General features: G+C 42.3%; 52 protein-coding genes, 2 pseudogenes and 1 riboswitch (2 of these 55 cut by a window edge). Of the genes and pseudogenes, 28 read left to right on the forward strand and 26 right to left on the reverse strand.

The window, feature by feature from the left end:
* The 3 genes from nadA to aroG all read left to right on the forward strand — a co-directional run.
* On the forward strand, positions 1-449 hold the final stretch of the coding sequence (nadA, locus tag C5471_RS00935; protein ID WP_133815105.1) for a quinolinate synthase NadA. Its footprint begins 592 nt before the window's first position; 449 of the gene's 1,041 nt are visible here — the last part of the coding sequence; its start codon lies off the left edge, out of view; the stop codon is at positions 447-449.
* Positions 450-503: 54 nt separating this feature from the next.
* Positions 504-1,229 (forward strand): nicotinamide riboside transporter PnuC, encoded by a 726-nt coding sequence (pnuC, locus tag C5471_RS00940; RefSeq protein ID WP_133815104.1) that lies wholly within the window; start codon positions 504-506, stop codon positions 1,227-1,229.
* A gap of 256 nt (positions 1,230-1,485) precedes the next feature.
* Positions 1,486-2,541: a 3-deoxy-7-phosphoheptulonate synthase AroG gene (aroG, locus tag C5471_RS00945; RefSeq protein WP_133815103.1), complete on the forward strand. Its 1,056-nt coding sequence runs from the start codon at positions 1,486-1,488 to the stop codon at positions 2,539-2,541.
* Positions 2,542-2,633: 92 nt separating this feature from the next.
* On the opposite strand, the gene gpmA is transcribed toward aroG, so the two are convergent.
* From gpmA to modE, 4 genes are all read right to left on the reverse strand, one after another.
* Complete coding sequence (gpmA, locus tag C5471_RS00950) at positions 2,634-3,386, reverse strand: 2,3-diphosphoglycerate-dependent phosphoglycerate mutase (RefSeq protein WP_166295538.1); 753 nt, start codon at positions 3,384-3,386, stop codon at positions 2,634-2,636.
* A gap of 159 nt (positions 3,387-3,545) precedes the next feature.
* A complete protein-coding gene (locus tag C5471_RS00955; protein ID WP_208862190.1) occupies positions 3,546-4,370 on the reverse strand; it encodes a CPBP family intramembrane glutamic endopeptidase in 825 nt (274 codons plus the stop codon).
* Positions 4,371-4,757: 387 nt separating this feature from the next.
* Positions 4,758-6,233, reverse strand: coding sequence for a molybdate ABC transporter ATP-binding protein ModF (gene modF / locus C5471_RS00960; protein ID WP_133815101.1), 1,476 nt, complete (start codon positions 6,231-6,233; stop codon positions 4,758-4,760).
* A 175-nt stretch (positions 6,234-6,408) separates the two neighbouring features.
* The gene (gene modE, locus C5471_RS00965; protein ID WP_133815100.1) at positions 6,409-7,200 is read right to left on the reverse strand and encodes a molybdenum-dependent transcriptional regulator; all 792 of its coding nucleotides are present in this window, start codon (positions 7,198-7,200) and stop codon (positions 6,409-6,411) included.
* Between the two features lie 183 nt (positions 7,201-7,383).
* Here modE and C5471_RS00970 point away from each other — a divergent pair, with 183 nt between their 5' ends.
* From C5471_RS00970 to modC, 4 genes are all read left to right on the forward strand, one after another.
* Positions 7,384-7,518 (forward strand): AcrZ family multidrug efflux pump-associated protein, encoded by a 135-nt coding sequence (locus C5471_RS00970; protein WP_071789454.1) that lies wholly within the window; start codon positions 7,384-7,386, stop codon positions 7,516-7,518.
* A gap of 249 nt (positions 7,519-7,767) precedes the next feature.
* Positions 7,768-8,538, forward strand: a complete 771-nt coding sequence (modA, locus tag C5471_RS00975; protein ID WP_133815099.1) for a molybdate ABC transporter substrate-binding protein — start codon at positions 7,768-7,770, stop codon at positions 8,536-8,538.
* Between the two features lie 16 nt (positions 8,539-8,554).
* Positions 8,555-9,247: a molybdate ABC transporter permease subunit gene (gene modB, locus C5471_RS00980; protein WP_133815380.1), complete on the forward strand. Its 693-nt coding sequence runs from the start codon at positions 8,555-8,557 to the stop codon at positions 9,245-9,247.
* Positions 9,241-10,305, forward strand: coding sequence for a molybdenum ABC transporter ATP-binding protein ModC (gene modC / locus C5471_RS00985; protein WP_166295542.1), 1,065 nt, complete (start codon positions 9,241-9,243; stop codon positions 10,303-10,305). Before modB ends, modC begins: the two co-directional genes overlap by 7 nt.
* Before the next feature lie 130 nt (positions 10,306-10,435).
* Here the strand turns inward: modC and C5471_RS00990 are convergent, their stop codons facing one another.
* On the reverse strand, positions 10,436-11,254 hold the full coding sequence (locus tag C5471_RS00990; RefSeq protein ID WP_133815097.1) for a pyridoxal phosphatase: 819 nt from the start codon (positions 11,252-11,254) through the stop codon (positions 10,436-10,438).
* A gap of 148 nt (positions 11,255-11,402) precedes the next feature.
* Here C5471_RS00990 and pgl point away from each other — a divergent pair, with 148 nt between their 5' ends.
* From pgl to C5471_RS01005, 3 genes are all read left to right on the forward strand, one after another.
* On the forward strand, positions 11,403-12,389 hold the full coding sequence (gene pgl / locus C5471_RS00995; protein WP_133815096.1) for a 6-phosphogluconolactonase: 987 nt from the start codon (positions 11,403-11,405) through the stop codon (positions 12,387-12,389).
* A 368-nt stretch (positions 12,390-12,757) separates the two neighbouring features.
* Complete coding sequence (locus tag C5471_RS01000) at positions 12,758-14,404, forward strand: S-type pyocin domain-containing protein (protein WP_133815095.1); 1,647 nt, start codon at positions 12,758-12,760, stop codon at positions 14,402-14,404.
* Positions 14,404-14,871 carry a DUF6392 family protein gene (locus tag C5471_RS01005; RefSeq protein ID WP_133815094.1) on the forward strand — a complete coding sequence of 156 codons (468 nt, stop codon included), beginning with the start codon at positions 14,404-14,406 and terminating at the stop codon, positions 14,869-14,871. The genes C5471_RS01000 and C5471_RS01005 overlap by 1 nt, the downstream gene beginning before the upstream one ends.
* Before the next feature lie 3,634 nt (positions 14,872-18,505).
* Here C5471_RS01005 and C5471_RS01010 read toward each other — a convergent pair.
* The 6 genes from C5471_RS01010 to bioA all read right to left on the reverse strand — a co-directional run bounded on the left by C5471_RS01010 (position 18,506) and on the right by bioA (position 24,943).
* Positions 18,506-18,661, reverse strand: a complete 156-nt coding sequence (locus C5471_RS01010; RefSeq protein WP_339959134.1) for a PAAR domain-containing protein — start codon at positions 18,659-18,661, stop codon at positions 18,506-18,508.
* Positions 18,662-18,664: 3 nt separating this feature from the next.
* Positions 18,665-19,810 carry a DUF3396 domain-containing protein gene (locus C5471_RS01015; RefSeq protein WP_166295545.1) on the reverse strand — a complete coding sequence of 382 codons (1,146 nt, stop codon included), beginning with the start codon at positions 19,808-19,810 and terminating at the stop codon, positions 18,665-18,667.
* A gap of 36 nt (positions 19,811-19,846) precedes the next feature.
* The gene (locus tag C5471_RS01020) at positions 19,847-20,992 is read right to left on the reverse strand and encodes a DUF3396 domain-containing protein (protein ID WP_133815093.1); all 1,146 of its coding nucleotides are present in this window, start codon (positions 20,990-20,992) and stop codon (positions 19,847-19,849) included.
* 16 nt (positions 20,993-21,008) lie between these two features.
* Positions 21,009-22,370 (reverse strand): VRR-NUC domain-containing protein, encoded by a 1,362-nt coding sequence (locus C5471_RS01025; RefSeq protein ID WP_133815092.1) that lies wholly within the window; start codon positions 22,368-22,370, stop codon positions 21,009-21,011.
* A gap of 25 nt (positions 22,371-22,395) precedes the next feature.
* Positions 22,396-22,623 carry a bacteriophage T4 gp5 trimerisation domain-containing protein gene (locus C5471_RS01030; protein ID WP_242688532.1) on the reverse strand — a complete coding sequence of 76 codons (228 nt, stop codon included), beginning with the start codon at positions 22,621-22,623 and terminating at the stop codon, positions 22,396-22,398.
* A 1,048-nt stretch (positions 22,624-23,671) separates the two neighbouring features.
* Positions 23,672-24,943: an adenosylmethionine--8-amino-7-oxononanoate transaminase gene (gene bioA, locus C5471_RS01035; RefSeq protein ID WP_133815091.1), complete on the reverse strand. Its 1,272-nt coding sequence runs from the start codon at positions 24,941-24,943 to the stop codon at positions 23,672-23,674.
* A gap of 94 nt (positions 24,944-25,037) precedes the next feature.
* Here bioA and bioB point away from each other — a divergent pair, with 94 nt between their 5' ends.
* From bioB to bioD, 4 genes are read left to right on the forward strand one after another with little or no spacing between them, the layout of a single operon-like run.
* The gene (bioB, locus tag C5471_RS01040; protein WP_133815090.1) at positions 25,038-26,075 is read left to right on the forward strand and encodes a biotin synthase BioB; all 1,038 of its coding nucleotides are present in this window, start codon (positions 25,038-25,040) and stop codon (positions 26,073-26,075) included.
* Entirely contained in the window at positions 26,075-27,226 is a 1,152-nt protein-coding gene (gene bioF / locus C5471_RS01045) for an 8-amino-7-oxononanoate synthase (protein ID WP_133815089.1), read from the forward strand. The genes bioB and bioF overlap by 1 nt, the downstream gene beginning before the upstream one ends.
* Complete coding sequence (gene bioC, locus C5471_RS01050) at positions 27,210-27,977, forward strand: malonyl-ACP O-methyltransferase BioC (protein ID WP_133815088.1); 768 nt, start codon at positions 27,210-27,212, stop codon at positions 27,975-27,977. Before bioF ends, bioC begins: the two co-directional genes overlap by 17 nt.
* Positions 27,970-28,650: a dethiobiotin synthase gene (bioD, locus tag C5471_RS01055; protein WP_133815087.1), complete on the forward strand. Its 681-nt coding sequence runs from the start codon at positions 27,970-27,972 to the stop codon at positions 28,648-28,650. The genes bioC and bioD overlap by 8 nt, the downstream gene beginning before the upstream one ends.
* A 75-nt stretch (positions 28,651-28,725) precedes the next feature.
* Here bioD and C5471_RS01060 read toward each other — a convergent pair.
* Positions 28,726-28,917: pseudogene (locus tag C5471_RS01060) on the reverse strand (DDE-type integrase/transposase/recombinase); the annotation flags it as partial.
* 228 nt (positions 28,918-29,145) lie between these two features.
* Here C5471_RS01060 and parS point away from each other — a divergent pair.
* The 3 genes and pseudogenes from parS to C5471_RS01075 all read left to right on the forward strand — a co-directional run.
* Positions 29,146-29,586 carry a type II RES/Xre toxin-antitoxin system antitoxin gene (gene parS / locus C5471_RS01065; RefSeq protein WP_422630896.1) on the forward strand — a complete coding sequence of 147 codons (441 nt, stop codon included), beginning with the start codon at positions 29,146-29,148 and terminating at the stop codon, positions 29,584-29,586.
* On the forward strand, positions 29,583-30,041 hold the full coding sequence (locus tag C5471_RS01070; RefSeq protein ID WP_133815085.1) for a type II RES/Xre toxin-antitoxin system toxin: 459 nt from the start codon (positions 29,583-29,585) through the stop codon (positions 30,039-30,041). The genes parS and C5471_RS01070 overlap by 4 nt, the downstream gene beginning before the upstream one ends.
* Positions 30,042-30,302: 261 nt before the next feature.
* Positions 30,303-30,494 (forward strand): annotated as a pseudogene (locus C5471_RS01075) (DDE-type integrase/transposase/recombinase); the annotation flags it as partial.
* 219 nt (positions 30,495-30,713) lie between these two features.
* Here C5471_RS01075 and C5471_RS01080 read toward each other — a convergent pair.
* Both C5471_RS01080 and C5471_RS01085 read right to left on the reverse strand, forming a co-directional pair.
* A complete protein-coding gene (locus tag C5471_RS01080) occupies positions 30,714-31,607 on the reverse strand; it encodes a queuosine precursor transporter (RefSeq protein WP_133815084.1) in 894 nt (297 codons plus the stop codon).
* Positions 31,608-32,222, reverse strand: a complete 615-nt coding sequence (locus C5471_RS01085; RefSeq protein ID WP_133815083.1) for a helix-turn-helix domain-containing protein — start codon at positions 32,220-32,222, stop codon at positions 31,608-31,610. It abuts the gene before it with no gap.
* A gap of 752 nt (positions 32,223-32,974) precedes the next feature.
* Here C5471_RS01085 and C5471_RS01090 point away from each other — a divergent pair.
* The gene (locus C5471_RS01090; protein WP_133815082.1) at positions 32,975-33,181 is read left to right on the forward strand and encodes a hypothetical protein; all 207 of its coding nucleotides are present in this window, start codon (positions 32,975-32,977) and stop codon (positions 33,179-33,181) included.
* Positions 33,182-33,720: 539 nt separating this feature from the next.
* Positions 33,721-35,730 (forward strand): excinuclease ABC subunit UvrB, encoded by a 2,010-nt coding sequence (gene uvrB, locus C5471_RS01095; RefSeq protein WP_133815081.1) that lies wholly within the window; start codon positions 33,721-33,723, stop codon positions 35,728-35,730.
* Here the strand turns inward: uvrB and yvcK are convergent, their stop codons facing one another.
* Complete coding sequence (yvcK, locus tag C5471_RS01100; RefSeq protein WP_133815080.1) at positions 35,731-36,639, reverse strand: uridine diphosphate-N-acetylglucosamine-binding protein YvcK; 909 nt, start codon at positions 36,637-36,639, stop codon at positions 35,731-35,733.
* 258 nt (positions 36,640-36,897) lie between these two features.
* A riboswitch (molybdenum cofactor riboswitch) is annotated at positions 36,898-37,043 on the forward strand.
* On the opposite strand from yvcK, the gene moaA reads away from it, so the two are divergent.
* From moaA to C5471_RS01130, 6 genes are all read left to right on the forward strand, one after another.
* A complete protein-coding gene (moaA, locus tag C5471_RS01105) occupies positions 37,030-38,013 on the forward strand; it encodes a GTP 3',8-cyclase MoaA (RefSeq protein WP_208862189.1) in 984 nt (327 codons plus the stop codon). Its footprint overlaps the riboswitch before it by 14 nt.
* A gap of 38 nt (positions 38,014-38,051) precedes the next feature.
* Complete coding sequence (gene moaC, locus C5471_RS01110; RefSeq protein ID WP_133815078.1) at positions 38,052-38,528, forward strand: cyclic pyranopterin monophosphate synthase MoaC; 477 nt, start codon at positions 38,052-38,054, stop codon at positions 38,526-38,528.
* Positions 38,528-38,773: a molybdopterin synthase sulfur carrier subunit gene (gene moaD / locus C5471_RS01115; RefSeq protein WP_133815077.1), complete on the forward strand. Its 246-nt coding sequence runs from the start codon at positions 38,528-38,530 to the stop codon at positions 38,771-38,773. Before moaC ends, moaD begins: the two co-directional genes overlap by 1 nt.
* Positions 38,774-38,776: 3 nt before the next feature.
* On the forward strand, positions 38,777-39,232 hold the full coding sequence (moaE, locus tag C5471_RS01120) for a molybdopterin synthase catalytic subunit MoaE (RefSeq protein ID WP_133815076.1): 456 nt from the start codon (positions 38,777-38,779) through the stop codon (positions 39,230-39,232).
* A gap of 179 nt (positions 39,233-39,411) precedes the next feature.
* A complete protein-coding gene (locus C5471_RS01125) occupies positions 39,412-40,122 on the forward strand; it encodes a Bax inhibitor-1/YccA family protein (protein ID WP_133815075.1) in 711 nt (236 codons plus the stop codon).
* Between the two features lie 55 nt (positions 40,123-40,177).
* On the forward strand, positions 40,178-41,227 hold the full coding sequence (locus C5471_RS01130; RefSeq protein ID WP_133815074.1) for a Fic family protein: 1,050 nt from the start codon (positions 40,178-40,180) through the stop codon (positions 41,225-41,227).
* Here C5471_RS01130 and C5471_RS01135 read toward each other — a convergent pair.
* The 6 genes from C5471_RS01135 to C5471_RS01160 form a co-directional block, all read right to left on the reverse strand.
* The gene (locus tag C5471_RS01135; protein WP_133815073.1) at positions 41,220-41,417 is read right to left on the reverse strand and encodes a hypothetical protein; all 198 of its coding nucleotides are present in this window, start codon (positions 41,415-41,417) and stop codon (positions 41,220-41,222) included. The two genes, C5471_RS01130 and C5471_RS01135, sit on opposite strands and share 8 nt — an antisense overlap.
* A 101-nt stretch (positions 41,418-41,518) precedes the next feature.
* Positions 41,519-42,625, reverse strand: coding sequence for an ABC transporter permease (locus C5471_RS01140; RefSeq protein ID WP_133815072.1), 1,107 nt, complete (start codon positions 42,623-42,625; stop codon positions 41,519-41,521).
* Between the two features lie 12 nt (positions 42,626-42,637).
* Positions 42,638-43,798, reverse strand: a complete 1,161-nt coding sequence (locus C5471_RS01145; protein WP_133815071.1) for an ABC transporter permease — start codon at positions 43,796-43,798, stop codon at positions 42,638-42,640.
* Positions 43,795-45,531, reverse strand: a complete 1,737-nt coding sequence (locus tag C5471_RS01150; RefSeq protein WP_133815070.1) for an ATP-binding cassette domain-containing protein — start codon at positions 45,529-45,531, stop codon at positions 43,795-43,797. The genes C5471_RS01145 and C5471_RS01150 overlap by 4 nt, the downstream gene beginning before the upstream one ends.
* Positions 45,532-45,540: 9 nt before the next feature.
* The gene (gene hlyD, locus C5471_RS01155; RefSeq protein ID WP_133815069.1) at positions 45,541-46,533 is read right to left on the reverse strand and encodes a secretion protein HlyD; all 993 of its coding nucleotides are present in this window, start codon (positions 46,531-46,533) and stop codon (positions 45,541-45,543) included.
* 16 nt (positions 46,534-46,549) lie between these two features.
* Complete coding sequence (locus C5471_RS01160) at positions 46,550-47,236, reverse strand: transcriptional regulator (RefSeq protein WP_166295549.1); 687 nt, start codon at positions 47,234-47,236, stop codon at positions 46,550-46,552.
* A 305-nt stretch (positions 47,237-47,541) separates the two neighbouring features.
* Between C5471_RS01160 and rhlE the strand changes: the two genes are divergently transcribed.
* Both rhlE and dusC read left to right on the forward strand, forming a co-directional pair.
* The gene (gene rhlE / locus C5471_RS01165; protein WP_133815067.1) at positions 47,542-48,837 is read left to right on the forward strand and encodes an ATP-dependent RNA helicase RhlE; all 1,296 of its coding nucleotides are present in this window, start codon (positions 47,542-47,544) and stop codon (positions 48,835-48,837) included.
* 3 nt (positions 48,838-48,840) lie between these two features.
* On the forward strand, positions 48,841-49,773 hold the full coding sequence (dusC, locus tag C5471_RS01170) for a tRNA dihydrouridine(16) synthase DusC (RefSeq protein ID WP_133815066.1): 933 nt from the start codon (positions 48,841-48,843) through the stop codon (positions 49,771-49,773).
* Between the two features lie 91 nt (positions 49,774-49,864).
* Here dusC and C5471_RS01175 read toward each other — a convergent pair whose 3' ends face one another.
* The 5 genes from C5471_RS01175 to C5471_RS01195 all read right to left on the reverse strand — a co-directional run bounded on the left by C5471_RS01175 (position 49,865) and on the right by C5471_RS01195 (position 55,446).
* Positions 49,865-50,977, reverse strand: a complete 1,113-nt coding sequence (locus tag C5471_RS01175; protein WP_133815065.1) for a lipase family protein — start codon at positions 50,975-50,977, stop codon at positions 49,865-49,867.
* A gap of 420 nt (positions 50,978-51,397) precedes the next feature.
* Entirely contained in the window at positions 51,398-52,516 is a 1,119-nt protein-coding gene (locus C5471_RS01180; protein ID WP_133815064.1) for a lipase family protein, read from the reverse strand.
* 444 nt (positions 52,517-52,960) lie between these two features.
* On the reverse strand, positions 52,961-54,070 hold the full coding sequence (locus C5471_RS01185) for a lipase family protein (RefSeq protein WP_133815063.1): 1,110 nt from the start codon (positions 54,068-54,070) through the stop codon (positions 52,961-52,963).
* Between the two features lie 332 nt (positions 54,071-54,402).
* Entirely contained in the window at positions 54,403-55,239 is an 837-nt protein-coding gene (sseA, locus tag C5471_RS01190; protein WP_133815062.1) for a 3-mercaptopyruvate sulfurtransferase, read from the reverse strand.
* Positions 55,240-55,284: 45 nt separating this feature from the next.
* Complete coding sequence (locus C5471_RS01195) at positions 55,285-55,446, reverse strand: hypothetical protein (RefSeq protein ID WP_165577108.1); 162 nt, start codon at positions 55,444-55,446, stop codon at positions 55,285-55,287.
* A 288-nt stretch (positions 55,447-55,734) separates the two neighbouring features.
* Here C5471_RS01195 and dinG point away from each other — a divergent pair, with 288 nt between their 5' ends.
* Positions 55,735-57,671: the 5' portion of an ATP-dependent DNA helicase DinG gene (gene dinG, locus C5471_RS01200; RefSeq protein ID WP_133815061.1), read on the forward strand. 199 nt of this gene lie beyond the right edge of the window; only the first 1,937 of its 2,136 coding nucleotides appear in the window; its start codon is at positions 55,735-55,737; the stop codon falls past the right edge of the window.

Raw genomic sequence — 57,671 nt, forward strand, 5'->3', positions numbered from 1 at the left:
GTGCTTGTATTGTCCATGATGAATTTAAAACACAGGCTTTGATAAGAATGCAAGGTCTGCATCCCGATGCTGCGGTATTGGTTCATCCTGAATCACCACAAGCAGTTATTGATCTGGCTGATGCCGTTGGCTCAACCAGTCAGTTAATCAAAGCAGCGCAGTCTTTGCCGCATCAGAAGCTGATTGTGGCAACAGATAAAGGCATCTTTTATAAAATGCAGCAAACATGCCCAGGGAAGCAGTTATTTGAAGCGCCTACGGCTGGAGAAGGTGCGAGCTGCCGTAGTTGCGCCCATTGTCCGTGGATGGCAATGAATGGCTTACAGGCTATCGTTCAGGGATTAGAGCAGGGCGGGGTTCAGCATGAAATATTTGTTAAAGAAGAGTTACGTGAAAAGGCGCTTATTCCTTTAAACCGGATGCTTGATTTTGCAACTCGGTTAAAATGAAAAAACAAATAATGGGTGTCATTCTTTGTTGTCGATAATAATAGGGTATAACAGATGGATTTTTTCAGTATTAACAATATATTAGTAAATATCCCACTGGGAAAAGGCGGTTATGATTTATCGTGGATTGAAGCAGTAGGTACGATTGCTGGTTTGCTATGTATTTGGTTTGCCAGTCAGGAAAAAATAATTAACTATCTGTTTGGGCTGATTAATGTCACATTATTTGCTGTGATTTTTTTTCAAATTCAACTTTATGCTAGTTTATTGCTGCAATTATTCTTTTTTGCTGCAAATATTTATGGCTGGTATGCCTGGAGCAGGGTTAATGAGCAGCAGCAGATTGAACTTAAAATACGCTGGTTGAGCCTGAATAAGGTGGTAATAATTAGTCTGATTTCTATCCTATTGATTGTTATTATGACTTTTAATATCGATCGGATCTTTGGCTCTCTGACTCAGATTGCCGTTACGATTATGCAAAAGTTTGATTTTAATGTTCAAATGCCGGTATTGGCACCTGATGCATTCCCCTTCTGGGATTCGACAATGACGGTGCTATCTATTGTGGCAATGATTCTGATGACTCGCAAATATGTTGAAAACTGGCTGGTATGGATGATTATCAATGTGATAAGCGTTGTTATCTATTTCCATCAAGGTGTTTTGGCGATGTCATTGCAGTATGTGATTCTCTTTGGCATTGCACTTAATGGTTCCCGTTTGTGGATTCAGGTGGCTAAGAAAAATCATTCGCAGCCTTTATCCCGTATCGAATAATTTTTTAATGTGCCAGAGAATTGATTTGTCGATCTCTGGCATATTTTTAGGGATTTACTCTGATAATTCTCATTTCTAAAGATATTTCAATTATAAAAAACAGCTCAAATCACGTTTGACTATATTTTTCTATGTCTTTAGGTTAAACACTGATTTATTATCTACAAAGAATATTTACAGTTTGTCTTCTAACAGTTAGATTAAAATCACAAGATTGTTTTAAACAAATATACAAAGATGTGGATGAGAGAGGGTTATGAATTATCAGAATGACGATATAAGAATTAAAGAGATAAAAGAATTATTACCGCCTGTAGCACTACTTGAAAAATTTCCAGCAACTGAAAAGGCTGCATCTACAGTACGTAATGCCCGCAAAATTATTCATCAAATTCTGACGGGTGAAGATGATCGTCTGTTGGTTGTGATTGGGCCATGTTCTATTCACGATCCTAAAGCAGCAATGGAATATGCTGGACGGTTGAATAAGTTGCGTGAAGAACTAAAAGATGATTTGGAAATTGTCATGCGGGTTTATTTTGAAAAACCGCGTACAACTATTGGTTGGAAAGGGCTAATTAATGACCCTCATATGAATCACAGCTTTGATATTAATGATGGCTTACGTCTGGCTCGTGAATTGTTGCGGGATATTAATGACATGGGGCTACCGGCTGCGGGGGAATATCTGGATATGATTTCTCCACAGTATTTGGCAGATTTGATGAGTTGGGGAGCAATCGGCGCTCGTACAACGGAATCGCAGGTTCATCGTGAGTTGGCTTCTGGTCTCTCGTGTCCGGTTGGTTTCAAAAATGGCACCGACGGCGGGATAAAAGTTGCAATTGATGCTATTAATGCTGCGGGTTCACCGCACAGTTTCCTTTCTGTCACTAAGTGGGGACATTCTGCGATTGTAAATACCAGTGGAAATTCTGATTGCCATATTATCCTGCGTGGTGGTAGAGAACCAAACTATAGCTCTGAACATGTTATTGCCGTGAAGCAAAGTTTGGAAAAAGCAAGTTTGCCGGCAAGAATTATGATTGATTTCAGTCATGCCAATAGCGCCAAGCAATTTAAAAAGCAGATGGATGTGTGCGAAGATGTCAGTGGGCAAATTGCTGCCGGAGAGAAGGCGATTATTGGTGTTATGGTGGAAAGTCATTTGCAAGAAGGGAACCAAGACCCAGAGAGTGATCAACCATTGGTATACGGTAAAAGTATTACCGATGCTTGCATTGGTTGGGCTGATACTGAAATCTTGTTACGTCAATTATCGTTGGCAGTGAAAGCACGTTGTGGCCGATAACCTTTTTCGGATGTAAAAAAACCGGAATTAATGATTCCGGTTTTTCATATTGGCTGAAAAAGTACGATATCAGCAATTTTATCGATAATGAATTATTTCGCTTTACCTTGGTTTGCTACAGCGGCGGCTTTTGCAGCGATTTCATCAGCGTTACCCAGATAGTAATGCTTAATTGGTTTCATGTTTTCGTCGAATTCATAAACCAAAGGTACTGCTGTTGGAATATTCAGTTCAAGGATGGCTTCTTCGCTCATGTTGTCCAGATATTTAACCATTGCGCGCAAAGAGTTACCGTGAGCCGCGATAATCACTTTTTCTCCTTTAGCAACACGAGGTTTGATAACGTCTTCCCAGTAAGGGATCACGCGCTCAATAGTTGTTGCCAGGCTTTCAGTCACGGGTAGTTCTTCTGGTTGCAGATTTGCGTAACGTGGATCATGACCTGGAAAACGCTCATCATCTTGAGTTAAATCGGGTGGGGTGATAGCAAATCCACGACGCCACAGTTTAACTTGATCATCACCGTATTTAGCGGCGGTTTCTGATTTGTCCAGACCTTGCAGAGCACCATAATGGCGTTCATTCAGTTTCCAGCTTTTCTCAACAGGTAACCACTGTTGATCAACTTGATCCAGAATGTTCCATAGCGTGTGAATAGCGCGTTTCAGAACAGAGGTGTATGCGAAATCAAAAACAAAGCCTTCTTCTTTCAGTAGCTGGCCTGCTTGTTGAGCTTCGGCGCGACCTTTTTCAGAGAGAGCGACGTCAGTCCAGCCAGTGAAGCGGTTTTCTTTGTTCCACTCGCTTTCACCATGTCTTACCAGAACCAGTTTAGTTACAGCCATAGCGTAAACTCCTTAAAAACCAAACTTAATGATAACTGAGCGCATTATATTGCCCTATACACCAGAACAGCAATCAATAGTCGGGTTCCATAGCGTTATTTGCCTGAAAACCTTAATTTTTTGCAGATTACTGAATAGATGCCGGGAAAGTTTGACATGTTATAGTGCTGTTACCAACTTGATTGGATAAGTAAAGAACAGCAAATGAACCAAATTAAGGACGAAATGAAACCCAACAGCGACCCACAGCCGGCCACTCCACATCCAAGCCAGACCATATATTAATCCTGCGAGTGTAGCGAAAATCACCAGTAATAGACCTCCAGCGAAGTGTGCGCCGCCAAAAATCAAGGCGGTGATGATCAGGGCAAAATAGGGGTTAATCCACTGACTCAACCTTTGTTGGATATAGCCACGAAACAGCGCTTCTTCTGCCAGAGAAACAAAGAAAATATTTGCCAAAATAAACATTGGCAACCATGGTGGCATATGCAGTTCAAGCGCAAGTCCGCCTAAGGCTGTTGCAATACTGAGTAGTACCGGAATGGCAACAGTCAAGATTATCCACGCATAAAGGCGAACTTTTGCCAGTGGTTTTGTTGTAAATAATCCAGGCATGCAACATAGCAGAAGGAAAGGGATAAGTGCCTTATCAAAGTTGAAATACATTGAGAATGGCGCACTATGAGGACCAACTTGAACGTTATCGAGAAATTTCAAGTTATGAAAACCTGGGATCAGATGCAGGAATAACGCGATACCAAAAGCGAGCAATAGCAGCTCAGTTGTTATTTTGATGATGTTATTTTGCTGAAAATAGAGACGTAGTGCACCTAACACGAAAATAATTACAATAGTTGCAATTGCTGGATAAATTATAACTTGCGTTATACATCCGGTGACAACGGCAGCCAGTAGAACAATAAGTGCAGTCGTGCGGTGTATAGCTAATAATGCCAGTGATGTGGCAAGTAAACCCCAAATCATATATGCCCTGTTGTTTTCAATAAGTTAGAAGATAATATCTGAGAAGCAAACCAAAGATTGATGATAACTATTATTAAATGAGCAAAAAATAGTAACGCAAGATGATTAAATTGCGATGTTTTTTTCACTGGTCGGAGAAGTGATGTTGTTGGTGACAATTGTCCTTCGACCAAAATTTGTGTAGAAGAGGTTGCATTATTGGCGGGCTTAATCACTTACATGCATCATAGATCTGAGCTCAGTTTCAGATAGAGATTGGAACTCAGCTTCATAACGTTTGATGACATCATGAATATCAATACTGATGCCGTTCTCCCGTATCTCAGTAAGAATTTCAACCCCTTTTATATGTCACTCTACAAAATAATGGGGAACTACAGGTAATCAATTGAAAATTTTCTCCGTTTTATAGCGGTATATGTCGCCATCGGGAATAAATATCAGCCGGTGAGTAATACATTGCGGGGCATCTTCCTGATGATGAGAAACAAACAGTAGCTGAGTATCACCGTCAGTAATCATGATATCAATAAAACGTAATATTAACTGACGGTTGAGTGGATCAAGCCCTTGCAGAGGTTCATCAAGGATCAATAAAGCCGGATGTTTAACCAGAGCACGAGCTATCAGAACCAGCCGTTGTTGCCCCCATGAAAGGCTGTGAAACGGGCCGTTGGCAATCTGAGCAGATAATCCCAGCAAAGCCAGCCATTCATCGGCAAGTTGTTGCTGACGATCTGATACTGCCTGGTAAAGACCGATTGAATCGAAGAATCCGGACAGAATCACATGACGAACACTGGTACTGACACGGTATTGCAGATGAATACTGTGACTGATATAGCCAATATGGCGTTTGATATCCCAAATCGTTTCACCACTACCGCGCTGGCGACCAAACAATATCAACTCATTATTGTAGCCTTGGGGATGATCTCCGGTAATCAGATTCAGGAGGGTTGATTTTCCGGCACCGTTTTGACCCATAATCTGCCAGTGTTCACCCGGATTTACCTGCCAGTCCAGCCCGTGCAAAATGGGTTGTTCGTTATACTGAACCACACCATTACGCAAGATAATCAAAGGTTGGTCAGGAGGTAACTGATCATCAATACGACATTCATCCGCTTCTGGTAAATGGATACCATCAAGTTTTTCGCTGTGCACCAGTTGAGCAACCAGTGGATCCGCCATCACTTTTTCTTTTATGCCAGCAGATGTCAGATGGCAATCTGCCAGTACACCAATTTGATCAACAAAACTTGGGATTTCACTGAACCGGTTAAGGATAAGCACCAAAACGATGCCTTTTGCTGACAATGTTTTTAATAATTCAGCGAGCTGACCACGGGCAAATGCATCAAGGCCATCAAAAGGTTCATCAAGGATCAGTAAATCAGGTGAAACCATCAGTGCCTGGCAAAGCAAGGTTTTTCGGGTTTCACCGGTAGAAAGGTATTTAAAGCGGCGGGAAAGTAAATCCATAATACCGAACTGTTTTGCCAGTTCCAGACAAAATTCGTTGTCTTTATGATGAAGCTGAATAATTTCCGCCGCAGTGCGGCCAGTGTCATCCTCATCGTCGCTCAACATATCAGTATTATTGCGTTGCCACTCTTTCTCAGTCAGTTTTTGTAATTGTTCTAAAGAAACGCGGATACATGTGCGAAATGAGCAATTTCGTTCGCCGGAAAGTTGTACTAATTCATTTGACAACGCACGGGCCAATGATGATTTACCACTACCGTTAGCACCAACAAAAGCCCAGTTTTCACCAGAGGTAATTTTTAGTGACGGCAACTGCAAGGTTTGGGTATCACTTAGACGGAAACAGCCTTGCGTTATTTGCAATTCAGACATCTTTTATTCCTTTTTAAGCAACGCAAATATCCTCTCACAAATAAGCGGAATGACATTGAATGTCAATATTAACTTTTGATTAACATTTAATGTCAGATATCAGGGAATGTGTGAGGTACATAACTTCATAATATCCCCTGATACTCCGAATTATTCAGTGATAATAGTGCAATTTTTAACAAAGAGTTGCAATAATTACCTGATCGGCATTAAAAAGAGCGGTGATTTTATCTTTAGGATGCAGTTTCAGCTTATCAGCATCTTGATTGGTGAGAGTAGAACAGAGGGTTTCACCACCATCAAGAACGATAAGAACTTCTGTGCTCTTTTCGCCAGTGTCGATTTTACTCACTTGTCCTGTCAGGGCATTGTCAAAATGGCTGATGGGAAGTTGTTCTTTAGTCAATGTTATCCAGGGTGCTTTAATCAGAGCCAATACCTCCTTACCTTTTATCAGCCCAAGACGGTCAGCACTCTGTTCTGTCAATGCCGCATCCAGTGATGTTTGACCATCTGCCAGCAATATGCGGACATGTTGCTGCACCTGATTATGGTCACGGTCAGTAATTGTGCCAAAGAATTGATTACGGGCACTGGTTTGCAGAGAAAAACGGGAAATTGCCGCCAGCAGGCTGTCGAGGGGAAGAGGATCATCTTTCAGCACATCAAAGGCTTTTTGTTGAATTTGTGCGATTAAATCATAAAGTTGTAACAAACGTTCACCATAATGGGTAAGATTCGTCCCGCCTCCTCCTTTACCACCAGTAGCACGATCCACCAGTATTTCATCTGCTAACTGGTTCATTTCATTGATGGCATCCCAGGCGCTTTTATAACTGATGCCAGCCAGCTTTGCCCCCTGGCTGATAGAACCCGTTGCTTTAATCTGTTTCAGTAATAATATTCGCCGTGGATCTGCGAATAACCGTTGCTGTAATTTCAGTGTTAATAGAATTTCGGCTTGCATAATTGCTTTTTTCAGGAAATAAAATCGTGAATTTTTGTTGGCTAACCCGGAAAAACGCACGTTTAGCCGGTTATAGTTGTTTGTCTTTGTTTAGAATGGTACTAATTATAGCGCTATTACGCGCTATGGTTAAAAATGTGTTATGTTGCCGGCTCATTTAATGAGCCACTATGTGAGGCTACCATGTTTGAGTTGATTAAAAGTATGGCCTTCTCCCTGGTCATGGTACCGGTAGTAATGGTCGGGATCTTAGGTTTAATTTATGCCCTTGGGGAATTGTTTAATATCATTTCCCGTATTGGTCATTCTGAAAAGTAGAACTAATATTTCTTTATACATCAGGTGCTATTCTGATTACCCGGTGATTCGCCGGGTAATTTGTCTTAACTGATCACAATCAGTTTGTTCTGTTTATCCTGTTTTTCTATTACAGCATTTTACTTCAAATTAAATCAGATAGTAAAAGTTGCTCACAATTTGCCGATTATTAATGGGATAGTCTTCCATTTAGCGCTATATCTTGTTATATACAGCGAACCAATTGGATAATAAGCAGGTGTAAAACAAATGAAAAAGAATTTTATCAAACTGTTAGCGGGAGTTATCGTTTCTTTTACTTTGACGTGGCAAGCATGGGCTACGGAGAAAGTTACCGTATTTGCTGCTGCCTCACTAACCAATGCACTTGACGAGATTTCGATACAATATAAGCAAGAGGAAAAAGGTGACGTGGTGGCTTCCTATGCATCATCTTCTACTTTGGCTCGCCAGATTGAACAAGGTGCTCCGGCAGATATTTTTATTTCCGCTGACCAACAGTGGATGGATTACGTTGCCGGGAAGAAACTGATTATTGATAAAACTCGCTTTACTATTCTGGGAAATCAACTGGTTCTGATTGCACCGAAAGAGAGTAAATTCAATAAAATTGACATTAATAAAGAGACCAAATGGAAATCTTTATTGGCTGATGGCCGTCTTGCTGTCGGTGATCCAGATCATGTTCCGGTAGGTATCTACGCTAAACAATCGCTGCAATATTTGGGGGCATGGGAGACGGTTAATCCTCTGCTGGCTCGTACCAGTAATGTGCGCAGTGGTATGGCGCTGGTGGAACGTGCTGAAGCTCCATTGGGTATTGTTTATGCTTCAGATGCCGTTGCCAGTGATAAAGTTAAAGTTGTGGGGATTTTCCCGGCAGAGAGCCACAAGCCTGTTGAATATCCTATGGCGATCATCAAAGATCATAATAATCCCGCAGTTCTTAGTTTTTATGACTATCTGAAAACCCCAGAGGCCGCTGCGATTTTTAAACGTTACGGTTTTCGCCCACTTTAGGAATAGATTTTTGGAGATGTTAAGTGAATACGAATGGCAAGCTATCATCCTGAGTCTGAAAGTTTCAGGTATGGCGGTGTTAATCAGTTTGCCATTTGGGATCTTGATGGCATGGATTCTGGTTCGTTTCCGGTTTCCGGGTAAATCATTACTTGACAGCATTATTCATCTGCCATTGGTGTTACCACCAGTGGTAGTGGGATATCTGCTGCTGATCAGTATGGGACGTCGTGGATTTATTGGTGAATGGTTATATGACTGGTTTGGGGTAAGCGTTGCATTCAGTTGGCGTGGTGCTGCATTGGCTTCTGCTGTTGTTGCTTTTCCGCTGATGGTCAGGGCGATACGTTTGGCACTGGAAAATGTTGACCGGCGGTTGGAACAGGCTGCCCGTACCTTGGGAGCGAATCCATTCAGAGTATTTTTTACGATTACATTGCCGCTCTCTTTGCCCGGGATTATTGTTGGTACTATTCTGGCATTTGCCCGTTCATTGGGTGAATTTGGTGCAACCATCACCTTTGTATCTAATATTCCAGGTGAAACGCGGACAATCCCTTTGGCGATGTATACCCTGATTGAGACGCCAGGCGCAGAAACTGCCGCCGCTCGTTTATGTATTATCGCCATTATTCTTGCGTTGATATCATTGATGATTTCTGAATGGTTAACCCGTTGGGGAAGGAAACGTTTGGGAGCAACATGTTAGAGCTGGATTTTGAACAACAACTGGGTGATCTTCATTTACAGGTTGACACACAGTTACCCACTGAGGGAATTACGGCTGTTTTTGGCCTTTCAGGTGCAGGAAAGACTTCACTGATAAATGTGATTGCGGGTTTGCTACGTCCACAGAAAGGGCGGGTTGGTCTCAATGATCATGTGTTGGTGGATATTGAACAAGGGATTTGCTTGCCACCGGAGCAGCGCCGGATAGGTTATGTCTTTCAGGATGCTCGGCTGTTTCCTCATTACCGGGTAAAAGGCAATCTTCAATACGGAATGTCTCCGGTGATGAAACCGGAGTTTGACAGCATTATTAATTTGCTGGGAATTGAGCACCTGCTATCGCGTTTTCCTCTTACCTTGTCCGGTGGTGAAAAACAGCGGGTTGCTATTGGTCGCGCTTTGTTGGCTGCACCTGAATTGCTGTTAATGGATGAACCATTGGCATCTTTGGATCTCCCACGTAAACGAGAACTCTTGCCTTATCTTGAAAAGCTTTCTCAAGATGTCAAAATCCCGATTTTATATGTTAGCCATAACTTGGATGAAATTCTTCGGCTGGCGGAAAACGTGATCGTAATGGATAACGGGAAAGTCAGGGCGACAGGGAAATTGGCAGAGGTTTGGGCCAGCAGCGCACTGCGTCCCTGGTTACAAAAAGAGACGCTCAGTAGCATTCTGAACGTTTCAATGGTCGAACATCATAATCGTTATGAAATGACAGCGGTAGCCTTTGCTGATCAGGCTTTATGGTTGCCTAAAATTGATGTTCAACCGGGAACTAATTTACGTATCAGGATAGACGCTTCCGATGTTTCATTAGTACTGGAACCACCTCGTGGTAGTAGTATCCGTAATATTTTAGCCGCGAAAGTGGTTGAATTTTTTGATGATGATGACCAGGTCGATGTCAAATTGGCGCTGAGTGGTCATTATTTATGGGCAAGAATTACTCCGTGGGCAAGGGATGAACTTAATTTGCGGCAAGGGCAATGGCTTTATGCCCAGATAAAGAGCATTTCTCTTAATCGGCAGTTATAGAATCTGATTTTTCATAAATGAATAAACAGGTTGTCAGTTGGAAGAAAGAAGATTGTCTGGAATAACAAGGGGTTCCCATGTGGGGTTGCCCCTGAGTGTGATTTATGGGTATTGCTAATCAGACGAGAAACTAAAGAACATACTTGCGAATAATTTTGGCAATACCTGGTTGAGTATTATCCAACGTCACCAGATCGGCCCGTTCTTTGACAGCATCGACACTGTTACCCATAGCAACACCGAGCCCAGAGGTTTCCAACATGCTCAGGTCATTAAAATTGTCACCAAAGGCGATAACATCCTGCATATTCATTCCTTGTGATTCAACCCATTGTTTCAAACGCATACCTTTACTGTTGCCTTTCTTGGTAATATCCACTTGATCAAACCATGACCATTCACACGCAAGATCGATCTCATTCTCGATCTGTTCAGTTACTTCACGCAATTTTGCTAAATCAGGGGAACAGGTAGCGAACTTCCAGATAGACCGCACTTCACCAATAGCGTGCTGAAAACTACTGACATGCTGCATAGTTGGGCGTTGAGATTCAGGCAGGGTCTCAGACCATGTCATGGTGCGGACAATTGTGTCATGCAGTTCTTCATATAACATGGCATCATCCACATACATCAGACGGTGAATATCTGTGTTGCTTAAGTGGGCGAGAACTTTTATCGCTTCCTGAGATGACAGTGGATCTGAGGCTAATACTTTCTTCTGATGGTAATCATACAGATAAGTTCCATTACAGCAGATGACAGGTGTATCGAGTTGCAAAGCCTGATAAAAAGGGTGGATAGCGACATGATGGCGGCCAGTCGCAATCAGCACCTTAACACCGGCTTTACGGGCTTCATTTAGTACAGCGAGTGATTCTGGCAGGATATTCTTTTGAGGACTCAGTAACGTACCGTCCAGATCCAAAGCAATAACGCGATATGACATAGATTAGCCTCATAACTATATATAATGTAAAAGATATTACATTGGAACTGAATAAAATTAAACCAATTGTTCGGTGAATTTAGCCGATAAAATTAAAATTGAGTCGTTACAGATCAATAAAATGGTAACGGATAACTAAGGAGTGAAGATGAAACAGGTGGTTTATACTGCGAGTCCAAACAGTCGTCAGATTCATGTTTGGAACCTGAATAATGAAGGTGAATTATCATTAATTCAGACAATTGATGTTCCGGGAGAAGTACAGCCAATGGTAGTTAATCCGGATCGTAAGCATCTTTATGTTGGGGTCCGGCCACAATTCAGTATTATCACGTATCAAATTGGCGCTGATGGCAGGCTGGTACAGCAGGGAGTTTCACCAATACCGGGTAGCCCGACACATATCGCTACTGACAGGCAAGGCCGTTTTCTATTCTCTGCTTCCTACAGTTATAACAATCTGAGTGTCAGCCTAATTGACGATCAAGGTATTGCAGGCGCGCCGGTTCAGATTATTGAAGGCTTGCAAGCACCGCATTCAGCCAATATGGATTGGGATAATAAACAGCTATTAGTACCTTGTCTGAAAGAAGATCACCTCCGAATTTTTGAGATGACAGAAGAGGGTTATCTGACAGAGAAGCATGCGGAAGAAGTTACTACAGCAGCAGGGGCGGGTCCTCGTCATATGGCATTCCATCCGAATCAGCAGGTGATTTACTGCATTAATGAACTGGATTCTACCGTGGATGTTTATCGCAAATGGGAGAAATACCGGATTGTTCAGACCATTGATTCATTGCCAAAAGATTTAGCGGGTGTTCGTTGGTCGGCGGATATTCATATTACACCGGATGGTCGTCACCTTTATACCTGTGAGCGTACTGCAAGTTTGATCAGCCATTTTGTTATTTCACAAGATGGTTTTAATCTGACTTTGGCAGGGCACTATAAAACTGAAACACAGCCGCGTGGCTTTGCTATCGATCATAGCGGAAAATATTTGATTGCATCCGGTCAGAAGTCTGACCATATTTCGGTTTCTGCTATTGATAAATATACCGGTAAATTGACTGAATTAGCGCGTTATCCCGTTGGTAAAGCGCCGATGTGGGTGACAGTGTTAGCTCTTTGAGTTTGAGAAGATTGCTGTGTGTTACGGCGATAATAGATAGATGTAAATACATCTCAGATTAATGACAAAGTGCCGGTCTTTTGGTCAGCACTTTGAACTGATGAAGATGAGTACAAAAATGATCTGACCATTTTTTGAGTAAAACCCGCCCACCCTTGCTGAAAAATTGTATTAAAAATGTTAATAAACATGATGAATTACTAAAATCAATCAAGCTAATTTCTCCAATTTTCGGAATATTCCTATATCTTTTTAAGTTAAATTCATTGCACTATCGATCATCTATTAACCTATAAGTGGTAAGAATATGATGACGATTTCAGTTAGACCCACTCTTCGTACTGTAAACCAATGGGGAAGTCAATAGAATGGCAAAAGGCTATTATCTGCTTGTTGGTGACAAAACGACCTGTGGTGGAGTTATTATCACCGGTGATCAGACCATCACATTTAACGGGCGGGCAACCGCGCGTGAAGGGGATCACGTCACCTGTGGTAAACATTCTGGTACTTACATGATTATCGGGGGCGTACCTAGCATGTTTAGCATGGGACGGCGATGGGCGGGCACATTAGATAGTGTCAGCGCTTGCCCCTGTCGGGCCCGGCTGATCAATTCCGTGATGGACAGCTATGAGAAGCAGGAGGAGGTTGCTGATCGGGCTGTTGCTCCCACGAATATGGCGGCGGGAAGCGTTCAGCCCGATCCACCGCCTGTAACGCAGGCTCCCCCACCACCGATACCGGTGTTTACCAAATCCTGCCAGCGGGGCAAAGGCTGTACGGATGCGGGAACCGAGGCTGAACCTGCGGATAACTTCGGGCGAATGGCGGTATATCAGGTGTCGTCATCTCCCGCTCCGGTAGCGGCGCAAAAGCCTGAACCGCCTCCCCAGAGCAAGAAACACCCGTCAGAGCCGGATAAACCGCAGGATAAAAAATTACCGTGGTATAAACGCTGGTTTAGTGGTGGAAAAGATAAGGCTGAGGCGGCTGCTACGGCAGTGGCGGCCACCACCCGCAGCGTGGCAGCGGATGGGGAAGCGCTGGTGATGCGTTACATTGGCGGTGGTGCTGCCAGCTCTGGGCGCTGGCTGGCGGCACCAAATCCGTTGACGGTCGGGTTAATGGGATTGTTTTATTCACCGAAACTGAATGAAGGCGAAGAGGACTACTTAAACCGCTATTGCCTTAGTGAGATTGCTGAACAGTTTGGTCATGCCCCGACTCGTGTGCGTTTCCGCTGGATAAGAGATGAAAAAAGCGGCAGGATGACGGTTCAGGGGTATCACGTCAGCGCGGAAAGTGGTCTGGATAAAGTGCCGGTTCGTATGATGACACTGAATCGGACCACGGGTAACTATGAATTCTGGGAGCCGGGAGAAACCCGGCCAACGATATTATGGACGCCGAACGAACAGGAGTTTCAGGTTCCGGCCCATACCGGGAATGAAGAACGACCATTTATTCCGTCGCAAATCACCGTATTGCCAATCCCGGAAAAAGTGGGCAGCGATATTGAATCGTTGCCGATGCCGGAAGAGAAAGATTTTCGCGATTATATTCTGATCTTCCCGATCCCGAATATGCCGCCGGTGTATGTGTATTTGAGTAAACCGCCGGTGAAACTATTTGAGGTGGATTTGTACAGTAATTTTGCGGGCAGGCCAAGGAATGGGACACATGCTGATCATATGCCTTCGGCGGCGGCTGTTAGGGCTTATTTTAAACGGTTATATCCATTATTAGATGAACGTGAATTCAAGGAATTATCTGAAGATGTCGCTTCTATCATTATACCCGCAGAGGTACATCAAAAGCTCAGTGCTACCTATGGAGGGAGAAATACGCCTACTCAGATAGAACAGGATTCGAAGAATTTACGGGCAGCGCTTGATCGGGACTTTAATACGATAAAACCAGTACTGAAGGAATATGGCGCAACAGAAGCACAACTTGAAGATGCCAGAGCCAAAATGCATAAGCTGAACCAAGAACAGGGGTTATACAAGTAATGACAGTCAATGTTGAAGTGTTAATAAATAGTTTAGGGAAATCTTATCAGGAGATTTTTGATGAAGGGTTAATCCCTTATAAAACCAAGCCAACAGGCTTTTCTGGTGACGAGGTGGTCTGCCTGGATATGGTAAAAGAGGGGATATTTCTAGCGTTTTACCGAGAAGAAAAACGCTTAAAAGAGATTACATTGACCTTGCTAAATGAAAAGAAGCCTCTATACCAATTTCCTAATGAGCTACCATCTCCTTTGGTGTCTCAGATGTCACGACAGTGGGTTCATGAACAGTTTGGTAAGCCTGAGAAATTACAGCAACCACAAATAATAATGAAACGTCAGTTTGGATGGAAAGAGTTATACACATTGCTTGATTTCCGCATTCCTACCAGTATGAAGATCTCTTATGACATGATGGAACGAGTAAAATCAGTGACGTTTTTACCCACTACAGAAGTGCGTTGGTAGTCAATAGAAAGGAGGAAGTTTTTTCTCAAAAGCTTTTTCATTCGCGGTTTGAAAAGCCAAACCGCAGATGAATTGACTTAATAAAAATAGGAATTATATAAATAATGGGCGGATTCGACTAATAAGTGCAATTTTTCAAAAGGAGAATAAATTGCATTTAATCGAAAAATTATAAACCATTAATAGAGAGTTAAAAAGAAATCAGAGCGTAAAATAATACCATCCGAACAGATGGGTATTAAAGCGCTTTCTCGCTGGTTATTTTACGCAGAAAACCCTAAAAATAATGCAATAAAAAAGGGATAAAACGGTTAATCTGACAGGATTTAAGTGCTGAAAAAGGCAGGTAAAACAGCGTTGGTAAAGATAAAAAGTGGAGAGATTTAAGGTTTGTTAAACGTAAAACATGATATTTTATGGTGATTAAATGTAATAAAAATCCCGTATTAAAAGGGGTGAAAACAAGGATTAAAATTTTACACACGATTTATTTTACATTTACCTAACCTGCCATGAGTATTTAAAAATGCAAGTGAAAAGGTATTAAAGCTTTTGGCTTCTATATCAAGGGCAGATTTAATTCAGTAAATGCGGATTTTTAGCGGGGATTTAATGGCATTTAAGCGAAAATCATTAACCGTTAAAAGAGAGTTGAAAAGAAATTCACATATAAAAGAATATTATCTGAACGGAACAGGTATTAAAGCGTTTCATCGACGGTTATTTTACGGATAAAACCCTAAAAACAATGCAATAAAAAAGGGATAAAACGGTTAATGTGGCAGGATTTAAGTTCTGAAAAAGGTGGGTAAAACAGCGTTGGTAAAGATAAAAAGTGGAGATATTTAGGGTTTGTTAAACGTAAAACATGATATTTTATGATGATTAAATGTAATAAAAAGCCCGTATTAAAAGGGGTGAAAACAAGGATTAAAACTGTATACCGATTAAACCCATAAGTTTAAAAAATGACTTTTCATAACAGTTTAAAGCCTGCCTATCAAGTAAATGCAACTTTTCAAAAGGAGAGTGAATTGCATTTAATCGAGAATCATAAACCATTAATAGAGAGTTGAAAAGAAATCCTCGCGTAAAATAATACTATCCGAACAGATGGGTATTAAAGCGCTTTCTCACTGGTTATTTTATGAAGAAAACGATAAAAATAACTCAATAAAAAAAGGGATAAAACGGTTAATGTAGCAGGATTTAAGTGCTGAAAAAGATTAAATGTAAGGCTGATTCGACTAATAAAAAGCCCATATTAAAAGGGGTGAAAACAAGGGCGGATTAAAATTTTATGCGCGATTTATTTTACATTTACCTAACCTGTCATGAGTATTTAAAAATGCAAGTGAAAAGCAATTAAAGATTTTGGCTTTTTTATCAAGGGCGGATTTAACTCGGTAAATGCAACTTTTTAGCTGCGGATTTAATGGTATTTAATCGAAAATTATTAACCGTTAAAAGAGAGTTGAAAAGAAACCCGAATCCGCATGTGAAAGAATATTATCCAAACAAAGAGGTATTTAAGTGTTTTATCACTGGTTATTTAACAGCGTTGGTAAAGATAAAAAGTGGAAATATTTAGGATTTATTAAACGTAAAACATGATATTTTATGATGATTAAATGTAATAAAAAGCCCGTGTTAAAAGGGGTGAAAACAAGGATTAAAATTTTATACGCGATTTGTTTTACATTTACCTAACCTGCCATGATTATTTGAAAATGCAAGTGAAAAGGCATTAAAGCTTTTGGCTTTTTTATCAAGGTCGGATTTAACTTGGTAAATGCAACTTTTCAGCTGCGGATTTAATGGTATTTAATCGGAAATGATTAACCGTTAAAAGAGAGTTGAAAAGAAATTCACATATAAAAGAATATTATCCGAACGGAATAGGTATTAAAGCGTTTTATCAACGGTTATTTTACGGATAAAACCTTAAAAACAATGCAATAAAAAAGGGATAAAACGGTTAATGTGACAGGATTTAAGTGCTGAAAAAGGCGGGTAAAACAGCGTTGGTAAAGATAAAAAGAGGAGAGATTTAAGGTTTGTTAAACGTAAAACATGATATTTTATGGTGATTAAATGTAATAAAAATCCCGTATTAAAAGGGGTGAAAACAAGGATTAAAATTTTATGCACGATTTATTTTACATTTACCTAACCTGTCATGAGTATTTAAAAATGCAAGTGAAAAGGTATTAAAGATTTTGGCTTTTTTATCAAGGTCGGATTTAACTCGGTAAATGCGAGTTTTTAGCTGCGGATTTAATGGTATTTAATCGGAAATGATTAACCGTTAAAAGAGAGTTGAAAAGAAATCCACATATAAAAGAATATTATCCGAAAGGAATAGGTATTAAAGCGTTTTATCAACGGTTATTTTACGGATAAAACCTTAAAAACAATGCAATAAAAAAGGGATAAAACGGTTAATGTGGCAGGATTTAAGTGCTGAAAAAGACGGGTAAAACAGCGTTGGTAAAGATAAAAAGTGGAGAGGTTTAAGGTTTGTTAAACGTAAAATATGATATTTCATGATGATTAAATGTAATAAAAATCCCGTGTTAAAAGGGTGAAAACAAGGATTAAAATTTTACGCGCGATTTATTTTACATTTACCTAACCTGTCATGATTATTTAAAAATGCAAATGAAAAGGTATTAAAGCTTTTGGCTTTTTTATCAAGGTCGGATTTAACTCGGTAAATGCGAGTTTTTAGCGGGGGATTTAATGGTATTTAATCGGAAATGATTAATCGTTAAAAGAGAGTTGAAAAGAAATCCACATATAAAAGGATATTATCCGAACGGAATAAATATTAAAGCGTTTTATCGACGGTTATTTTACGGATAAAACCCTAAAAATAATGCAATAAAAAAGGGATAAAACGGTTAATGTGGCAGGATTTAAGTTCTGAAAAAGACGGGTAAAACAGCGTTGGTAAAGATAAAAAGTGGAGAGGTTTAAGGTTTGTTAAACGTAAAATATGATATTTTATGGTGATTAAATGTAATAAAAATCCCGTGTTAAAAGGGGTGAAAACAAGGATTAAAATTTTATGCGCGATTTATTTTACATTTACCTAACCTGCCATGAGTATTTAAAAATGCAAGTGAAAAGGTATTAAAGCTTTTGGCTTTTGTATCAAGGTCGGATTTAACTTGGTAAATGCGAGTTTTTAGCGGGGGATTTAATGGTATTTAATCGTAAATGATTAACCGTTAAAAGAGAGTTGAAAAGAAATCCACATATAAAAGAATATTATCCGAACGGAATAGGTATTAAAGCGTTTTATCGACGGTTGTTTTACGGATAACACTCTAAAAATAATGCAATAAAAAAGGGATAAAACGGTTAATGTGGCAGGATTTAAGTTCTGAAAAAGGCGGCTAAAACAGCGTTGGTAAAGATAAAAAGTGGAGGTGTTTAGGGTTTGTTAAACGTAAAACATGATAGCGGATGATGATTAAACTTAATAAAAAGCAGGCGTTAAAAGGGGTAAAAAAACGGTTAAAACTTTATACCGATTAAAATCATCAGTTTAAAAAATGACGTTTAATAACAGTTTAAAGCCTGCCCTGATTTTATGGGTATTTTAATTAATGGCTTTGGCGTTTGATATTTATGACTGTACCTTTAATCGACAGGCTCCGGTCGGGCAACCACAATTAACAAGGTGTCCCGCCAGTGCGACAGGTATTCCCTGTATATTGAACAAGTTAGAACCTTCCGCAATAGCACCGGTTTGTTTACATTTTCTTTCCACTACACTTCGCATTATTTACTCCGCTCTATTTTCCGCTGCTCGTATTAAATGCCAAATCGTTGTGCCTGACTCCGCACCCTGAACATCAAAAGCCATCGCGCCCTGAGCAAAGAAATACTGTTTGTCAGGGATGCTGTCTGTTTGCCAGATCCCGCTGACCAGGGCGGGTTCGCCGCCTCTAATCGGCGTTATATGCAGAGGGCCACAGTCATAGCGGGCATACCAGGCCAGCGTGGAAGTTGAATTAAAATGTCCTTCACCATAAAAATGCAGAGAATGGCCTTCACGGGGGATCACCCGTATCGGGCGTATCAGCTGGTTAATGGCAAAATAACTCATCGGGACATTGCCCGGCTGTGGTGTTAAGTCCGGGTATTGACCTGCCCGGATTATCAGACCATTGGGGTAAGAGCTAATCGCCACATCCGTGTAGCGCGCCAGCGTCTTGCGTATCCAATGTTCCCCACCCAGTCGGTTAACAAAGCGTTTGGACAGCAGGGTGATCCAGTTAATGCCCCGGATGGAATGTTCATACTGTAATACCGCAGTGTGAACCGCTGAATTGACTTGCAGGGAAGGGTAACGTTGCGCTAGCTGGTACTCCAGGGGAAAATAGTCATGGTAATCTCTGGGTAAAACCAGACAGTAACCACAGTCCCCACTGTCAGGCTCAAGCTGTTCACACAGAAAGTCCAGCCAGGCCATAAAGCGAGCCATACCCTCTTGTTCCTTTAGATAATCCCAGGGCAGCACCAGACTCAGGTAGGAGCTGTCATCGTCACCATCAATTTCTCGGGAATCCAGATAATGCATCAGATAGCGCGGGGCTTCATAGATATTTTTTGCGTCACTAATATCCCAAGTAGAAGGCTGATTCTTTTTCTGATTAAGAATACCTTCTTCCACTTTGGCAATATTTTCGGGTGAATACTTTTTTAGCCCTTTCAGTGCATGACGGTGAAAACGCAGGTGAGTGCTGAACTCTTCGCGAAAGCGGCGATAGCAGGCCAGAATGCGCTGCTTTTTCTCCTGAGTGTAACCCTGTTTAAAAAACAGGGTTATCGAGATACCCAGACGGGAAACAGTCAGCCCATCGCCATTGAGGAAGGTAAACGCAGCCAGTTGTGATCTTAACTGGGCAAAATAATCCAAAGTTTTCATCTTCTCTCCTTTCATGATGAGGCGGTGGATAATCCGTTATTCCCACATATTTGCCGCTTCCCGTATCAGATGCCATACGGTTGTGCCCGATGCTGCGCCCTGAGTATCGAAGGCTGTAGCCCCCTGAGCAAAAAAGTACTGCTCGCCCGGCAGGCTATCGGTTCGCCAGATCCCGCTGACCAGGGCGGGTTCGCCGCCTCTAATCGGCGTTATATGCAGAGGGCCACGGTCATAGCGGGCATACCAGGCTAGTGTGGAAGTTGAATTAAAATGTCCTTCACCATAAAAATGCAGAGAATGGCCTTCACGAGGAATAACCCGTATCGGGCGTATCAGCTGGTTAATGGCAAAATAACTCGTCGGGACATTGCCCGGTAGTGGTGTTAAGTCCGGGTATTGACCGGCTCGGATCATCAGACCATTGGGGTAAGAGCTAATCACCACATCCGAATAACGAGCCAGCGTTTTACGTATCCAATGTTCCCCACCCAGTCGGTTGACAAAGCGTTTGGACAGCAGGGTGATCCAGTTAATGCCCCGGATGGAATGTCCATACTGTAATTTGGCTGTATGAACCGCAGAATTAACCTGCAATGCAGGGTAACGCTGTGCTAGCTGGTACTCCAGGGGAAAGTAATCATGGTAATCTCTGGGCAGGACCAGACAATAACCGCAGTCTCCACTGTCAGGTTCAAGCTGTTCACACAGAAAGTCCAGCCAGGCCATAAAGCGAGCCATGCCCTCCTGCTCTTTTAGATAATCCCAGGGCAGCACCAGACTCAGGTAGGAGCTACTGTTGTCACCACTTATTTCCCGGGAGTCCATGTAGTGCATCAGATAGTGAGGGGCTTCATAGAGATTTTTTGCATCACTAACATCCCAACTAGAAAGCTGGTTTTTTTTCTGATTAAGAATGCCTTCTTCCACTTTGGCAGTATTTTCCGGTGAGTATTTTTTTAACCCCCTGAGTTCATGAGTATGAAAACGTAGATGAGCGCCAAACTCTTCGCGAAAGCGGTGATAGCAGGCCAGAATGTGCTGTTTTTTCTCCGGGGTGTAACCCTGTTTAAAAAACAGAGTAATAGAAATCCCAAGACGAGAAACGGTCAGCCCATCGCCATTGAGGAAGGTAAACGCGGCCAGTTGTGATCTCAACTGGGCAAAGTAATCTGAAGTTTCCATTATTTTCTCCATATAATTATGAAGCACTGGCGAATGTCACACTCGCCAATATTGCCAGGACAGCGGCTAATGCGGCGGCGCTGACCGCTGCGGCAGCAGTTAAAATTTCCACCAGTGCAATCAGCGCCGCAGCGACGGCAAGGGTGGCGAGAATAACAACGGCAACACCGGCAATAATTACCACGACTTCCAACATGCCTTCACCGACCACTTTAAATATTTGCATCCAGCTAATACTTTTTAGCTCTTCCAGGGTGATATCCGAACCCTGTTGCACGGTCTGCCATTGGACTTTTATCTCACCCTCAGTCCAGGTCACAATTTTCCCCGTCTGTTCATTGACCCAGGAAAACGCGTAACTGACCTGATGGCTTATCGGGTCAATAATTTCTTCACACACCCACTTGCCGGTTTCACTGAACCATGATCCAAACTGAGCAAGGAGTTCGCGGGTACTGTTACGGATATAATCCAACCCCTGTTCTGTCAGGCCAGCCACCTCCTGCCCGAGGACAACCCAGTCTTCATAGCTGGGTAAAAAAGACCAGGGGGAGGTACTGATAAGTGGGAGTTTTTTGGTCAGGGGTTGCGGAATGGTCCCCGGTACACCCTCTTCGGGAGGTATGGGAGGAGGTAAGGCGTCATCATCAGGCGGTGAACCGGATGGTAGCGGGGCCAGTGGGATCGGATTTTTATAGTGTTGGGAACCGGGTTGGTAATGTTTTCGCCACGCTTCATCATACTGTTTTTGTTCTTCTGTACGGTTATCGATGATACGCATCACACCAAAGCGGTCTTCGGTCGCAATTTGGATATAATCTATTTCTTGTCCTTTACTAAGGGAATCCCCCGGAAATTTCACCTCAATCAACATTTTTAGATTATCAGGGTGCACAGAACCGTCAAAATAGGTGGCATTTCTGCCCGGCCAGCGAAGAGCCTCATCTTTAACCAGAATAATATCGGGGCGGCGAATACCAACAATTCCAAATTTCTCCGCGTCTTCGGCAGAAGGCCGGGCAAACGGATTACTGGATTGCGGTAAATTATCACCATAACGCTGTTTCGATATTTGACTGGTTGCCAACATGGGTAAGGGAACATCTTCCTCCCGGATAGCAAACACCACTTCTGCTTTATAAGGCCACAGGAAATCGTGCTTATACTCTTCAACTTTGATTAATCCGCTCATGACAATCTGTTTAAGAAAGCGAATCGCCCCCAGTTTAGTGATAATCATTGCCGGTAGGCGCAGAGCATATTCGGCTTTCTTCGCCAGGTAGCAGGGATCTTCATCGGCGGGAAAAAAACCTATTTCCATGGTGCAGGTGATTGAGGTGACGGCTGGACACATCTTGCCGCTGTTGGGTATTGCCATACTTATTTCTCCTCATCGTGTTTAATTATCGCCGTGCGGTTATGCGCAACGTCTGTTTTCTGGTCTTGCCTATCTGCGTGGTTTTATCCCGGAGGATCTGAGTTTTCATATCCCGTTGAGCATGAATAAATACTTCCTCGCTGCCTTTGACATTCTCAAAGCGCAGCTCATTAAATCCCTGTCCTCTGTGAGATACCTGAAAAGTTGTTTGGGATAGTGCGCCAATGTGGCAGGTGAAAACTAATCCATCCATATTTGAAACCTTATATCATTGAACCTTAATCGTGAAACCCGGATAACACCGGAGGCCATTAAACGCATCATTCGCTTCTGCCCTTTTAAATAGCGCCGTGCAGCGTTTTTTCATATTACCGAGCCGCTGTTTCAACTTGATGGCCCTGAATACAAAAATAGTTCCGGCCTGTTCCGCAGTAAAAAATGAAAGCGGGAAATATCCGTCACTGAATATGTGGCGTTTGAAAGCACACTAAAACAGTTTCCAGCTGAGTCGCGGGGAAATAAATAACAGAGAATTTCGGCCTCTGAATTTTATGACCATAAGATCACGATATTTATCCTATGAACATGATAAAAATGTGACGCACATCACAAAAATAGCCTGTTAATTACTCCCTGCGGTATGGAATGAATAAACATCGCCGGATGTTTTCGCCTAATTCGGGGGAAATTTGAAACGCCGAAAGCGTCAGGATATTAATCCGGTGTATTGGGGCTGATGATATATAGCTTTGAGTGTTTCTATTTGAATTCGTTGACCATTTTAACGTAAGCCACGTAGAGATTAATAATATTTTATTCAGTTCTCCACAATAGACGATTTCCATAATTTCAGCCCTTAGACTGCCTGGCTCAATAACAGAAAAAGCCGTATTCATTATTTCCTCACTGGGCTATCAATATCAGTTCTTTGTTAATTACCCAGTGAAGAAAAATAGATAACCAATTACAAAGGACAATTATTCATGCTATTTCGGAAAAAACATTTAGCAATATTATCTCTCACATTATCACCCGCTGCCGCTAATACTGTTAGTTCCACCAATTCCGGCGATCTTTGAACGATAACCCCGTTTTTTTCAGTATGTATGCCAGATAGGCATACGTAACAATGGAGAAAGCACGTAATGTGATTGAACGGACCGAAACATTACACCTCTTAATTAACGGAATTAAATCAGTTTCTACAACAACAAGCCCATTAGTATTCGTTAATATGAGCCATAACAAGCTCCCGCCATATCCGAAGAATGGGTGGCGGGGAGTAAGTCATTGACAGTGAGTTACAAATTAATTGCACTGGAAACAGCCTTTGTCAGACATGAAAGCTGCTCTGGTTGAATAATATAAGGTGGCATGAGATAAATCAGTTTACCAAATGGCCTTATCCAGACACCTTTAGACACAAAATAGTGTTGTAACACCGCCATATTCACCGGTTGTTTCATCTCCACCACCCCGATGGCACCTAATACCCGAACATCAGCCACTTTTGCATGTAATTTTAATGGCATCAACTCAGTGCTTAGTTGGGCTTCAATCGATTTAATACGCTGTTGCCAAGGGCTTTCTAACAACAATTTCAAACTGGCCTCTGCTACGGCACAAGCTAACGGATTTCCCATAAACGTTGGACCGTGCATAAAACAGCCAGCTTCACCATTACTGATCGTTTCGGCGACTTTACGGGTTGTCAGCGTTGCTGATAGCGTCATATAGCCTCCAGTCAGCGCTTTACCCACACATAAAATATCCGGTTCAATTTCAGCGTGTTCACAGGCAAACAATTTTCCTGTACGACCGAAACCGGTGGCAATTTCATCGGCAATTAACAGAATCTGATGTTGATCGCAGAGCATTCTGACCTGACGCAGATATTCAGGATGATAAATCCGCATTCCTCCGGCACCTTGTACAATAGGTTCCAGGATAACCGCGGCAATATCACTGGAATGCTGCTCCAGCAAAGTACGCAATGGAATGATATCCCGTTCATCCCACAGAGAATTAAATCCACATTCAGGTGATTCGGCAAACAAATGTGCTGGCAGATAACCTTTGTAGAGATTATGCATCGAATTGTCGGGATCACAGACAGACATAGCACCAAACGTATCACCATGATAACCATGACGTAATGTCAGGATACGCTGACGTTTCTCACCTTTTGCCTGCCAGTATTGCAACGCCATTTTCAGGGCCACTTCCACCGCAACAGAACCTGAATCAGCCAGAAAGACGCACTCAAGCGATGGTGGCGTAATGTCCACTAATTGCCGGCAAAGTGCGATTGCGGATGGATGGGTAATTCCACCAAACATGACATGAGACATCTTGTCAATCTGGATCTTGGCTGCTTGATTTAGTACCGGATGGTTATATCCATGAATGGCAGACCACCATGAGGACATGCCATCTATTAGCTTACGGCCATCAGAGAGTTCCAGTTCCACACCAGAGGCACTGATAACAGGATAAACCGGAAGGGGCTTGGTCATAGAGGTATAAGGATGCCAGATATGGCGCAGATCAAATTCAATATCAGAAGAAGTCATATGGCTTAATGTAAACTAATTTATTTAAAATTGGTTGACAGTATAACGACATTATTTAAACTGACGAGACTTTTTTCACACTGGAGATGTCATTGTGACTGAACGTAAGCAATGGACAATTAAGCAGGCACAAGAACTGTTTGATAAACCTTTTTTCGAATTATTGTTTGAAGCACAACAGATTCACCGTATGTATTTTGACCCACAGCAGGTACAGGTCAGTACATTACTTTCCATCAAAACCGGCGCTTGTCCGGAGGATTGCAAATATTGCCCGCAAAGCTCCCGCTATAAAACGGGCCTTGAAAAAGAGCGGTTGATGGAAGTGGAGAAAGTGATTGATTCTGCCCGTAAGGCTAAAAACGCAGGTTCAACACGTTTTTGTATGGGTGCCGCGTGGAAAAACCCTCATGAACGGGATATGCCTTATCTGGAAAAGATGGTTAAGGAAGTCAAAGCATTAGGGATGGAAACCTGCATGACGCTTGGCATGCTTGAGGGTTCACAAGCGCAACGGTTGGCGGAAGCGGGATTAGATTACTACAACCACAACCTTGATACCTCACCGGAATTTTATGGCAACATCATTACAACCCGGACCTATCAGGACCGGTTGGATACGCTCGATAAGGTGCGGGATGCGGGAATAAAAGTTTGCTCTGGCGGTATTGTCGGCTTGGGTGAAGAGATCCGTGATCGGGCTGCGTTGCTGGTACAACTGGCAAACCTGCCAAAACCACCGGAAAGTGTCCCCATTAACATGCTGGTAAAAGTCAAAGGCACGCCGTTGGCTGATAACAAAGATGTGGATGCTTTTGATTTTATCCGCACCATTGCGGTTGCCAGGATCATGATGCCAGCTTCTCATGTCCGGTTATCCGCCGGTCGTGAACAGATGAATGAGCAGACGCAGGCAATGTGTTTTATGGCGGGCGCTAATTCTATTTTCTATGGCTGTAAGTTGCTGACCACACCTAATCCTGGTGAAGATAAAGATTTACAACTGTTCCGGAAATTGGGCATTAACCCTCAGCAGACTCAAACGGCATTTGGTGATAATCAGCAGCAACAGCATCTGGCAGAAGCTATCATCAATGCGGATAACGAACAATTTTATAATGCGGCATTGTAATGGATTGGTCAGTGTATCTTTCCCGGCAATTGTCCGAGCGTCGGGACTCTTCTCTATGGCGTCAGCGGCAGGTTAATCAGAAATCAGATGGGCGTTTCCTGTATACCACTAAAGGCAAATATCTTAATTTTTCCAGTAATGATTACTTGGGGTTAAGCGCAAATCCCGCCGTCATTTCCGCATGGCAGCAGGGGGCTGAACAATATGGTGTGGGCAGTGGGGGTTCAGGCCATATGACGGGTTATACAAAAGCTCATCAGCGACTGGAACAACAATTGGCTGACTGGCTGGGTTATCCAAAAGCATTGCTCTTTATTTCAGGATATTCTGCTAATCAGGGGGTAATTGCAGCGTTAATGACGAAAACGGATCGGATTATTGCCGATCGCTTGAGTCATGCTTCATTAATGGAAGCTGCCATGCATTCATCCGCTCAATTACGTCGTTTTCGCCATAATCAACCTGCATCACTTGCGGATTTACTGGCAAAACCCTGTGTTGGGAAAACACTGGTGGTGACCGAAGGGGTGTTCAGTATGGATGGTGATTGCGCGCCGCTGGCCGATATTTATCAGCAAACTCGCGTTTCAGGTAGCTGGTTAATGGTGGATGATGCACATGGTATTGGTGTTTGTGGAGAACAGGGACGGGGAAGCTGTTGGCAACAGAAAGTAAAACCGGAAATTTTGATTGTCACTTTTGGCAAAGCGTTTGGGTTGAGTGGTGCGGCGGTACTTTGCGATGAGCAGACGGCGGAATATTTGATTCAGTATGCCCGTCATCTTATTTACAGCACTTCTATGCCTCCGGCGCAGGCGCAGGCGATTTCTGAAGCGATCCGGCAGATCCAATTGGGTGATGAGTTGCGCCAACGGTTACAGCAAAATATTGATGACTTCCGCCGGCAGGTACAGAAATTGCCATTCAACCTGACAGATTCAACTACGGCGATTCAGCCATTGATTGTGAGTGATAATGCGTTGAGTGTGTCTTTATCTCAATATTTGCAACAAAAAGGAATTTGGGTTAAAGCGATTCGTCCTCCGACAGTACCGCCAGGCAGTGCCAGGTTACGTATTACTCTGACTGCCAGCCATACGCAGCAAGATATTGATATATTGACGGAGGCACTATATGAGTTCTGTCGCTGAATGTGTTGATAAACGGGCTATTGCCGGCGCATTTGGGCGTGCCGCCGCCAATTATGATGTGGTAGCAAAATTACAGCAACAAACCGGCGAATTCCTCATGCAACAAATCAGTGGGCATCCTGGCAGAGTCGTCTTGGATGCTGGTTGCGGTACCGGTTTTTTTAGTCATCGCTGGCGGCAACTGGGGAGGCAGGTTATCGCGTTGGATTTGGCATCGGGAATGTTGGCTCATGCCCGTGGAAGGCAGGCAGCAGATTATTACCTGCAAGGGGATATTGAACATTTAGGGCTTGCTGACAGCAGTGTTGATATCTGTTTCAGTAATTTGGTTGTTCAATGGTGCGATAATTTATCTGGTGTTTTAACCGAGCTTTATCGGGTAACCCGCCCCGGTGGATTGATTCTGTTTTCCACATTGGCTCAAGGTTCATTACATGAATTGCAGCAAGCCTGGAGTGAGGTTGATAATTATCAGCATATTAATCACTTTCTGCCACAGCAGATGATTAAAGATGCCTGTCAGGATTTCCGGCACCGTCTTATCAGTCAGGTTTATCGCCAACAATATCCGCATATATTGCCACTATTAGGTTCCCTGAAAGGGATTGGAGCGACTCATCTTCATTGTGGGCGCCAGCAGGGACTGATGACCCGTGGACGGCTGACTGCTTTGGAGCAGGCTTACCCTCGGGAAGATAAACATTTACCTCTGAGTTATCAGGTTGTTTTTGGAGTAATTTATCGTGACTAAGCGCTGGTTTTTAACGGGTACAGATACCGAAGTAGGTAAAACCGTTGTAAGTTGTGCTTTGCTACAGGCTGCGACTAAAGCAGGATATAAAACAGCAGGTTATAAACCCGTTGCTTCCGGCAGTGAAATAACACCGGAAGGCGTCCGTAATGCGGATGCATTGGCATTATTAGCAAACAGTTCTTTACCTTTACAATATGAGGAAGTGAATCCGCTGGTATTTGTTGAAGCGACATCACCGCATATTGTTAGCGCTGATTTAAATCAACCTATTGATTTTTCCGTGATGTCTGCGGGATTACATCATCTGGAAAAGAAAGCCGACTGGGTTTTAGTCGAAGGGGCTGGCGGTTGGTATACGCCTTTATCGGAATCGGCGACTTTTGCTGACTGGGTGATTAAAGAACAATTACCGGTTATTCTGACCGTGGGTGTGAAACTGGGCTGTATTAATCACGCGATGCTCACCGCAGAAGCTATCAGAGGTTCAGGATTAGACCTCGCAGGTTGGATAGCGAATGAAGTTGAACCCGCAAGCAAGCGTCAGAAAGAGTATCTGGCGACATTAGAACGCATGTTACCTACGCCTTTATTGGGTATTATTCCCCATTTAACGCAAGAATATCTTAATTATTCAGGTGAATATATAGATCTTAACTTACTGGTTAATTGAATTATTCGGAGAGCATAAAAAAGGGTTCTGTCGCATTAGCGTAGAGAAGTTAGCCAAAGTGGGGCTGCAGGTTATTTAGGCAGCCAACAGATAAAATTGTTCTGCCGGTGACAATCCGTCGCCAGCAGGATGATGAAGTTGTCCTTTACGTATCATCTGTATAAGCTCAATGCCTGCTAGCAGGGTCTGGGCCCGTTGAAAGGATTTGAATCCCAGCATCGGTCGAATCCGTCGTTTGATGTTCCGATGGTCTTGCTCAATCAAATGGCGAGGTACCAGCGTACACATTGCGCGATAACATCAATGGGGTAATGCAGGCGTTTGAAGGCTTTTCGGGTCAGTGACATAGTCAGACAACATTATAAAAAAAACAGCATGTTATCCGACCACACCTTAATGCGACAGAACCGTATTATCTGGCCGGTGGTGAAAAGTTTGCCGTTGTTTCTTCATATGGTATAATTGAAATACCAAATGGGAGGGCTAGTTATGACGATGAAAGTATTTTCTCCAGACGTTACCAAAATGAACCAGCACTGCCTATGGCAGGTCGCGGGTCTGGATAATGACGGTATTGCGTTGATGGACAAAATCAATCACGGTCTCGATGGTAAAGTCGCTAAGCACATTTCTGAATGGGCTAAAATCACGCCGACCGAACTGCGAAAAATGTCCGGTATCCCGAATACAACGTTTAACCGCAGCATTAAAGACCGTTTCACAGCGGATCAGAGCGAACGTCTGGTGCGCATTATCCGAGTCATTGAACGTGCTGTAGAGCTGTTCGAAGGTGACAAAGAAGCTGCACACAAATGGATGAACGAAGCGAACCGAGGATTGAGCTGGAAAACCCCGGCAGAAGTTGTTTCTTCTGAAACCGGTGCGCTCGAAGTCATGCGCCTGATTACGCGCATTGAGCATGGGGTATATTCGTGATCCTTTACCGGATGACCAAGACTCGTTACCTGATGACAGCATGGTCAGGTCTGGGTGCAAAAGAGGCGGGAGGCCGCTGGAACAGCGTAGGCACTGCAATGGTCTATCTGTCCGAAACGGCCTCCCTGACTATGCTTGAAACGCTGGTTCACATCCATGCGCCGCAGCTGATGGACGACTTTACACTGTTGAGCATTGATGTACCGGATGAACAGATCCAGACCTTTAACCTGAAACTGCTCCCTCCTGATTGGGCTAGTGAGGATGCGCTTGCTGAACTCGCGCTTTACGGCGATAACTGGGCAGAAAGCGGTTCGTCCATCGCGCTGCGTATTCCAAGCGCGTTGTCTCCGGTGGAATTTAACTACCTGCTGAATCCGGCTCACCCGGATCTATTTGACCTGATGAAAACCGTTAAGAAAATCCCGTACCGGTTTGATACCCGTCTGAAATAAAATCAGGCGTTAACTATCACTGTTAATGCGAGATATTTTTGTGCTCAAGATAGCAAAAATCTATAAAGTTATTATCTCTGCTGTTGCATTATTTTACTTTGTTTACTGGGGACTTGATCCGGTTCTATCGCATTAAGGTGTGGTCGGATAACATGCTGTTTTTTTATAATGTTGTCTGACTATGTCACTGACCCGAAAAGCCTTCAAACGCCTGCATTACCCCATTAATGTTATCGCGCAATGTGTACGCTGGTACCTCGCCATTTGATTGAGCAAGACCATCGGAACATCAAACGACGGATTCGACCGATGCTGGGATTCAAATCCTTTCAACGGGCCCAGACCCTGCTAGCAGGCATTGAGCTTATACAGATGATACGTAAAGGACAACTTCATCATCCTGCTGGCGACGGATTGTCACCGGCAGAACAATTTTATCTGTTGGCTGCCTAAATAACCTGCAGCCCCACTTTGGCTAACTTCTCTACGCTAATGCGACAGAACCGGCACAAGTGCTTATCCTACAATATCATGATATATATGTATTTTATCGCTTTGCCTTATATGGTGTACGACCTTTCGCAAAGACCTTGGATTTTGACCCCAGCTTAAGCTGGGGTTTTTCATTTATACGACGAGAGCATAGAAAAGTGTAGGGCATTATTCTCAATATTATACTTCGGCAAGTTTTTTATTAACTGTGGCCTCTGCGGGTTGGTTTATATAACGTCTGAATATCTTTCTTACCAGGTATATAGGGCCTACACCCAGAATAGAATAAACGACTTTAATTATAAATTGGGCAATAATCATTTCCTTTATGATATCGATACCGAGAACACCATAAAAAGCAATTGAACAGAATATTATACTGTCGAATGCTGAGGCGATGACAGTACTGGTTATCACTCTGAGGAAAAGATACTTTGAATTTGTGAGAGATTTTATTTTGCAAAGAAGATACGAATTTATGTTCTCAGAGATAAAATAAGCAAGAGATGATGCCAGTAATACCGAGACGATACTATTAATTATGCCGCTATAAGTTGCACCAAACTCCCATCCGGGAACACCCGGCATCAGTGCAGTTGCCCAAAGCCCCAGAACAAACAGTAAGTTCGCTGCAAAGGAGATAATAATCGTTCTTCTTGCCAGGCGTAACCCATAGAATTCGTTTAGAATATCGACCAGAAGGAAAGTGATTGGGTAAATAAAAACGCCGGGCGGAGTGACGATATTAATAATAGGGATATGTATGGGCTTCACGCCACATATTGTGGAGAAAATATAAATAACACTGAGTGCGACACTGATGAGCAAATACGCTTGCCATGAACGCTCATGACGATCCCCGAGTTCATAAGCTGTGACAATGTTGCTGTGGCTGTATAATTTTCGATATAGCGTACTGAGTTCATGCCTGCTCAAATCTTCTGAAATATCACTATCGACCAGCTCTTTCAGCCCCATAGTAATGGTTTTGCCCGTCGCAAGTACCATGATATTTGCTGATAATTTACCGTACCTTGTAAATCCCAATAACTTAAATTTCTGGTTTGCGGTCATTTATAGCCTTTCTCCTACGATATACCCTAAAAATTGAGCGTATTTAGGGTATCTTCTGTCTATGTTGTCATCATCTTTCTCTTGTCGGATAAAGAACCCGATGTCTTTAGAGTAGTACAGTAATGGGGTGTTAGTGACTAACGCGGGAGGGCGTTTTATGATGATCACCTCACCGGGTATAAAGGTATCCCCTATTTCCGATTCGACTTTAATCGCTAGCATATTTGATTCATCGCCAAAGAAATAGGTCAGCGGGTACTCGGTAACAAGCTGGCCTATTTTTTTCCCGGAAACAGATAAAAATTCAGATTGTGGAATGATGGGGATGGCTGACGGATTTTTATTACCTTCAGTTGAAAGCGTTTCATTGAGACGTTCTAGTTGTTCAAGGTCATAATTTTCTATTTCTTCACAGGAAACACCAAAAAAATCGGAGATCCGGAGGACGGTAGATTGTTGAACGTTATTAACTTGCCCCTCCAGAATTTTATAAATGGTCGTACGGGTTAATCCTGTTCGATTGGAAAAGGAACTCTTGGTTTCGCCACGGGTACGTATCAAATACTCTATATTCTTAATGATATTTGTTTTTCGCTGTGCATTAGACGTTTTCATAAAAATCCTTTATGTAAAAATGACTGCATAACTATATATTACTCAATGATATTGTCCAGTATGAGAAAGCCACTCATTGTAATAGTTTATTGATTTTACTTTAATATGTTATCTTTATGGCTATTTATATTAGCACATCTTGTGTCTGAAAATGCGCATGGAGTTACATTTATATTTTAAAAATAAAAGTTAAATCATAGTATTAAGTTGGATGCATTATAAAGTTTACATAAAAATGAACTTTATGTTTCTTTTTATGTTGACTTTATGGGCTATATTACAATAATGTTAAGTTGTGTTGATGTGTTTTTTGGTAGTTAGATAGCGTCAACCAAAATATTATTCCTATTATAGATCCCTCGGGGAAGAGCTACTTCAACCTTCGAGTTTAAAGACTGGTTATTTCTTTTAGCACTAGGGAACCACTGTAAAATAAGGAAGTGAAATAAACATTAGGACGTAAATTAGTAAATTGATTAAATGGTAACACAGTTAAATCACCAGGAAATGGTAATATAAAAATGCTTGGGAACAGCAATAGATTGAAATTGTGGATGATAGATACAAAGTAGGTCTTTCGATCGAAAATAGCCAGCAGAATATTGGACATTTTGTCAGGGCAGTGTAGATCTGATATTTTTGTATCTATCGTTTTTTTTAAAGCTCTCTATGGAGTTCATCTTGTAAAATAGGGGAATACTGATGTGAATTAATCTACTTATTAAGGATATACTGTATATCCTGGTTAAAAGATGAGTTTTACTCATGTCAATAAGGTGGTTTTATTTTTCTGGCGAATGCTTATTAGTATAGCCAAAAATGTTATTGATGATATTGAATCTACTGTTGCTGAAAACAGAAAAAACAGTGATAAACCTTATTATCGAAATGAAAATATTCATTTTATTTCTCCTCAGGTGAAAAACTATCACCCTCTCTTCTGGTGTAAACAGGTTTGATACTGGAAAACTGTTTACCGGTTATTTCCTATTGAATGAAAATTCTGCTGCGAAGTCGGTATGGTTTGTTGCTGGTTAAAAAAACAGTAAAAATTTTTACTGGTAGAGGATACCTCTTTTGTGGAATGATGTTGCAACCTCGTACAGCTAATAGGGTTTGTAGAGTTATCCACTATTCCTGTGGATAACCTTGTGTATTAGGCTAAGAAAAGTTGCGTAACGCAAGAAAATACGCGGCTTTCATTAAGGTTGATGTTATTCTCGTCTTTGTTTTAATTTTATTTTATATCAATAAGATAACTAAAATCAAGCCTTGTTTGACCGGTGATGACGCCTTGTGTTGTCACCTTTCAGTCGATCATATAAAAAATGAAAAAATCAAGGTGATTTTGGGGATAACGTGGTATTTATTTTGATGTCAACTAATTTTTAATTAATAGGGAAATGGCCCAAATTGAGGCGGTTTTTACAAAACCGACTTGAAGCTGGTTTTTTATCCAGTATTATAGGCGAATTAATGCTAGGAAAGTGAGATATCTATGAGTAAGGTGTTCAAATTACGTTCTGACTTCCAACCTGGTGGTGATCAACCAGAGGCTATTCACCGATTGCAGGAAGGGCTGGAGGACGGGCTTGCCCACCAGACTCTGTTGGGCGTAACGGGGTCAGGTAAAACATTCACTATTGCTAATGTGATAGCGAATTTAAACCGGCCAACAATGGTACTTGCGCCAAACAAAACACTAGCAGCTCAACTTTACAGTGAAATGAAGGCGTTTTTTCCAGAGAATGCGGTGGAGTACTTTGTTTCTTACTACGATTATTATCAACCTGAAGCCTATGTTCCCAGTTCTGATACTTTTATCGAAAAAGATGCTTCCGTAAACGAGCACATTGAACAAATGCGTTTGTCTGCTACGAAGGCTTTGCTGGAGCGGCGGGATGTCATCGTGGTGGCATCTGTATCGGCTATTTATGGTTTGGGTGATCCGGACAGTTACCTGAAAATGATGCTCCACCTGACCAATGGGATGATTATCGATCAACGTTCCATTCTGCGGCGTTTAGCTGAATTGCAATACACCCGTAATGATCAGGCATTTCAGCGGGGGACATTCAGAGTACGCGGTGAAGTGATTGATATCTTCCCGGCTGAATCTGATGAGTATGCCTTGCGTGTTGAATTATTTGATGATGAGGTGGAACGGTTATCCCTGTTTGATCCGCTAACGGGACAGATTGAATATCATGTTCCACGCTATACTGTTTATCCGAAAACTCACTATGTGACTCCTCGTGAGCGTATTATTCAGGCAATGGAAGAGATTAAAGTTGAGCTTGAGGAGCGGCGCAAGGTACTGCTGGCAAACGGTAAATTGCTGGAAGAACAGCGTATTACTCAGCGTACTCAGTTTGATTTGGAAATGATGAATGAATTGGGTTATTGCTCCGGCATTGAAAACTACTCCCGTTACCTCTCCGGACGTGCAGAAGGAGAGCCGCCTCCGACACTGTTTGATTATCTCTCTGCTGATGGTCTGTTAGTGGTGGATGAATCACACGTGACAATCCCGCAAATCGGTGGGATGTACCGAGGGGATCGTTCCCGTAAAGAGACACTGGTGGAATATGGTTTCCGTATGCCTTCCGCATTGGATAACCGTCCGCTGAGATTTGAAGAATTTGAAGCGCTGGCTCCACAGACAATTTATGTTTCGGCTACACCGGGTAAATATGAATTGGAAAAATCCGGTGGGGATGTCGTGGAACAGGTGGTACGTCCTACCGGTTTGCTTGATCCTGAAATAGAAGTTCGCCCAGTCACCACTCAGGTTGATGACTTACTGTCTGAAATCCGCATTCGGGCGGTGAAAAATGAGCGGGTGCTGGTCACTACGCTGACCAAGCGAATGGCGGAGGATTTAACGGAATATTTGGAAGAACACGGTGAGCGGGTTCGCTATTTGCACTCAGATATTGATACTGTCGAACGTGTGGAAATTATTCGGGATCTTCGTTTAGGTGAATTTGATGTTTTAGTGGGGATTAACTTGCTGAGGGAAGGGCTGGACATGCCAGAAGTTTCTCTGGTGGCAATTCTTGATGCTGATAAAGAAGGTTTCCTGCGTTCTGAGCGTTCGTTAATTCAAACTATTGGGCGTGCAGCCCGCAACTTGCAGGGTAAAGCGATTCTTTATGGCGATAAGATCACCGATTCAATGGCGAAAGCGATTGGGGAGACGGAACGCCGTCGTGCTAAACAACAAGTATTTAATCAAGAGCACGGCATTGTTCCAACAGGTTTGAATAAGAAGATCAGTGATATTCTGCAAATTGGTCAGCCTGCGGGTAGCAAAGGGAAGGGCAGAAGTAAGCTGGTGGTTGCGCCGGAAGAATTCAGCAAGCTGTCCGCCAAAGAGCTGGAAAACAAAATCCGCGAGCTGGAAACGAAAATGTACCAGCATGCGCAGGATCTTGAATTCGAGCAGGCGGCGAATGTTCGGGATCAGGTTCAGGCATTGCGTGAGCAATTTATTGCCAATTCTTAATTAACCAAGGTTTTGCAGGGTATTTTCTAACGCCTGATGCAGTAATTCACGGTCGTGGCGATAGGGAATATCCTGTGCTTCCAGTATTTGTTGAGTAATAATCCGGTCGCTAAGTTCGCTGATATCTGTGCAGGGGCCAACAATGACCGCGTTAATCATCCGGCAGCCAATTTTGTTTTCCATTATTTCTAGTTTATCTTTCAGTGTTAACCCAGCGGCGGCGGTACTTAATTCTTTCCCAAGATTACCGATATAAATCATACTGGCGTTGCTGCGGCGTAGTGCTTGGGTTAAATCTTCAAGTAAAAGCAATGGCATCAGACTGGTAAAGAAGCTTCCGGGGCCGATGATAATCAGATCCGCCTGAGTGATGGCCTCCAGCGCTTCTTTTGTCGCTGTAGCGGGAGGGTAAAGCATCAACTCCTGTGGAATACAATGCAACTGATCAATATTGACTTCGCCATAGATGGTATTGCCTTGATCATCCACCGCCATCAGGTCAACGGGTTGCTCAGACATGGGAATAAGATGAGAATTTACTTTCAGCAGGCTGCGGACTAAATTAATCGCTTCAAGTGGTCTGACACTCAAATGATCCAACGCCTTAAGCATCAGATTACCCAGATTATGACCTGCCAGTTCTCCGTTCCCACCGAAACGGTATTCAAACATTGCTGATGCAACGCTGGGCTCGGTAATGAGCTGATTTAAACAATTGCGGGTATCTCCCCAGGCAATCCCGCCTTCGGAGCGCCGGATCCTGCCGGTTGAGCCGCCATTATCTGTTGTGGTGACAATACCGGTCAGGCGGGAGCCTAATGATGAAAGAGAGGACATAACGCGCCCAAGGCCATGACCTCCACCGAGGGCAACTACTCGATCTAAATCGGCTAATGTGCGGTTTCGCATAGAATTCCTGTTGCTGACTGAACTTATATTTACCGAGTAATTTTAGCGTAATTTATTATAAAACACGATTAACCGAAAAAGTGCCGTGATTTGGCGCAATATTTTAATTAATCAACACTAATAGAACTGTCTGCTATTTGTTCTCGTACTGGCTAAGTCATTGTATATTAAATTATATAACGAAAGTGGATGTTCGCATTTTTCTTGCTTAAGCGCTAGAATTGACATTGAGAATGTCGTTTTGCATTAAACCATAGATATTGAAATTAACTCCTAGCCTCTGCGTCTAAGTCACCGTTTTACACAGCGATATGATGCTTTGGCCGTGGCCACTGAGTCACCAGGATGTAGGGTAGAAATGCCCACGTCTCCCATATTTGGAAAGGTGTTATTGTGGAACAACTCGTAGATGCTTTTGCCCGAAAATTTTATTATTTGAGACTGTCTATTACCGATGTCTGTAATTTCCGGTGTACGTATTGCTTGCCGGATGGTTATAAACCCCGTGGGCATCACGCCTTTTTGACATTACCTGAAATCCGTCTTGTTGGCCGGGCGTTTGCCGATCTGGGTACAGAGAAAATCCGTTTAACAGGGGGTGAACCGACCATGCGCCGTGATTTCACGGATATCATTTCTGTCATCCGTGAAAATAAGTTAATCAGAACCCTTGCGGTAACGACCAATGGTTATCGGATGGAACAGAATGTTGCCGGGTGGAAAGAGGCGGGTTTAACTGCGGTGAATGTCAGTATGGATTCGCTTGATCCCCGTCAGTTTCATGCGATTACCGGACAAGACAAATTCTTTCAGGTGATGCGTGGTATTGATGCGGCATTTGAAGCGGGCTTCCGTAAAGTGAAAGTCAACGTGGTGCTGATGAAAAACGTCAATGACATCAGCCTGCCAGCTTTTTTGCATTGGATAAAAGATCGCCCTATCCAGTTAAGATTTATTGAATTGATGGAAACCGGTGATGGTGGCGAAATGTTTCGCAAATACCACATTTCTGGCGAAACTATCCGGGAACGCTTGCTGCACGATGGCTGGTATCAGCTTCAACGCTCACGCAGTGATGGCCCGGCACAGGTTTTTAGCCATCCTGATTATCAGGGGGAAATCGGTCTGATTATGCCTTATGAGAAAGATTTCTGCCGAAGCTGTAATCGCTTGCGTGTTTCCGCAATAGGTCATCTTCACTTATGCCTGTTTGGTGAACAGGGGATACCACTGCGTGATTTGTTATCGAGTGAAGAGCAACTCGATGATTTAAAATTGCGTATTCAAGGGGGACTGCGCCATAAACGGGAAACTCATTTCCTTCATCAGGGCGACAGCGGAATCACCCCAAATCTTTCTGTCATCGGCGGTTAATTTACTGCCGGGTATTGTTGTTTTTTCAGGAGCAAAGAATGTCTCAATTGACCCACATTAATTCTACTGGTGAAGCCCATATGGTTGATATCTCTGCTAAAGCCGAAACAGAGCGTGAGGCGCGGGCAGAGGCGTTTATTGAAATGACGCCGGAAACACTGGCAATGATTATTGACGGCAGCCATCACAAGGGGGATGTGTTTGCAACAGCCCGGATTGCGGGGATCCAGGCGGCGAAGCGCACATGGGAATTAATTCCGCTTTGTCATCCATTACAGCTAACGAAAGTCGAAATTCAGTTGGCAGCGCAGACAGAATATAACCGGGTGAGGATTGAATCTTGTTGCCGTCTGACAGGAAGAACTGGCGTTGAAATGGAGGCATTGACAGCGGCATCCGTCGCGGCGCTGACGATTTATGATATGTGTAAAGCTGTACAGAAGGATATGGTCATCGGGCCAGTTCGTCTGCTGGAGAAACGGGGCGGGCGATTAGGGCATTTTAAGGTGGAATAATGATTAAAGTACTCTTTTTTGCTCAAGTACGTGAGCTGGTAGGGACTGATTCACTGGAGCTGGATAATAATTATCCAACCGTTGATGGTTTGAGAAAAGCATTAATATCACAAGGTGAGCGTTGGGCTATGGCGCTGGAAGATGGAAAACTCCTGTCAGCAGTCAACCAAACTTTTGTTCATGGCGGGCATCCATTACAGGATGGTGATGAAGTGGCTTTTTTCCCACCGGTGACTGGGGGGTGATCAATGGAAAACACGCGTATTCTTGTTGGCCCGGAAAATTTCAGTGTAGGGGATGAATACCAATGGCTTTCTCAATGTGATGAGGATGGGGCTGTCGTCACTTTCACAGGCAAAGTTCGTCATCATAATCTGGGTGACCGAGTGAGTGTACTGAGACTGGAACACTATCCCGGAATGACGGAAAAAGCGTTACAAAATATTGTTGCTAAAGCACGGGATCGCTGGTCATTGCAACGTATTAGCGTTATCCACCGGATTGGTACGCTTTACCCTGGTGATGAAATTGTGTTTGTTGGCGTGACAAGCGCTCATCGTCATATGGCTTTTGAAGCTGCTGAATTTATTATGGATTATTTGAAAACAAAGGCACCTTTCTGGAAAAAAGAGTCCTTGTCTAATGGTGAACGTTGGGTTGAATCCCGCGAGAGCGATCAAGAAGCCGCGAGACGCTGGTTATGAAGCATTTTCTATTTCTGCGAAACGCTTCGAAAACTGATCAGATAGATGAACTGCTGTACAAGTAATTATTGAATGGTTAATTGTTTTGATTATATTCTGTGATAATGTATAAAACTTGAGTGGGTTGTTGATATTAAAACAGCCCGAATTTTTAAACACTGTCATAGAAGGTAAGCGCCATGGATCGTTATCCACGCTCAAATGGTTCTATAATCCAGCAGGCTGGGACCGGCTTGCAAACTTATATGGCCCAAGTTTATGGTTGGATGACTTGTGGCCTGTTGTTAACAGCATTTGTGGCTTGGTATGCGTCACAAAGTCAGGTTGTTGTTACATTTATTTTCTCAAACTCAATTGTTTTCTATGGGCTGATTATTGCTCAATTGGGGCTGGTTTTCGTTCTTTCTGGTTTGATTAACCGTATGAACGGTTCATTAGCGACAGGGTTGTTTATGCTGTATTCAGCTCTGACCGGGCTGACGCTTTCCAGTATTTTCATCGTATATACCGGTGGTTCCATTGCCACCACTTTTGTCGTGACTGCGGGCATGTTTGGTGCGTTGAGCGTTTACGGCTATACCACCAAGCGTAGTCTGAGTGGCCTTGGCAGCTTCCTGTTTATGGGGCTTATTGGCATCATTCTGGCTTCTCTGGTTAACTATTGGTTGAAGAGTGAAACGTTGATGTGGGCGATAACCTACATTGGTGTGGTTGTTTTTGCGGGTCTGACCGCTTACGACACTCAGAAACTGAAAGAGATGGGTGAAGATCTGGATGTGAATGATAAAGAGAGTCTGCGTAAATTCTCTATTGTCGGCGCACTGACCCTGTATCTGGACTTCATTAATATGTTCTTGATGCTGCTGCGTATTTTTGGCGATCGCCGTTAATTGATATTTTCAGTGTAGTTAAAATAACTTTGGCTACACTGATGCTCATTCTTATATGACGAAACTTATACCTGTATCTATTGGTCAGAATAAAAAGACCACAACCGTATCTTTATTGATTGAGCCAATTACTCATATCAAGAAGACTATTCGTGGAAAAATGAGTTACCATTATTATTGGAATAATAGAACCAAGGAAGTCATTTTCGGCTCAGGAACATTGAAAACAAAAGAATTTATGTTTTCAGTCGCTCATATATTAAGATATAAAGAGCCTACAGAACAGATACGGAATAGAGATATACAGTTAGGTGATTCTGTTGGTGTGTTGTTTAATAAGAAATCTTCATTGCTATTATTTGGTTCAGTAGTCGGTGTAGATTTGGGTGTTAAGAATGAAAATTATTTTCATATCTTACCTCATCATAATGATTTTCCCTTTGGGAAAGGAAAATTCATTAAAATAAAGAATGAAAAAGATAAAATTTATATTTTAAGTGATGGAGTTAATGAAAGATATGAGTATTTGGCGACTAAAAATAAGATATATGCTAAATATCAGTATCAACTTGATTGGGCTGAAATAATTTTATCTAGAGTAAAAGTGGGAAAGTTTATTCGAGAATATATAGTAAATAGAGCGTTACCTATTGGTGAATTGGCGTTTGTAGATTGTCATAAGATGTTATTTGGCAATATATACAGTTGGGCCGGTCAATATAGAAAAGATGTTATTGTAGTCGGTGATAGAGAGAGGCCAACTATGGAGCATTGTTATGTATCGCAATCAATGAAAGCTTGTTTACGAACATGTAATCGTAATGAGATGGATAAAATATTAACAAAACGTGAACTTGTAGCCAAGTTGGTTATTATCCATAGAGAATTAGCATGGATACATCCATTCCAAGATGGGAATGGTAGAACTATTAGATTGTATTTACAAATATTATGTTTATCTAAGGGATTTGATTTTAACTCAGAAATACTGGATAGTTCTGTAAAAAACAAACGTATTTATCATTATGCAGTAAGAAGAGCTATTGATGGAAAGAGTAGAAATCTAACCGCCTTATTTAACAAGGCAGTTAGTGAGATTAGTTGATTTTCGTCAGGAATTGAGCTGCTTTGCTCATTTTCTTCCATGATTCATCACTGACTTTATTACCTTCGAGAGAAAAAGATGCGCGCAAAGAACGACAAATCCGTTCTTCCAGGTTAGCATCAGAGATATGTTTGGTTGTATTTTCCTTATCCCTAATTTGTATGGCAATTTGTGAGTGTGATTTTTTCATAATCTTACCCTAATCAAGAGTCGTATTGCCGATATTATACACATTTTTTCTTTCTGGATATAACGACTTTTCATATAAGTTTATACATGTGTATTATCACATCAGGCAATTTTCCGCCGGAACAACCAATAGGCAAGATTACCGGTTGTAACAGTGATTGCCAGAAGGGGCCACAGGCTTCTCCAGATAACAGCGAAATCGGCATCTTTGAGATAAATCTGCTTGGTTATGTCATTAAAATGCCAGATAGGATTAACCCAGGTGAGATCTTGTAACCATCCAGGCATATTTTCAACCGGAGAAATATAACCGGAGATTAAGATGGCGGGCATAATAAAGACAAATACGCCAATAAACGCCTGTTGCTGAGTGTAACAAAGAGAAGAGATTAACAAGCCAAATCCCACCAGCGATAAGCTGTATATCAACATGGATAAATAGAACAGCGGTAGTGAGCCGGAAAATGGGATTTGATAGCAAAAGATACCAATAGCCAGTACTAAAGTTGCCTGAAAAGTAGCCACGACTACAGCAGGAACCGCTTTGCCAATGAAGATCTGCCAGGTGGTCATGGGTGAAACCAGTAACTGGTCCAGCGTTCCTTGCTCTCTTTCCCGGGCAATTGACAATGCAGTGACCGTTAATATCCCAACCGTGGTAATCAGTGCAACCAGAGAAGGCACGACAAACCATTTATAATCCAGATTGGGGTTATACCAGTTGCGGATCACTAATTCACTGTTATTGGCTTTCGGTATATTACCCATGAGCTCTTGTTGATAGTTCAGGACAATTTCCTGGATATAGCCGGCAGCAATTTGAGCACTGTTAGAATTACGGCCATCCAGCAGTACTTGAAGAGAAACGGGATCACGGCTGGCAATTTTAGCACTGAAATCTTGTGGGAAACGAACCAGCAGTAAGGCTTTTTGGTGATCGATTATTGGTTGTATTTCTTGTGAATGGGTCAACAATATCACGTCAGGAAATGCTTTTGATTTTGCCAGCCGTTGCGTCAGCTCGATAGAAGCTTGGCCTTTGTCCTCATCAAAAATAGCAATAGTAGCGTTAGTGACATCAAGCGTTGCTGATAGTGGAAATAGGATCATTTGAAAGATAACCGGCATAACCAATATGGCCCGTGTCTGTGGATCTCTGAGCAGAGACTGTAATTCTTTAATAATCAGTGTGTAAAGACGATAAAACATGGTAATTCCTTCTTAATCCAGGCGCCGTGGGGTTTTCCATGCCGTCAGACCAATAAACAAAATCGCGGAAGCAATCAGCAGTAACAGGTTTACCATCAATACCGTACCGATATTTCCAGCCAGAAAGAGCGTGTGTAGACTACTGACAAAATAACGGGCAGGAATGAAATAGGTCACTGCCTGAATAAACGCAGGCATACTGTTTATTTCAAAAATAAAGCCGGAAAGCATAATTGCAGGCAGAAAGGCGACATTCAACGCTATCATTGCCGCATTAAATTGGTTGCGTGTCACTGTGGAGATTAACAGCCCGATACCAAGGGCCGTAGCCAGGTAGAGACTGGTGATCGCAGACAATATCCATAGCGAGCCTCGATAGGGGACATCCAGCACAAATACAGCCACCAGCATACAGAGCGTCATGGCGAGCGATCCAAGCACTTGATAGGGCAAAAGCTTGGAAAGCAGTAATTCGGTGCGGGTAATTTGGGTGGAAAGTAGAGCTTCCATCGTACCGCGCTCCCATTCGCGAGCAACAACCAATGATGTCAGGATTGCCCCAACGACGGTGATGATAATGGTTATTGCGCCAGGAATGATGAAATGCTGGCTGATGGTTGCCGGATTGAACCAGTAACGGACTTGCATATCAATTAATGGATTAGCCGAGTTTCCCTGATCCTGCCCCCTTTGTTGCAACCAAATCTGCCATACTCCTTTGGCATAACTTTGCACAAAGCTTGCGGTATTCGGTTCACTGCCGTCAGTAATGACTTGAATTTGCGCTTTACCATCAGAGCGGGCAAGTTGAGCATCGAAATTTACAGGAATGACAATCAGCCCACGTATTTCGCCTGATTGCATCATATTAATTAATTGCTGACGGTTATCGCTGATTTTAGGCTCAATATAGGGCGAACCGGCAAAAGCCTGTATTAACTCGCGGGCATCTTCACTTTGTTGCTCCGCCAGAATACCAATGCGGACGGTGCTGGAATCGAGATTAATGCCATATCCGAAAATAAACAGCAGAATCAGTGGAATGACAATAGAAATTAACCCGCTGGTGGGATCACGTAAGATCTGTTTTGTCTCTTTGATACAAAGTGCTTTCAGTCGCCACCAGGAGAAGTGGACAGCCTTTTGTGGAGCATGTTGCTTTGGATTGCTCATTGCGGCTCCTCATCGTAATTAACGACCAAATCAATAAATGCCTGTTCCATCGATGGATCAGGGTTTTCATCGGTAGCGACCAACTGTTTCAAATCGTCCGGTGTGCCGGCAGCAATCAGTTTACCGCGAAATACCAGCCCTATCCGGTCACAATATTCTGCTTCATCCATAAAGTGGGTGGTCACCATAACGGTGACGCCTTTATCTACCATGCCATTGATATGTAACCAGAATTCACGTCGTATTTGCGGATCGACACCCGAAGTCGGTTCGTCCAGAAACAGAATATCCGGTTCATGCATCAGTGAGCAGGAAAGAGCAAGGCGTTGTTTATATCCCAATGGCAATTCGTCGGTTGTCTGACGTAAAACAGATTTGAGATTGAAGGCTTCGACCATCCCGTCAATTTTCGCTTTTTGTTTGCGCCCTTGCAGGCCATAAATGCCTGAAAAGAATTTCAGGTTCTGTTCAACTGTCAAGTTACCGTACAGTGAAAATTTTTGCGCCATATAACCCAGATGCTGACGGGCTTTGCCGGAACTGGTCTTCAAATCCATCCCCAATACCAGCGCTTTACCCCCAGTCGGCACCATGAGTCCGCACATCATTTTGAACGTCGTGGATTTACCAGCTCCGTTCGGGCCTAGCAGGCCAAAAATTTCTCCGCGTTTCACCTGAAAATCAACATGATCAGTGGCCGCAAAATCACCAAATTTCTTGGTTAAATCCTGTGCTTCAATCACCGTTTCTGTAGGGTTAGCTGCAATCTGTGGCATGATTTCTGCCAGTTCCGAGTGGCGGGCAGGATCACCGCCAAGTAAATCAATAAAAGCATCTTCAAAGCGAGGGGCCGCTTTAATGATTTCAGCATCAGGCAGTGCAAGCTGATTAAGCAGCTCTTGCGGCGAGACATCAGGTTTAAGAATAAGCCGAACATATTTTCCCTGAATCACGCCATCGGTCACCTGTGGCAAAGTCAGGGCGCGTTGCAGCGTTTTTCTGCGGGAATTCTGTTTGGCACCAAGCAGGAAAGAACGTCCGGACATCGTTTGGGTCAGTTTCTGTGGTTGCCCGCTATAAAGCAACTTTCCCTGGTTGAGTAACAGGACCTCGCGGCACCGTTCAGCTTCATCCAGATAGGAAGTACTCCAGAGGATCAGCATGCCATCATCTGCCAGCTCGTGAACCATCCGCCAGAGTTCGCGGCGGGCTATCGGGTCAACGCCAACTCCGGGTTCGTCCAGTAGCAGCACTTTGGGCTTGCCGAGCAGAGTACAGGCCAGCCCCAGTTTTTGCTTCATGCCGCCTGAAAGCTTGCCCGCCAGTCGTCCGGTAAAATGGGTCAGGTCAGTAAAAGTGAGTAATTGCTCATAGGTTTTTTTACGTTCATCACCCAATACACCGCGCAAATCCGCATACAGATTCAGGTTTTCTAAAACCGTCAAATCTTCATACAGGCCAAATTTCTGGGGCATATAGCCCAGTTCAAAGCGGACTTGTACACCATGTTTAATCGGATCAAGCCCCATGATTTCAATAGAACCACTATCTGGTTTCAGTAAACCCGCCAACATGCGTATCAGCGTGGTTTTTCCTGCCCCATCCGGCCCCACAAGCCCAGTAACAGAGCCACCGTAGATCTCTGCGGTCAAGCTGGATACCGCAGGATTACTCAGGCCAGGAAAAGTCTTCTCTACTTTTTCTAACCTTATCGTATATGCAGAGCTGTTCATCACAGCCCCTTATGCGTCTGAATCAGAAAAATGCAGGGTAACCGGCATACCTTGACGCAGGGAATCATCCGGGTCAGTAACGATAATGCGTAACCGATAGACCAAATCGGTGCGCAGATCCGGTGTCTCTACATTCTTTGGTGTAAATTCGGCTGTTGGTGAAATAAAGCCAATTTTACCGTGATAGGGCTGATCTTTACGGCTGTCAGTGTAGAGTAAAATTTCACGTCCTGGTGTTGCTTGTCCAAGATGGCTTTCACTGATATAGGCTCTTACCCAAACGGGATGGGTCAGCGAAAGCGTAAACACGGTATTGCCTGCTGCCAGCATGGTGCCCGGTTCAATGGCGCGGGTCAGGATAGTTCCGGATGAGGGGGAAGCCAGGTGAGTATCTTGTAAGTCCAGTTCAGACTGAGCAACAGCCGCTTCGGCTTGAGCAAGTTGGCCTTTGGCTTCTGCAATTTCTTCTTTTCGGTAACCGGTTTCGAACTGGTTCAGTTTATCTTTTGCCGCTTGTAAAGCAGCCAGCGCTTGATTGCGGTTAGTTTTGGCATTGTCCAGCTCGTTGGCCGAAATCATTTTACTTTGCCACAAACCTTGCTGGCGTTTGAAGAAACTGTCAGCAAAATGCCAGGCGGCTTCACGTTGTGTCACTTCTGAACGTACTTGGGCAACTTCTTCTGTGCGATAACCCTCTTCCATCATAGCCAGGCGTGCTTTAGCGCTATCGCGTGTGGCTTTCGCTTTATGGAGCGCGTTAATAAATGGCGCATTGTCCAGCTGGCCGATCACCTGATTAGCATTGATAACATCACCTTCATCAACTTGCAGGCTGGCAAGTTTACCGCCAACCCGGAAGCTAAGATTGACAGTGCGTATATCTACGTTGCCGTAGAGGGTCAGCGTTTTATCATTTTTATCTTGATAATAGTAACTTCCCAAAATTGCGCCAAGAATAACAGCAACGACCAATATTGCGAGGGCGAGTTTCTTGTTGTACATGATATTCCTTGTTCTTTTATTTATTTGAGTTATGTTTTTTCAGTCCATTCAGTAATAAATCGATATGCTGGATGAGGATCTGATCAATTAATTTATATTCTTCTGGCCCGATATTATTCCAGCCTGTCTGACGTAATAAGGTTTCCCGTGCCATGCGGAAAGAGATAATTTCACCCATCAAAGCGTGTGTATGGAGCATAGTAGAAAGTTGACGTTCATCAGCGTCGATATAGCAGGCGATCAGTTTATTTAATCTGTTGTGGAGCGGTGCCAGTGCCTGCTCATGGATGAGGGTATAAGCATCAGTGGGTGCGAGTTGTTCTCTGGCCATTATCCGGCTGATATTAATGCTCTCTTTTTCAATCATCAGGCGGTTAACGCCGAGAAATCCGTCATGAATCATCCGCAATATATTGTCTGGGGAGTCAGGTACTGATGATGAAAAAAAATCATCAATTTCTTTAAAAAGATGAGTAAATTCAGTCTTGATTGTATCAGTAATATATTGGGCAACTGCCTGATAAAGCCCCTCCTTAGAGCCAAAATAGTAAGCTATGGCAGCAATGTTCTGTTGAGCGCGTAATGCGATTTCTCGGGTTGTCGCGCCGGTTAATCCTGATTCACCGAAAATTTCAAGAGCGGCTTCGAGTAGCTGTTGTTTGGCTTGCCCGCCTCTAGAGGTTTGGATGTTGTTGACTGACATGGACATGAATCCTATTGGAAATAATCAAAAGACTTAAACAAAATATCAATCAAATGGCTAACTCTATACTTATAGTAAATCAATGTAAATTGCATAAAAATGTCATGGATCATGAAAACTACGGGGCAAATACCTGTCATTTTAGTTGCATTATCAGAAAGTATATCTGGTATAATAGCTAAGATATGGAGCATTGCAGTTTGTGTTTTTTCCTTTTGTGGTATTTACCGCGTCTGATTTTCTTCCCATAAAACTGCCCCTGAATGTAGTTTCAGGAATGGTGAAGTCTGGAGTATTTCTTATTTATGAGTTTTGAATCACTTGGCTTAAGTGCTGATATTTTGCGTGCCATTGAAGAACAAGGTTATTCAGCGCCAACGCCAATTCAACAGCAGGCGATCCCTGTTGTATTAGCAGGTAAAGATTTATTGGCGAGCGCTCAGACAGGCACAGGTAAAACCGCAGGTTTTACTTTACCCATGCTGCAACGGCTTAATGACTCCCCTGTTCAGATGAAAGGGCGCAGGCTGGTCAGAGCGTTGGTCCTGACACCAACCCGTGAATTGGCTGCTCAGGTTGGTGAAAGTGTACGTGACTACAGCAAACACCTCAGACTTCGTTCGCTGGTGGTTTTTGGTGGTGTCAGTATTAACCCTCAGATGATGAAATTGCGTGGTGGTGTTGATATTTTGGTCGCGACACCGGGGCGTTTACTGGATCTTGAACACCAGAATGCGGTTGATTTATCGCGGGTGGAAATTCTGGTATTGGATGAAGCCGACCGTATGCTGGACATGGGCTTTATTCATGATATCCGCCGCGTACTGAATAAGTTGCCTCCGAAACGGCAAAATTTGCTGTTTTCTGCCACCTTCTCTGACGATATCAAAAATTTAGCCAATAAATTATTGCATGAGCCTGTCAGTGTCGAGGTTGCACGCCGTAACTCCGCGTCTGAACAGATTGAACAATTTGTCCATTTTGTCGATAAAAAACGTAAAGGTGAGCTGCTTTCTTTCCTGATCGGCAGCCGTAACTGGCAACAGGTTTTGGTCTTTACCCGTACCAAACACGGGGCAAATCGTCTGGCAGAACAGTTGAATAAGGATGGCGTAACCGCCTCGGCCATTCATGGCAACAAAAGCCAGGGTGCCAGAACCCGTGCGCTGGCTGATTTCAAAGATGGCTGCATCAGGGTGCTGGTCGCGACAGATATTGCTGCCCGTGGTTTGGACATTGATCAATTGCCTCATGTCGTGAATTTTGAATTGCCTAATGTCTCTGAGGATTATGTCCACCGTATTGGTCGTACCGGTCGGGCAGATGCGACAGGGCAGGCACTTTCTCTGGTCTGTGTTGATGAGCACAAGTTGCTGAAAGATATTGAACGTCTGTTGAAACGGGAGATTCCCCGTATGGCGATCCCCGGATATGAACCCGATCCAACCATCAAGGCTGAACCTATTCAGAATGGTCGTCAGGGGCAGGGGCGTGGCGATAATCGGCAGAAAAATAGCCATCGCCGTTCTGGAGCACCTTCGCGTCAGCGCAGCCGTAATCATGCGGATGCATCAAATAAAGCGTCTAGTGCCAGAGGTTAGTTAATGCGGGTTTTGCTGGCTCCGATGGAGGGGGTGCTGGATTCGTTGGTCAGAGAGCTTCTGAGTGAAATCAATGAATATGATTTGTGCATTACGGAGTTCTTGCGGGTTGTCGATAGCCTATTGCCGGTAAAATCGTTTTATAAGCTTTGTCCTGAATTACGTAACCAAAGCCGGACACCGTCCGGCACTTTGGTACGGGTTCAACTCTTGGGCCAATATCCGCAATGGTTGGCAGAAAATGCAGCACGAGCCGTTGAATTAGGGTCTTATGGCGTCGATTTGAATTGTGGTTGTCCATCAAAAACGGTCAATGGCAGTGGCGGCGGAGCAACGTTGCTAAAAGATCCTGAACTGATTTATCAGGGAGCAAAAGCGATGCGTGAAGCGGTGCCTTCTCATTTGCCTGTGACGGTTAAGGTTCGCCTGGGTTGGGATAGTGGTGATCGGCAATGCGAAATTGCTGATGCAGTACAACAGGCGGGCGCAACGGAAATCACTATTCATGGGCGAACCAAAGAGGATGGTTATAAAGCGGAACGCATTAACTGGCAAGCGATTGGTGAAATTCGTCAGCGCCTTGCTATTCCGGTGATTGCCAATGGTGAGATTTGGGATTGGCAAAGTGCGCGGAATTGTATGAATGTGACCGGTTGTGATGCTGTCATGATTGGCCGGGGTGCGCTTAATGTTCCCAATTTGAGTCGAGTTGTGAAATATAACGAACCAAAAATGGCCTGGCGGGAAGTGGTTCAATTATTGCAAAAATATATCCGGTTGGAAAAGCAGGGTGATACCGGACAATACCATGTTGCCCGCATTAAACAGTGGCTCGGTTATTTACGGAAAGAGTATCAGGAAGCGATAGTGCTTTTTGAAGAAATAAGGCGGCTGAGAACGTCTGCTGATATTGCATATGCGATTTCTTTAGTGTAATCAGTGATTAAAAACAGCTTATTGACGAATGGAACCTTTAATTAAAGGTTCCATTTTTACTTAATCGGATGAAGATGCGATACAGTGCAAGTTATTTAGTGTCTTCGCTACTTTGGACTATAAATGAAAAAAGATTATTCATATTACGATACAGGCCATCATTAATCACCACAATGTCATAATCAGTCGGTGGATTAGCACCGTCATTAACTGCAATGAAACTCATACCATACTCTTTGGCATATGCCTCAATATGTTGAAATACGAGTTGTTCAATAAATCCTGGAGAAGGGTTTAAAGCAGGTGGAGTAAAAGGTAAATCTGGGCTAAGTTGGGTGTAATTTTTATCCTTTACTTGTGAAATAAGACTATCAATTAGCAAGAAAAATATTGGGTAGAGAGACTTAATTTCTTCTAACCCTTTTGTATGCCAGGCTAGGGTAACGATATCCTTACGATTATGGATCCTTAAAAAATTGCTTTCATAGCTAGATATTGAGGCCCCGTTAAAAATAGATTCCGAGTAGGATGCAAAAATATCGTTACCGGCAGTTGGGGCAGCAAACGAGGAAACGTGAATACGAATATTATTATTTCCTTTATCAATGTACCGTCTCTTTAAATACAGGCCAATAGTAGAAGCCAGTAAACCACCTAAACTGTGTCCTGTAAGTGTAATATTTTGGATCCCCTCTTCCAGAGCAATTTTATCAATTGCATCAATCAGTGATTCTCCATAGCCAGGAATGTTATTGCTTTTTATTTGGTTAATAACATAGTCTAACGCAATGTGTGTTCCCTTGGAAATTTTAGCTCCTTCCGGGGCTTTGGAGTCCCAAATTGACCAGTTTTCGGTTATACCTACTTTTAGGTTCTCAATACACCAGTTAACATCAGACCAGGATCCACGAATAACGATTCGATAGTCGTTTGGAGTTGTGAGATTTTTTACAATAAATAAAACGTGGTCATCTTTTTTATCTATAACACTTTTCTTTTTATCAAAATCCAAACTGTCAGCGCGAAAAACAGCAGGCCCCCAAACGATGGAAAACTTATTTGCTGTTGCTTTGCTGCTTTCTAACGATTTTTTAATATTTTCTGAAACGATAACCGGTTCTGGATTGTTCGTTATTATACTTCCAGAGCTACAAATAAATCCTAACGCAAGATTTATTTTTTGATCTTCAAGAGAAATCGTCATTTTTACTTCCAAATTTTTAATATGATAAATATTGATCTGATGTTTCAACTTAAACATCAATAACCAATGCTTTTGGTATTTCATTCAAATAAAAACAGAATTAAAGTTAATAATAATCTCTAAATCTGTCGGATGGGAGTATATAATTTTTTAATGTTATTTTATTTAACAAAATAAATTATCTGTTATGAATTTTAAAATAATTGATAAAAATTATGTTATGTTTTTGTAATGTTATATTCGTCCTTAAGAAGGATAATATGGAAAACAGGGTTGTAATATTATCTATATAAAATAGTTTATAGGGATATCTACAAAGGTGAGTGATAATGAATTGGCGTTATTTATTGCAATTAATGGAACCTATAATATAAGGTCCCATTGCGGATAAATTATCAAGATATACATGATAAGATAAAATTATTTTATGTTGATTTTACCTTTAGTTAAAAATGAAAAAAGGTCAATAATACTTTGAGATAAACTATCGTTAATCACCACAATATCGTAGTCAGTGGGTGGGTTAGTGCTATCATTAGTGACAATGAAACTCATTCTATATTCTCTGTGATATGCGTGAATATGTTGATTTCCTATGTTAATAAATAAATCTTCTAGGGACTTTATCGGTATCGTCGGAATTTCTGAATGAAAAGGTAAATCTGGGAAAATTTGGGTGTATTTTTTATCTTGGACAAGAAGGATAAGAGCATTAACTGCTGCTGTTAATATCGGATAGATAGCTTTAACTTTCTCCAACCCATTGATATACCAAGCCAGGGGAACGACATCTATACTATTATGAATCCTTATAAAATCACTTTCATAACCAGTCGATAGTGCTGCATTAAAAACAGATTCGGAATAGGAGGCGAAAATATCATTACCAGCAGTTGGGCCGGCAAAGGCACAAACATTAATGCGAATATTATCGTTTCCTTTATCAAGGTACTGTCTTTTTAGATATAAACCAAGGGTAGAAGCTAGTATGCCTCCTAAACTGTGTCCTGTGATGGTAATATTTTGTATCCCTTCTTTCAGAGCAATTTTATCGATGGCGTCAGTTAACGATTCTCCATAACCTGGAGGAGTGTTGCTTTTTATTTGGTTGATAATATAATCTAATGCTAAATTTGTTCCGTAAGCAATCTTAGCATTTTCAGGCGCTTTTGGATCCCATTTTGACCAGTCTTTAGTTTTACAGACAATTAGGTCTTCATTAATCCAGTTAATATCAGACCATGATCCCCGAATGACAACGCGATAGTCATTTTGATCATGGAGACTTTGTACAATGAATAAAACGTGATCATCCTTTTTATCTATAGCACTTTTTTCTTTATCAGCACTGTCAACACGAAACACTGCTGGTCCCCAAACAATAGAAAATTTATTTGCTGTAGCTTGACTGCTCTCCAATGATTTTTGAATATTTGCTGAAACGATACCCGGCTCTGGTTTTGGTGTTTTTATCCCTCCAGAATTAATAATAAAGCTCAGTGCGAGATTTAACTTTTGATCTTCACGAGAAATAGACATTTTCACTCCCTATTTTTTCATATGATAAGTGTTAATTCGAGCTATCAGTTTAAAATTTAAGATTTAATTCTTTTAGTTTTCCATTCAGATAAAAAACAGGATTAAACTTAAAGTTAATAATAACTTTTAAATCTGTCAAATAGGTACATGGAATTTTCTTATATTATTTTGTTTGGTCGAAATGTGAATTATTTATTGTGAAATTAAAAACAAACTATAAGAGTTATATATTGAATAATTATACGTAAATATTATTATAGATTATTAAAGAAATAAATGATAATGAATTAATAGTGTTTTAATGATATGTGAATAATAACAATTTTATTTATATATTTAAGTGACGATTATTTTAATTAATGGAGCCTTTAATAAAGGCTCCATTGTTGTTAAGTAAAACACAGATCTAATATAACCAAATTATACACTATTATTAGTGTTATCTTAAGGAAGTGGTATCAGCAAGAAGTAGGCGACAATATCTTGAGATAGATTACTGTTAATAACGACAATATCATCAATAGGTGGTTGAGTGCCGTCATTCACTTCAACCAGATTCATGCCGTATTTATATGCATATGCTTTAATATGTTGAAAGATGACCTGATGATTTAAATCTGGTGATGATTCTAAAATCGGTGCTGTAAACGGTAGATCTGGCGTGAGTTTTGTGTAACCTTTATCTTTCACAATCAGGACGATCTTATTAAATTTATTAATTAACTTCTCATCTATTTTAATTAATGGTTCATAGATAGTTGGTATCTTTTCTAATCCGTCTAGGTGCCAAATTAAGGAAATAATATCCTTACGGTTATGGATCCTTAAAAAGTGACTCTTATAATTCGTTGTTGATATGCGGTTAAAAACAGATTCAATGTAAGATGCAAAAGTACCATTACTGATAATTGGGCTGGCAAAAGCACAAACATTAATACGAATATTCCTTTTTTCCTTATTAATATATAATCGTTTTAAATATACGCCAAGAGTAGAAGCCAATGCACCTCCCAAACTGTGTCCGGTGATGGTAATATTATGTATTCCTTTTTCCAGGGCAATTTTATCAATGGCATCAATGAGTGATTCTCCATAGCCGGGTGTATTGTTACTTTTTGCTTGATTAACAATATAATCTAATGCTAAGTGTGTTCCATAAGAAATCTTAGCGTCTTTGAATTCTTCAGGAATATTAGGATCCCAGAGTGACCAATTTACTGTTTCATGCACCGCAAAGTTTTCAACCTGCCAGTTAACATCAGACCATGATCCCCGGATAACGATTCGATAGTCATAAGGGAATCTGCGATTTCGCACGATAAATAAAACATGATCATCTTTGTTATCTGTAGAGTTTTTCCCATTATTAACCCGGAAAACCGCCGGCCCCCAAACGAGAGAGAATCTGTTGGCGGTAACTTTACTTTTTTCCAATGATTCTTTAATATTTTCCGAAACGATAGCTGGTTCAGATTTTTCTGTTATTATACTGCCTGCACCACTGATAAAGCTGAGTGCGAGATTTATTTTTTGGTCTCTAAGAGAAATAGTCATTTTTACTCTCCATTTTTATTATATAGATTCTGATATGATACTCTGATTAAAGTATCAATATTCAACCCTTTTAATTTTCTGTTTAGATAAATTCAGAGTTGAATTTTAAATTAATAATAATATTTAAATTTGTCAAATATATGCGTTGTATTATTTTATATCAATTTGTCTGATAAAAAAGAGTGTTGATTAATAAATTAAAAGCAAATTGGATAAGCGGAATTGTGGGGTGTAACGATAAGGAAATTATATTTTAGATTTTTGTGGTTTCCAAAAAATATATTAATTTATTTATTGAAGGGCATAGGGTAAATATGCCCTTGGGTATTTAATTACTGCTCAAGTGGCAGGGTATCATCTGCGCCCCATTCAGCCCATGAGCCATCATATAAATAAGTCTCTTTTTTGCCGATGATATCTAAACCCAATATTAAAACAGCGGCTGTCATACCAGAGCCACAACTGGCAATAACCGGTTTGTTTAAATCAATACCTTGTTTAAGGAAGATATCTGCAATTTCAGTTTCTGATTTAAAGTGGCCATTCTCTACTAACATAGTCCATGGAACGTTTTTACTGCCGGGAATATGGCCCATTCTTAACCCAGGGCGGGGCTCTGGTGCTTTTGCCTGAAAACGGTCCATTGCTCTGGCATCAATAATCTCAGCTTGTGGATCATTTAACGAATCCAGAATTTGTTTCAGTGATTTAACTTTTTCGGCATTGAAATTGGTATTAAAAACCTGAGAATTACATGTTACTTCACCTGATTCTGTCGGAAATCCTGCCTGTTGCCAGCCTTGTAAACCGCCAGCAAGAATACGGACATTACGGCTGCCGAATACCTTGAATGTCCACCATGCGCGGGGAGCGGAGAACATATTTCCCTGGTCATAAATCACGACTAAATGATTTTCGCTGATCCCCATTTCACCAACAGCCTGACTGAAAGTTTGCGGATCTGGCAGCATATGGGGTAGCCCACTTTGATGATTGGCAATTTTATCCAAATCAAAAAATTGGGCACCGGGAATATGTGTATTCAGCCAAAGCTGATGACAATCAATTTGCTGAGGTGGCGGCGGTGCCGTCGCATCAAGGATGACGAGGTTTTCATCATCAAGATGATCTTGTAGCCATTGTGGACTGACAAAGTATGCATTATTCATGGGATCCCTCACTTGATACAAAAGTATAAATAGTGTTGCGCCCCGTTATTGTTGCTGTACCGGCGCTATGGTTGTCTCTTGCTGTTGACTGGCGGGTGATTCTATCGGTGTGGTTGAGCGGGTATACATATTAAGACCCGCCAAGAATACGCCACCGATTGAACCGAATGCAAAGAGCGCGATGAAAGTGATAAGTAGTTTTTTCATTTTTGTTCTCAACTGCCATAGAAAATAGGCAGTATATAGGGTTCTGAATAGCTGACAAGGCAATAACCGATTTACTTTACGGGTAATGAATAATTCTTTGAACTGATTAAGTAAATGGAATTAGCTTACTGTTATTACTGATAAAGTTTTTCGCTAAGTTTTTATTGGCATCATAATTGACAGAAATTGGGATTAAATTATCAATTTGATTTTGTTTCTCGATATACAGCTGATTTCGTTCTTGCTCTGTGGGACAATGGCGCTCCGGTTTTATGGCAGCAGAGTTCAATGGCACTTTCCAGTTCAATAAAAAATCAGATAAGCCAGTGGTATAAGGCATTACCTCAGCATATCAATGGCTTTATTCCCCGCACTCCACAGAGGCAGATGATTGCTGAAGTTGCAAAAACGCTCGCTGATCAGGAAGGGCGCCATTTGGTTATTGAAGCGCCGACCGGCATCGGTAAAACCCTTTCTTATCTGCTCCCTGGCATTGCGATCAGCCGGGCGGAAAGTAAGCCACTGGTCGTCAGTACCGCTAATGTCGCTTTACAGGATCAGATTTACAGTAAAGATCTTCCTCTGTTGCGCAAAATCATTCCTGACCTGAAATTTACCGGTGCTTTTGGGCGTGGTCGTTATGTTTGCCCACGTAATCTCGAAGCCATCTGTGCAACCGACGGTGAACAGATAGATTTAATGCTTTTGGTTGAGGACAAAACAGAACTTGCCAGTAGCGAAGAAAGGGAACTTTGTCGCCGGTTGCGCAGTGATTACACAACGTTTGCTTGGGATGGATTGCGTGATCACCATAAATTGGCTTTATCCGATACTTTGTGGACGAAAGTTAGCACAGATAAAGCGAATTGCCTGGGCCGTAACTGTCAGTATTATCATCGCTGCCCGTTTTTTGTCGCTCGCCGTGAGATCGAAAATGCAGATGTGGTGGTCGCTAATCATGCGTTAGTGATAGCGGCATTAGAGAGTGAATCGGTACTCCCTGATGCTAAAAATTTGTTATTGGTACTTGATGAAGGACATCATATACCGGATGTCGCCAGGGATTCTCTGGAAGTTGAAGGGGAAATCACCCTGTTTCAGCTAAATGGTCAGCTAGATACTTTTATCCGTCATGTTGAGCAATATCTAGTGCAATTCCACCCGGCAAAGCCACCACGTCTGGCTAATGCCAGTCGTCTCAATGAACACAGTGAAAAACTACGGGGATGCTTTAAAGAGCTTGCCACTATCGCGCAGGCACTTTTACCTGAAAATAATGAAGTAGATCAATACCTGTTTGAGATGGGGAAACTACCGGATAACTTGCGACTTTGCTGCCAGCAACTGTTTAAACTGACCGATGGTTTACGAGGATTAGCAGAAGCGATACTAAATGATCTGACTGAGCAAACGGCTAAACAGGATATTGTCCGGTTGCATCGGTCTATTTTGCATACCAGCCGCACACTGGGATATTTCGAAAATATGACTAAACTGTGGCGCTTGGCTGCGCTGGAAGAGTCATCCAATGCGCCGGTGTCAAAATGGCTGAGACGCCGTTATGAAAGAAATCAGTCACACCTCTACTTCCATTGTGCCGGTATCAGAGTCAGTGAGCAGCTCAATCAGCTGCTGTGGCGTAATGTTCCCCATGTGGTTGTGACATCGGCAACGCTTCGTTCCCTGAACAGTTTTTCCCGTATTCAGGAATTAACCGGGTTAACTGAAACAATGGCTGACCGTTTTGTGACGCTGTCATCACCTTTTGATCATGTGAGTCAGGGGAGACTGGTCATTCCCAAAATGTCATTGGAGCCGACACTTGATAATGAAACCGCGCATTTGGCGGAAATGGCGCGTTATTTCAGGACACAATTGCTGAGTCAGCAACATAAAGGCATGTTGATTTTGTTCAGTAGCCAAAGGGCGATGGATATCTTCCTCTCTTATGTGACGGATTTACGCCTGATGTTGCTGGTACAGGGTGATCAGCCACGTTATCGGTTAGTCGAAACACATTGTCAGCGTATAAATGAAGGGCAATGCAGCGTACTGATTGGATTACAATCTTTTGCTGAGGGGCTGGATTTAAAGGGGGATTATTTGTCCCAGGTTCATATTCATAAAATCTCTTTCCCCCCAGTCAATAATCCGGTAATTATCACTGAAAGCGAGTGGTTGAAATCACTCAAACGCTATCCTTTTGAAGTACAGAGCTTGCCAAG

This window comes from Photorhabdus tasmaniensis, assembly GCF_011189505.1.
Lineage (GTDB): Bacteria > Pseudomonadota > Gammaproteobacteria > Enterobacterales > Enterobacteriaceae > Photorhabdus > Photorhabdus tasmaniensis.

What these genes read in the sequence shown, in the direction of transcription:
- C5471_RS01090 (WP_133815082.1), top strand. Translation starts at nt 32,975, where the DNA reads ATGAGTTTTACTCATGTCAATAAGGTGGTTTTATTTTTCTGGCGAATG.
- C5471_RS01140 (WP_133815072.1), bottom strand. Translation starts at nt 42,625, where the DNA reads ATGTTTTATCGTCTTTACACACTGATTATTAAAGAATTACAGTCTCTG.
- yvcK (WP_133815080.1), bottom strand. Translation starts at nt 36,639, where the DNA reads ATGCGAAACCGCACATTAGCCGATTTAGATCGAGTAGTTGCCCTCGGT.
- sseA (WP_133815062.1), bottom strand. Translation starts at nt 55,239, where the DNA reads ATGAATAATGCATACTTTGTCAGTCCACAATGGCTACAAGATCATCTT.
- C5471_RS01005 (WP_133815094.1), top strand. Translation starts at nt 14,404, where the DNA reads ATGACAGTCAATGTTGAAGTGTTAATAAATAGTTTAGGGAAATCTTAT.
- C5471_RS00970 (WP_071789454.1), top strand. Translation starts at nt 7,384, where the DNA reads ATGTTTGAGTTGATTAAAAGTATGGCCTTCTCCCTGGTCATGGTACCG.
- C5471_RS01030 (WP_242688532.1), bottom strand. Translation starts at nt 22,623, where the DNA reads ATGGATGGATTAGTTTTCACCTGCCACATTGGCGCACTATCCCAAACA.
- C5471_RS01010 (WP_339959134.1), bottom strand. Translation starts at nt 18,661, where the DNA reads ATGCGAAGTGTAGTGGAAAGAAAATGTAAACAAACCGGTGCTATTGCG.
- C5471_RS01085 (WP_133815083.1), bottom strand. Translation starts at nt 32,222, where the DNA reads ATGAAAACGTCTAATGCACAGCGAAAAACAAATATCATTAAGAATATA.
- pnuC (WP_133815104.1), top strand. Translation starts at nt 504, where the DNA reads ATGGATTTTTTCAGTATTAACAATATATTAGTAAATATCCCACTGGGA.
- C5471_RS01180 (WP_133815064.1), bottom strand. Translation starts at nt 52,516, where the DNA reads ATGTCTATTTCTCGTGAAGATCAAAAGTTAAATCTCGCACTGAGCTTT.
- C5471_RS00990 (WP_133815097.1), bottom strand. Translation starts at nt 11,254, where the DNA reads ATGTCATATCGCGTTATTGCTTTGGATCTGGACGGTACGTTACTGAGT.
- C5471_RS01015 (WP_166295545.1), bottom strand. Translation starts at nt 19,810, where the DNA reads ATGAAAACTTTGGATTATTTTGCCCAGTTAAGATCACAACTGGCTGCG.
- moaE (WP_133815076.1), top strand. Translation starts at nt 38,777, where the DNA reads ATGGAAAACACGCGTATTCTTGTTGGCCCGGAAAATTTCAGTGTAGGG.
- uvrB (WP_133815081.1), top strand. Translation starts at nt 33,721, where the DNA reads ATGAGTAAGGTGTTCAAATTACGTTCTGACTTCCAACCTGGTGGTGAT.
- C5471_RS01195 (WP_165577108.1), bottom strand. Translation starts at nt 55,446, where the DNA reads ATGAAAAAACTACTTATCACTTTCATCGCGCTCTTTGCATTCGGTTCA.
- pgl (WP_133815096.1), top strand. Translation starts at nt 11,403, where the DNA reads ATGAAACAGGTGGTTTATACTGCGAGTCCAAACAGTCGTCAGATTCAT.
- moaD (WP_133815077.1), top strand. Translation starts at nt 38,528, where the DNA reads ATGATTAAAGTACTCTTTTTTGCTCAAGTACGTGAGCTGGTAGGGACT.
- parS (WP_422630896.1), top strand. Translation starts at nt 29,146, where the DNA reads ATGAAAGTATTTTCTCCAGACGTTACCAAAATGAACCAGCACTGCCTA.
- modC (WP_166295542.1), top strand. Translation starts at nt 9,241, where the DNA reads ATGTTAGAGCTGGATTTTGAACAACAACTGGGTGATCTTCATTTACAG.
- moaC (WP_133815078.1), top strand. Translation starts at nt 38,052, where the DNA reads ATGTCTCAATTGACCCACATTAATTCTACTGGTGAAGCCCATATGGTT.
- C5471_RS01145 (WP_133815071.1), bottom strand. Translation starts at nt 43,798, where the DNA reads ATGAGCAATCCAAAGCAACATGCTCCACAAAAGGCTGTCCACTTCTCC.
- C5471_RS01125 (WP_133815075.1), top strand. Translation starts at nt 39,412, where the DNA reads ATGGATCGTTATCCACGCTCAAATGGTTCTATAATCCAGCAGGCTGGG.
- C5471_RS01130 (WP_133815074.1), top strand. Translation starts at nt 40,178, where the DNA reads ATGACGAAACTTATACCTGTATCTATTGGTCAGAATAAAAAGACCACA.
- bioC (WP_133815088.1), top strand. Translation starts at nt 27,210, where the DNA reads ATGAGTTCTGTCGCTGAATGTGTTGATAAACGGGCTATTGCCGGCGCA.
- modB (WP_133815380.1), top strand. Translation starts at nt 8,555, where the DNA reads ATGTTAAGTGAATACGAATGGCAAGCTATCATCCTGAGTCTGAAAGTT.
- gpmA (WP_166295538.1), bottom strand. Translation starts at nt 3,386, where the DNA reads ATGGCTGTAACTAAACTGGTTCTGGTAAGACATGGTGAAAGCGAGTGG.
- bioF (WP_133815089.1), top strand. Translation starts at nt 26,075, where the DNA reads ATGGATTGGTCAGTGTATCTTTCCCGGCAATTGTCCGAGCGTCGGGAC.
- modA (WP_133815099.1), top strand. Translation starts at nt 7,768, where the DNA reads ATGAAAAAGAATTTTATCAAACTGTTAGCGGGAGTTATCGTTTCTTTT.
- hlyD (WP_133815069.1), bottom strand. Translation starts at nt 46,533, where the DNA reads ATGTACAACAAGAAACTCGCCCTCGCAATATTGGTCGTTGCTGTTATT.
- aroG (WP_133815103.1), top strand. Translation starts at nt 1,486, where the DNA reads ATGAATTATCAGAATGACGATATAAGAATTAAAGAGATAAAAGAATTA.
- C5471_RS01020 (WP_133815093.1), bottom strand. Translation starts at nt 20,992, where the DNA reads ATGGAAACTTCAGATTACTTTGCCCAGTTGAGATCACAACTGGCCGCG.
- rhlE (WP_133815067.1), top strand. Translation starts at nt 47,542, where the DNA reads ATGAGTTTTGAATCACTTGGCTTAAGTGCTGATATTTTGCGTGCCATT.
- C5471_RS01135 (WP_133815073.1), bottom strand. Translation starts at nt 41,417, where the DNA reads ATGAAAAAATCACACTCACAAATTGCCATACAAATTAGGGATAAGGAA.
- modF (WP_133815101.1), bottom strand. Translation starts at nt 6,233, where the DNA reads ATGTCTGAATTGCAAATAACGCAAGGCTGTTTCCGTCTAAGTGATACC.
- C5471_RS01150 (WP_133815070.1), bottom strand. Translation starts at nt 45,531, where the DNA reads ATGAACAGCTCTGCATATACGATAAGGTTAGAAAAAGTAGAGAAGACT.
- C5471_RS01025 (WP_133815092.1), bottom strand. Translation starts at nt 22,370, where the DNA reads ATGGCAATACCCAACAGCGGCAAGATGTGTCCAGCCGTCACCTCAATC.
- C5471_RS01160 (WP_166295549.1), bottom strand. Translation starts at nt 47,236, where the DNA reads ATGTCAGTCAACAACATCCAAACCTCTAGAGGCGGGCAAGCCAAACAA.
- modE (WP_133815100.1), bottom strand. Translation starts at nt 7,200, where the DNA reads ATGCAAGCCGAAATTCTATTAACACTGAAATTACAGCAACGGTTATTC.
- bioA (WP_133815091.1), bottom strand. Translation starts at nt 24,943, where the DNA reads ATGACTTCTTCTGATATTGAATTTGATCTGCGCCATATCTGGCATCCT.
- dusC (WP_133815066.1), top strand. Translation starts at nt 48,841, where the DNA reads ATGCGGGTTTTGCTGGCTCCGATGGAGGGGGTGCTGGATTCGTTGGTC.
- C5471_RS01080 (WP_133815084.1), bottom strand. Translation starts at nt 31,607, where the DNA reads ATGACCGCAAACCAGAAATTTAAGTTATTGGGATTTACAAGGTACGGT.
- C5471_RS01185 (WP_133815063.1), bottom strand. Translation starts at nt 54,070, where the DNA reads ATGACTATTTCTCTTAGAGACCAAAAAATAAATCTCGCACTCAGCTTT.
- C5471_RS01000 (WP_133815095.1), top strand. Translation starts at nt 12,758, where the DNA reads ATGGCAAAAGGCTATTATCTGCTTGTTGGTGACAAAACGACCTGTGGT.
- C5471_RS01175 (WP_133815065.1), bottom strand. Translation starts at nt 50,977, where the DNA reads ATGACGATTTCTCTTGAAGATCAAAAAATAAATCTTGCGTTAGGATTT.